This is a genomic window from Phycicoccus ginsengisoli (genome assembly GCF_054779295.1).
This window is the reverse complement of record NZ_BAAGYN010000004.1, coordinates 112,532-168,327: the sequence shown is the minus strand read 5'-3', so window position 1 is coordinate 168,327 and position 55,796 is coordinate 112,532. Positions and strand designations below refer to the sequence as shown.

At 74.9% G+C, this 55,796-nt stretch carries 52 protein-coding genes and 1 riboswitch (2 of these 53 running past the window's edge); of the genes, 22 read left to right on the top strand and 30 right to left on the bottom strand.

The window, feature by feature from the left end; translation table 11 throughout:
- Positions 1-662 carry the start of an ABC transporter substrate-binding protein gene (locus ACYVDO_RS08155; RefSeq protein WP_460934599.1) on the bottom strand. 700 nt of this gene lie to the left of the window's left edge, so the window shows 662 of its 1,362 coding nt (coding positions 1-662); its start codon is at positions 660-662; the stop codon falls past the left edge of the window.
- Positions 663-852: 190 nt separating this feature from the next.
- Here ACYVDO_RS08155 and ACYVDO_RS08150 point away from each other — a divergent pair, with 190 nt between their 5' ends.
- Positions 853-1,794: a sugar-binding transcriptional regulator gene (locus tag ACYVDO_RS08150; protein ID WP_460934597.1), complete on the top strand. Its 942-nt coding sequence runs from the start codon at positions 853-855 to the stop codon at positions 1,792-1,794.
- Positions 1,795-1,907: 113 nt separating this feature from the next.
- On the opposite strand, the gene ACYVDO_RS08145 is transcribed toward ACYVDO_RS08150, so the two are convergent.
- Positions 1,908-2,960: an SGNH/GDSL hydrolase family protein gene (locus tag ACYVDO_RS08145; RefSeq protein WP_460934595.1), complete on the bottom strand. Its 1,053-nt coding sequence runs from the start codon at positions 2,958-2,960 to the stop codon at positions 1,908-1,910.
- Between the two features lie 277 nt (positions 2,961-3,237).
- Between ACYVDO_RS08145 and ACYVDO_RS08140 the strand changes: the two genes are divergently transcribed.
- From ACYVDO_RS08140 to ACYVDO_RS08125, 4 genes are all read left to right on the top strand, one after another.
- The gene (locus ACYVDO_RS08140) at positions 3,238-3,624 is read left to right on the top strand and encodes a hypothetical protein (RefSeq protein WP_460934593.1); all 387 of its coding nucleotides are present in this window, start codon (positions 3,238-3,240) and stop codon (positions 3,622-3,624) included.
- Between the two features lie 20 nt (positions 3,625-3,644).
- On the top strand, positions 3,645-4,895 hold the full coding sequence (locus ACYVDO_RS08135) for a cupin domain-containing protein (RefSeq protein ID WP_460934591.1): 1,251 nt from the start codon (positions 3,645-3,647) through the stop codon (positions 4,893-4,895).
- Positions 4,892-5,878 (top strand): sucrase ferredoxin, encoded by a 987-nt coding sequence (locus tag ACYVDO_RS08130; protein ID WP_460934589.1) that lies wholly within the window; start codon positions 4,892-4,894, stop codon positions 5,876-5,878. The genes ACYVDO_RS08135 and ACYVDO_RS08130 overlap by 4 nt, the downstream gene beginning before the upstream one ends.
- Before the next feature lie 195 nt (positions 5,879-6,073).
- On the top strand, positions 6,074-6,466 hold the full coding sequence (locus ACYVDO_RS08125) for a YkvA family protein (RefSeq protein ID WP_460934587.1): 393 nt from the start codon (positions 6,074-6,076) through the stop codon (positions 6,464-6,466).
- Positions 6,467-6,520: 54 nt separating this feature from the next.
- Here ACYVDO_RS08125 and ACYVDO_RS08120 read toward each other — a convergent pair whose 3' ends face one another.
- On the bottom strand, positions 6,521-8,182 hold the full coding sequence (locus ACYVDO_RS08120) for a metallophosphoesterase family protein (RefSeq protein ID WP_460934585.1): 1,662 nt from the start codon (positions 8,180-8,182) through the stop codon (positions 6,521-6,523).
- A gap of 59 nt (positions 8,183-8,241) precedes the next feature.
- Here ACYVDO_RS08120 and ACYVDO_RS08115 point away from each other — a divergent pair, with 59 nt between their 5' ends.
- Both ACYVDO_RS08115 and ACYVDO_RS08110 read left to right on the top strand, forming a co-directional pair.
- Positions 8,242-8,925 (top strand): HAD family hydrolase, encoded by a 684-nt coding sequence (locus ACYVDO_RS08115; RefSeq protein ID WP_460934583.1) that lies wholly within the window; start codon positions 8,242-8,244, stop codon positions 8,923-8,925.
- 10 nt (positions 8,926-8,935) lie between these two features.
- Positions 8,936-10,591 carry an FAD-binding dehydrogenase gene (locus ACYVDO_RS08110; RefSeq protein ID WP_460934581.1) on the top strand — a complete coding sequence of 552 codons (1,656 nt, stop codon included), beginning with the start codon at positions 8,936-8,938 and terminating at the stop codon, positions 10,589-10,591.
- 128 nt (positions 10,592-10,719) lie between these two features.
- Here ACYVDO_RS08110 and ACYVDO_RS08105 read toward each other — a convergent pair whose 3' ends face one another.
- Entirely contained in the window at positions 10,720-11,871 is a 1,152-nt protein-coding gene (locus ACYVDO_RS08105) for an SGNH/GDSL hydrolase family protein (RefSeq protein WP_460934579.1), read from the bottom strand.
- Positions 11,868-12,458 (bottom strand): TetR/AcrR family transcriptional regulator, encoded by a 591-nt coding sequence (locus ACYVDO_RS08100; protein ID WP_460934577.1) that lies wholly within the window; start codon positions 12,456-12,458, stop codon positions 11,868-11,870. The genes ACYVDO_RS08105 and ACYVDO_RS08100 overlap by 4 nt, the downstream gene beginning before the upstream one ends.
- A gap of 238 nt (positions 12,459-12,696) precedes the next feature.
- Between ACYVDO_RS08100 and ACYVDO_RS08095 the strand changes: the two genes are divergently transcribed.
- Positions 12,697-13,455: a DUF6498-containing protein gene (locus tag ACYVDO_RS08095; RefSeq protein ID WP_460934575.1), complete on the top strand. Its 759-nt coding sequence runs from the start codon at positions 12,697-12,699 to the stop codon at positions 13,453-13,455.
- 58 nt (positions 13,456-13,513) lie between these two features.
- On the opposite strand, the gene ACYVDO_RS08090 is transcribed toward ACYVDO_RS08095, so the two are convergent.
- Positions 13,514-15,310: a DUF885 domain-containing protein gene (locus ACYVDO_RS08090; protein WP_460934573.1), complete on the bottom strand. Its 1,797-nt coding sequence runs from the start codon at positions 15,308-15,310 to the stop codon at positions 13,514-13,516.
- 91 nt (positions 15,311-15,401) lie between these two features.
- On the opposite strand from ACYVDO_RS08090, the gene ACYVDO_RS08085 reads away from it, so the two are divergent.
- Positions 15,402-16,679 carry an MFS transporter gene (locus ACYVDO_RS08085; protein WP_460934571.1) on the top strand — a complete coding sequence of 426 codons (1,278 nt, stop codon included), beginning with the start codon at positions 15,402-15,404 and terminating at the stop codon, positions 16,677-16,679.
- Between the two features lie 16 nt (positions 16,680-16,695).
- Here ACYVDO_RS08085 and ACYVDO_RS08080 read toward each other — a convergent pair whose 3' ends face one another.
- The 15 genes from ACYVDO_RS08080 to ACYVDO_RS08010 all read right to left on the bottom strand — a co-directional run bounded on the left by ACYVDO_RS08080 (position 16,696) and on the right by ACYVDO_RS08010 (position 31,125).
- Entirely contained in the window at positions 16,696-17,148 is a 453-nt protein-coding gene (locus tag ACYVDO_RS08080) for a MarR family winged helix-turn-helix transcriptional regulator (protein ID WP_460934569.1), read from the bottom strand.
- A 50-nt stretch (positions 17,149-17,198) separates the two neighbouring features.
- Positions 17,199-17,579: a cupin domain-containing protein gene (locus ACYVDO_RS08075; protein WP_460934567.1), complete on the bottom strand. Its 381-nt coding sequence runs from the start codon at positions 17,577-17,579 to the stop codon at positions 17,199-17,201.
- A gap of 139 nt (positions 17,580-17,718) precedes the next feature.
- Positions 17,719-18,324 (bottom strand): bacterial proteasome activator family protein, encoded by a 606-nt coding sequence (locus ACYVDO_RS08070; protein WP_460934565.1) that lies wholly within the window; start codon positions 18,322-18,324, stop codon positions 17,719-17,721.
- A gap of 15 nt (positions 18,325-18,339) precedes the next feature.
- The gene (locus ACYVDO_RS08065) at positions 18,340-18,861 is read right to left on the bottom strand and encodes a nitroreductase family deazaflavin-dependent oxidoreductase (RefSeq protein ID WP_460934563.1); all 522 of its coding nucleotides are present in this window, start codon (positions 18,859-18,861) and stop codon (positions 18,340-18,342) included.
- Positions 18,862-18,923: 62 nt separating this feature from the next.
- Positions 18,924-21,821, bottom strand: a complete 2,898-nt coding sequence (locus tag ACYVDO_RS08060) for an FtsX-like permease family protein (protein ID WP_460934561.1) — start codon at positions 21,819-21,821, stop codon at positions 18,924-18,926.
- Between the two features lie 7 nt (positions 21,822-21,828).
- Entirely contained in the window at positions 21,829-22,551 is a 723-nt protein-coding gene (locus tag ACYVDO_RS08055) for an ABC transporter ATP-binding protein (RefSeq protein ID WP_460934559.1), read from the bottom strand.
- Positions 22,548-23,270, bottom strand: a complete 723-nt coding sequence (locus tag ACYVDO_RS08050; RefSeq protein WP_460934557.1) for a PadR family transcriptional regulator — start codon at positions 23,268-23,270, stop codon at positions 22,548-22,550. Before ACYVDO_RS08050 ends, ACYVDO_RS08055 begins: the two co-directional genes overlap by 4 nt.
- Before the next feature lie 131 nt (positions 23,271-23,401).
- A complete protein-coding gene (locus ACYVDO_RS08045) occupies positions 23,402-23,764 on the bottom strand; it encodes a DUF1304 domain-containing protein (protein ID WP_460934555.1) in 363 nt (120 codons plus the stop codon).
- Between the two features lie 40 nt (positions 23,765-23,804).
- Positions 23,805-25,133, bottom strand: coding sequence for an MFS transporter (locus tag ACYVDO_RS08040; protein WP_460934553.1), 1,329 nt, complete (start codon positions 25,131-25,133; stop codon positions 23,805-23,807).
- A gap of 123 nt (positions 25,134-25,256) precedes the next feature.
- Positions 25,257-26,234 carry an NAD(P)H-quinone oxidoreductase gene (locus tag ACYVDO_RS08035; protein ID WP_460934551.1) on the bottom strand — a complete coding sequence of 326 codons (978 nt, stop codon included), beginning with the start codon at positions 26,232-26,234 and terminating at the stop codon, positions 25,257-25,259.
- Positions 26,231-26,860 (bottom strand): molybdenum cofactor guanylyltransferase, encoded by a 630-nt coding sequence (gene mobA / locus ACYVDO_RS08030; protein ID WP_460934549.1) that lies wholly within the window; start codon positions 26,858-26,860, stop codon positions 26,231-26,233. Before mobA ends, ACYVDO_RS08035 begins: the two co-directional genes overlap by 4 nt.
- A 15-nt stretch (positions 26,861-26,875) precedes the next feature.
- Positions 26,876-27,625, bottom strand: coding sequence for a D-alanyl-D-alanine carboxypeptidase family protein (locus ACYVDO_RS08025; protein ID WP_460934547.1), 750 nt, complete (start codon positions 27,623-27,625; stop codon positions 26,876-26,878).
- A 191-nt stretch (positions 27,626-27,816) separates the two neighbouring features.
- Complete coding sequence (locus ACYVDO_RS08020; RefSeq protein ID WP_460935046.1) at positions 27,817-28,533, bottom strand: IclR family transcriptional regulator; 717 nt, start codon at positions 28,531-28,533, stop codon at positions 27,817-27,819.
- Positions 28,534-28,771: 238 nt separating this feature from the next.
- Entirely contained in the window at positions 28,772-29,509 is a 738-nt protein-coding gene (locus ACYVDO_RS08015; protein WP_460934545.1) for a response regulator, read from the bottom strand.
- Entirely contained in the window at positions 29,506-31,125 is a 1,620-nt protein-coding gene (locus ACYVDO_RS08010) for a sensor histidine kinase (RefSeq protein ID WP_460934543.1), read from the bottom strand. Before ACYVDO_RS08010 ends, ACYVDO_RS08015 begins: the two co-directional genes overlap by 4 nt.
- A 130-nt stretch (positions 31,126-31,255) precedes the next feature.
- Here ACYVDO_RS08010 and ACYVDO_RS08005 point away from each other — a divergent pair, with 130 nt between their 5' ends.
- The 4 genes from ACYVDO_RS08005 to ACYVDO_RS07990 are packed head-to-tail and all read left to right on the top strand — an operon-like array spanning position 31,256 to position 34,820.
- The gene (locus ACYVDO_RS08005) at positions 31,256-32,266 is read left to right on the top strand and encodes a Bug family tripartite tricarboxylate transporter substrate binding protein (protein WP_460934541.1); all 1,011 of its coding nucleotides are present in this window, start codon (positions 31,256-31,258) and stop codon (positions 32,264-32,266) included.
- Positions 32,263-32,775 carry a tripartite tricarboxylate transporter TctB family protein gene (locus tag ACYVDO_RS08000; RefSeq protein WP_460934539.1) on the top strand — a complete coding sequence of 171 codons (513 nt, stop codon included), beginning with the start codon at positions 32,263-32,265 and terminating at the stop codon, positions 32,773-32,775. Before ACYVDO_RS08005 ends, ACYVDO_RS08000 begins: the two co-directional genes overlap by 4 nt.
- A complete protein-coding gene (locus ACYVDO_RS07995; protein WP_460934537.1) occupies positions 32,775-34,418 on the top strand; it encodes a tripartite tricarboxylate transporter permease in 1,644 nt (547 codons plus the stop codon). Before ACYVDO_RS08000 ends, ACYVDO_RS07995 begins: the two co-directional genes overlap by 1 nt.
- A 9-nt stretch (positions 34,419-34,427) precedes the next feature.
- Positions 34,428-34,820, top strand: a complete 393-nt coding sequence (locus tag ACYVDO_RS07990; RefSeq protein ID WP_460934535.1) for a universal stress protein — start codon at positions 34,428-34,430, stop codon at positions 34,818-34,820.
- A 173-nt stretch (positions 34,821-34,993) separates the two neighbouring features.
- Here the strand turns inward: ACYVDO_RS07990 and ACYVDO_RS07985 are convergent, their stop codons facing one another.
- From ACYVDO_RS07985 to ACYVDO_RS07970, 4 genes are all read right to left on the bottom strand, one after another.
- The gene (locus ACYVDO_RS07985) at positions 34,994-35,761 is read right to left on the bottom strand and encodes a hypothetical protein (RefSeq protein ID WP_460934533.1); all 768 of its coding nucleotides are present in this window, start codon (positions 35,759-35,761) and stop codon (positions 34,994-34,996) included.
- 130 nt (positions 35,762-35,891) lie between these two features.
- The gene (locus tag ACYVDO_RS07980; RefSeq protein ID WP_460934531.1) at positions 35,892-36,902 is read right to left on the bottom strand and encodes a hypothetical protein; all 1,011 of its coding nucleotides are present in this window, start codon (positions 36,900-36,902) and stop codon (positions 35,892-35,894) included.
- A gap of 105 nt (positions 36,903-37,007) precedes the next feature.
- Positions 37,008-37,733, bottom strand: coding sequence for a helix-turn-helix transcriptional regulator (locus ACYVDO_RS07975; RefSeq protein WP_460934529.1), 726 nt, complete (start codon positions 37,731-37,733; stop codon positions 37,008-37,010).
- Complete coding sequence (locus ACYVDO_RS07970) at positions 37,730-38,446, bottom strand: hypothetical protein (protein ID WP_460934527.1); 717 nt, start codon at positions 38,444-38,446, stop codon at positions 37,730-37,732. The genes ACYVDO_RS07975 and ACYVDO_RS07970 overlap by 4 nt, the downstream gene beginning before the upstream one ends.
- 166 nt (positions 38,447-38,612) lie before the next feature.
- Between ACYVDO_RS07970 and hutH the strand changes: the two genes are divergently transcribed.
- Together hutH and hutU are read left to right on the top strand one after the other, a co-directional pair.
- Complete coding sequence (gene hutH, locus ACYVDO_RS07965) at positions 38,613-40,178, top strand: histidine ammonia-lyase (RefSeq protein ID WP_460934524.1); 1,566 nt, start codon at positions 38,613-38,615, stop codon at positions 40,176-40,178.
- 134 nt (positions 40,179-40,312) lie between these two features.
- Positions 40,313-41,971, top strand: coding sequence for a urocanate hydratase (gene hutU, locus ACYVDO_RS07960; protein WP_460934522.1), 1,659 nt, complete (start codon positions 40,313-40,315; stop codon positions 41,969-41,971).
- A 33-nt stretch (positions 41,972-42,004) separates the two neighbouring features.
- On the opposite strand, the gene ACYVDO_RS07955 is transcribed toward hutU, so the two are convergent.
- Together ACYVDO_RS07955 and ACYVDO_RS07950 are read right to left on the bottom strand one after the other, a co-directional pair.
- A complete protein-coding gene (locus ACYVDO_RS07955) occupies positions 42,005-42,127 on the bottom strand; it encodes a hypothetical protein (RefSeq protein ID WP_460934520.1) in 123 nt (40 codons plus the stop codon).
- A gap of 29 nt (positions 42,128-42,156) precedes the next feature.
- Positions 42,157-42,675 carry an aminoacyl-tRNA deacylase gene (locus ACYVDO_RS07950; RefSeq protein ID WP_460934518.1) on the bottom strand — a complete coding sequence of 173 codons (519 nt, stop codon included), beginning with the start codon at positions 42,673-42,675 and terminating at the stop codon, positions 42,157-42,159.
- A 79-nt stretch (positions 42,676-42,754) separates the two neighbouring features.
- On the opposite strand from ACYVDO_RS07950, the gene ACYVDO_RS07945 reads away from it, so the two are divergent.
- Positions 42,755-44,713: an adenylyl cyclase gene (locus ACYVDO_RS07945; protein ID WP_460934516.1), complete on the top strand. Its 1,959-nt coding sequence runs from the start codon at positions 42,755-42,757 to the stop codon at positions 44,711-44,713.
- A 143-nt stretch (positions 44,714-44,856) separates the two neighbouring features.
- Here ACYVDO_RS07945 and ACYVDO_RS07940 read toward each other — a convergent pair whose 3' ends face one another.
- Positions 44,857-45,843 (bottom strand): LacI family DNA-binding transcriptional regulator, encoded by a 987-nt coding sequence (locus ACYVDO_RS07940; RefSeq protein WP_460934514.1) that lies wholly within the window; start codon positions 45,841-45,843, stop codon positions 44,857-44,859.
- A 208-nt stretch (positions 45,844-46,051) separates the two neighbouring features.
- On the opposite strand from ACYVDO_RS07940, the gene ACYVDO_RS07935 reads away from it, so the two are divergent.
- Genes ACYVDO_RS07935 through hutI form a run of 3 tightly spaced genes read left to right on the top strand, consistent with a single transcriptional unit; the run spans position 46,052 to position 49,754 of the window.
- Complete coding sequence (locus tag ACYVDO_RS07935; protein WP_460935044.1) at positions 46,052-47,245, top strand: allantoate amidohydrolase; 1,194 nt, start codon at positions 46,052-46,054, stop codon at positions 47,243-47,245.
- Entirely contained in the window at positions 47,242-48,567 is a 1,326-nt protein-coding gene (locus ACYVDO_RS07930) for a formimidoylglutamate deiminase (RefSeq protein WP_460934512.1), read from the top strand. The genes ACYVDO_RS07935 and ACYVDO_RS07930 overlap by 4 nt, the downstream gene beginning before the upstream one ends.
- Positions 48,564-49,754, top strand: a complete 1,191-nt coding sequence (hutI, locus tag ACYVDO_RS07925) for an imidazolonepropionase (RefSeq protein ID WP_460934510.1) — start codon at positions 48,564-48,566, stop codon at positions 49,752-49,754. Before ACYVDO_RS07930 ends, hutI begins: the two co-directional genes overlap by 4 nt.
- Positions 49,755-49,782: 28 nt before the next feature.
- Here hutI and ACYVDO_RS07920 read toward each other — a convergent pair whose 3' ends face one another.
- Positions 49,783-50,061: a DUF4235 domain-containing protein gene (locus ACYVDO_RS07920; protein WP_460934508.1), complete on the bottom strand. Its 279-nt coding sequence runs from the start codon at positions 50,059-50,061 to the stop codon at positions 49,783-49,785.
- Between the two features lie 70 nt (positions 50,062-50,131).
- Positions 50,132-50,234, top strand: a riboswitch (TPP riboswitch).
- Positions 50,235-50,315: 81 nt separating this feature from the next.
- Between ACYVDO_RS07920 and ACYVDO_RS07915 the strand changes: the two genes are divergently transcribed.
- From ACYVDO_RS07915 to ACYVDO_RS07905, 3 genes are all read left to right on the top strand, one after another.
- Positions 50,316-50,996, top strand: a complete 681-nt coding sequence (locus tag ACYVDO_RS07915) for an ECF transporter S component (RefSeq protein ID WP_460934506.1) — start codon at positions 50,316-50,318, stop codon at positions 50,994-50,996.
- Positions 50,997-51,201: 205 nt separating this feature from the next.
- Complete coding sequence (locus tag ACYVDO_RS07910; protein ID WP_460934504.1) at positions 51,202-53,418, top strand: ATP-binding cassette domain-containing protein; 2,217 nt, start codon at positions 51,202-51,204, stop codon at positions 53,416-53,418.
- Positions 53,419-53,460: 42 nt separating this feature from the next.
- Positions 53,461-55,548, top strand: coding sequence for an elongation factor G-like protein EF-G2 (locus ACYVDO_RS07905; protein WP_460934502.1), 2,088 nt, complete (start codon positions 53,461-53,463; stop codon positions 55,546-55,548).
- Between the two features lie 145 nt (positions 55,549-55,693).
- On the opposite strand, the gene ACYVDO_RS07900 is transcribed toward ACYVDO_RS07905, so the two are convergent.
- Positions 55,694-55,796 carry the end of a LacI family DNA-binding transcriptional regulator gene (locus ACYVDO_RS07900; RefSeq protein WP_460934500.1) on the bottom strand. Its footprint extends 902 nt past the window's final position, so the window shows 103 of its 1,005 coding nt (coding positions 903-1,005); its start codon lies beyond the right edge, outside the window — the gene reads right to left on this strand; its stop codon occupies positions 55,694-55,696.

Below are 55,796 nucleotides of genomic sequence, written 5' to 3'. Positions count from 1 at the left end.
GTGCCGCCGAAGGTGTTGACGACGGTCGTGAGCGGCGCGAACAGCTGCCCCCAGCCGGGCTGGCCGCGCAGGCAGATGCCCTTCATGCCGGGCTGGGCACCGTCGACCTTGGCCGCGATGTCGGCCACCTGCTGCCAGGTCGGCTTCTGCGGCATCGTGATGCCCTTGGCGGCCAGGACGTCCTTGCGGTACATGAGGAACGAGGACTCGCCGTAGAACGGCTCGCCGTAGACCTTGCCGTTGCTCGACAGCGAGGTCTGCATCGGCTTGAGGATGTCCTGCTGGTCGAACCCCGGGTCCTTGGCGATGTAGCTGTCGAGCGGCGCGATCCACTTGGCCTTGGCGTAGATCGGGATCTCGAAGTTCGACAGCGAGGCGACGTCGTACTGCCCCGCCTGGCTGGAGAACTCCTGGCTGATCTTGTCGCGGACGTCGTTCTCGGGCAGCACGGTGAAGTTGACCCGGATGCCGGTCTGCTTGGTGAAGTTCGCGGCCGTCAGCCGCTGCAGGTCGACCATCTGCGGGTTGTTGACCATGAGGACGTTGATGCTGTCCGTGCCACCGCCGCCGACGCCTCCTCCCCATCCTGCGCAGGCCGACAGGCCGAGCGTCGTCGCCGTGGCGGCTGCCACCACCGCGCCTCGTGCAATCCGGTTCCGCACGCGTCCTCCTCCGTCGCCGTTGACGGCTCCCTGGTCTGAGGTCCTGCCCTGGGTCGTGCTCCTGCCCCGGCGAGCTGCGCTCGGGCCGGGTGGTGTGTCGACATCCGCTCATCTGAGCGAGATCATGCGCAAACGAGTAATGCCGAGTAAAACCGTGCCGGGGGACGCTGTCAACGGGGAGGATGGAGCCGTGACCGACGAAGGACCCGCAGAGCTCGTGCTGCTCGCGGCGGTGGCCCGGCGGCACTACCTGCAGAACCAGTCCAAGGTGGAGATCGCCGAGGAGCTGGGGATCAGCCGCTTCAAGGTGGCCCGGCTGCTCGAGTCCGCGCGGGAGCGTGGGCTCGTGCGGATCGAGATCGTCCGGCAGGGGGCGCTCGACGTGGACGCCTCCGCGCGGTTGCAGGAGCGGTACGGCCTGCGCCACGCCGTCGTCGTCGAACCCGCCGACCAGGACCCGGGCTCGGTCCGCCACCAGCTGGGACGCGCAGCGGCCGACCTGGTCGCCGAGGTGCTCGAACCCGGCGACGTCCTGGGCCTGCCCTGGTCGCGGATGGTGCACGCGATGGTGGGCGCGCTCACCTCGCTGCCGCACGTCGACGTCGTGCAGCTCACCGGCGCGATCGCCCTGCCCGACTTCGACAGCAGTGCCGTCGACATCGTCAGGCGGGCGGCCCGGCTGTCCGGCGGGACCGCCCGCGTCTTCTACGCACCCTTCGTCCTGGACACCAAGGCCAGTGCTGACGCGTTGCGCCGCCAGCCCGCCGTCGCCGAGGGCCTGCAGGCCGCCCGCCGGGTCACCACGGCTGTCGTCGGGATCGGGCGGTGGGCGGCGAGCGAGTCCACGATCCACGACCTGCTCGGCGCGGCCGAGCGCGCGGACCTGGCGCGCGCCGGGGTCGTCGGCGAGCTCGCCGGCGTCTTCTTCGACGCGAAGGGCAAACCGTTGCGCCCCAGGGTCGCTGCGCGCCTGGTGACGATCGACGCCGACGTGCTCACCGGCATACCCGAGGTCATCGCCCTCGCCTCCGGCCCGGCGAAGGCGCCGGCCGTGCGCGCCGCGCTGGAGGGCGGTCTCGTCCAGGGCCTCGTCGTCGACACGAGCCTCGCCGAGGCCCTCCTCGCCGGCTGACCACCCCTGGGCACAGACCTCGTGACGGCCTGCGGGAAACAACGGTTGCTCGACAACCCGCGGGACGACAGCCCGCGGGACGTCGAGCAACCGTTGTTTCGCGGGGAAGGGGGTCAGGGGGTGTGTGCGGCGGCCCGGGCCCGGCGCTGGGACCAGGCGCGGTCCGCGGCGTCGATGCTCGCCCGGCTGGACAGGTCGACCCCGGCGCGCTGGGCCGCTGCCCTGGCCCGCGGCGTCGTGAGGTCGGGCAGGCGGAACTGCTCCGGGACGATGGTGCGGTCGGCCGCGGCATACCGTCGCTGCTGGGTGGCCAGCGTCGGGCCGGACTCACCGGCGACCCGCAGGGTGGCGGCCGAGACGGTGAGCGCCGAGCCGGTGAGGGGCGTGCTCACGAGCGGGGTGTAGCCGTCGCGGTGCCCGGCGACGTTGGGGTGGTAGCTCTCGCTGACCGGGTTGGACAGGCCGTTGAGCCACTCGGTGCTGTCGCAGACCGCGTGGCCGGTGAAGCGGCTCGTCGGGTTGGCGAAGGCGAAGCCCCTGGCCGACGCCTGCGCCGAGAGCTTGCGGTTGAGCAGGTCCGCGGTCTGGTTGAGCCGCGACTCCTCTGACGGTGAGAACCAGGTGAAGGCGTTGCAGTCCTCGCCGTTGAAGATCCGCGGGTAGCCGACGACGGTGACCCGCGCGTTGGGCGCCTTGGCGCGGATCGAGGCGTAGAGGGTCGACAGTCGACCGGGGAGGGTGTTGCTGATGATGCCCTGGGCGGTGTCGATGGCGCCGTTGCAGTTGCTCATCCAACCCGGCTGGGCGCACTCGGTGAGGACGTCGGCGAACCCGGCGTCGTTGCCCCCCACCGAGATCGAGACGTACGTGGTGCCGGTGCCGAGCGCGGACAGCTGGGTGTTGGTGACGTCAGCGACCGTGGCGCCCGAGCAGGCGCGGAAGTTCAGGGCCAGGCCCTTCGCGGCCGCGATGAGGGACGGGTAGGCATAGACCGAGCGCTGGCAGGAGGTGCCGTCGGCGAGGTAGGTGCGCGTGCCCGTGCCGGAGGAGTAGGAGTCGCCGAGGGCGACGTACGAGCTCGCGGCCTGCGCGGGCGACGCGGCCAGGGTGAGGGCGGCGGCGGCCCCGAGTGCTGCCACGGCTGCGAACGGGCGGGTCATCGCCATGGAGGTCTCCCTGCGGTCCTGTGGGTCGGTGTCCGCACCCTAGGTCGGCGGCCGGGCCCGGCGGGAGGCTCGGCGGCCCGCTCTTGCCAAGTCCTGACCAACCCCAGCCCGAGCCGCGACCGTTGCCACCCCGACGGCGGACGGTCCGGCACCCCACCACGGAACCCGCCGCGTTGACCTGCGCAAACGCGGGGTCCTCGAGTGGCGCCTGCCGGGGAATGGGAATAGGAAGAGCAGGCGGCGCACGGGCGTCGCCGAACCCCCAGGGAGAACAGCGATGAGCGAGACCCCCATGAACGACGACAGCACGCTCGGCACCGGCGAGGGTCCGGCCGACGGCGGCGCGAACGCAGGCGGTCACGACGGTGGCGCCGACGGTGGCGCCGACGGTGGTGCCGGCGGCGAGGGCACGGCCGACGGCGGTGCCAACCTCGGCGGCCACGACGGCGGCGCGGACGGCGGCGCGGATGGTGGTGCCGGTGGCGAGGGTCCGGCCGACGGTGGTGCGAACGCCGGTGGCCGCGATGGCGGTGCTGACGGCGGGGCGGACGGTGGCGCGGATGCCGGCGCTGGTGGCGAGGGTCCGGCGGACGGCGGTGCGAACGCCGGTGGCCACGACGGCGGTGCCGACGGCGGAGCGGACTCGGCCGACCGGGGTCTGTGAACGTCCCTGAGCGGAGCGTCGTGACGACGACCGAGCGGCACCGGGAGCGCGTCCAGTCGGGCGGGCTCCCGGTGCTGTCGCGCCTCGTGGGGATCGGGCCCGAGGAGTTCGCCAGCCGGTACTGGTCCCGCGAGCCGCTGCTGACCCGGGCAGCCGACCTGCCGCGGTCCTTCGACGACCTCTTCTCGGCGGCGGCCGTCGACGAGCTGGTCTCGACCCGCGCCCTGCGCACGCCCTTCCTGCGGATGGCGAAGGACGGCACGACCCTGCCCGAGCGGAGCTTCACCCGTGGCGGGGGGATCGGCGCCGCGATCGCCGACCAGGCCAGCGACGACGCCGTGCTGGCCCACTTCGCCGACGGCGCCACGCTCGTGCTGCAGGGCCTGCACCGCACGTGGGGGCCGGTCGTCGAGCTCTCCCAGTCCCTGGCCGCGGAGCTCGGTCACCCGGTGCAGGTGAACGCGTACGTCACGCCCCCGCAGAACACCGGCTTCAGCGACCACTACGACGTCCACGACGTCTTCGTCCTGCAGGTCGCCGGTGAGAAGCGCTGGCGCATCCGCCCGCCGGTGCACCCGCTCCCCCTGCGGGACGAGCCGTGGACCGACCACCGCGGCGCGGTGGAGGAGGCCGCGGCCAGCACCGAGCCGCTGCTCGAGACGACCTTCCGCCCCGGCGACTGCCTCTACCTGCCGCGCGGCTACCTGCACTCCGCGACCGCCCTCGGCGGCACGAGCATCCACCTGACGATCGGGGTGCACGCCTGGACACGGCGGCACGTCGCCGACCAGCTCGTGCGGGCCGCCGTCGCCCGGGCCAGCCGGGGTCCCGACCTGCGGTCGGCCCTCGCCGTGGGCACCGACCTCGTAGGCTCCGGCCCCGACCACGCGGTCGTCGAAGCGGTCCGCCAGGCCCTGCTCACCGCCCTGGCCGAGGTCGACGCCAGCGAGCTGGCGGCCGGCCTGGCCGGTGCCGCCCGCGCGGCCCAGCGCCCCGCACCCCTGTCGCCGCTCGCCCAGGCAGAGGTCGCCGCGCACGCGGACGAGTCGACGGTCGTGCGGGTGCGCGACCACGTCGAGGCCACCCTCGAGCCGGCTCCGGGTGGTGCCGGGGGGACGGTGCTGCGCAGCCGCGTGGGCTCCCTGCCCGTCGAGGGCCGGGACCTGGCCGCGGTCGAGACCCTGCTGGTGAACGGGCACGCCACCGCGGGGGAGCTCGGCGTCGGGCTCGCGCGCAGGCTGCTGCGCACCGGTGTCGTCGTCCCCGGATGACCACTCCCCGCTGCTCGACGTCGGCTCGCCGTCGGGGCGACGCCATGCTGGGCACCGCGGCGCCGGCCACGCGCTGGCTGCTGGTCGAGCACCCCGGCGGCTGGCTCCCGGCGGCCTTCGACAGCCCCGGCCTGCCGTCCGGGCTCGGCGCCGCCGTGCACCGCACCGCCCTCGCCGTCGGCGGCCGGGCCGTGCTGGTCCGGCGGCCCGGGCGCGGCCCCCGCGACGCCCCGCGCGAGTGGGCGGTCATCGACAGCGACGGCCGGCAGGAGTGGGGCACCTGGACCCGCGCCGGGGGCCTCGAGGCGGCCGTGCGGGCCCTGCGCGACGGACCGGCCTCCGCCGAGGGGCCTGCCGCGGGGGACCGCCACCACGAGGACCGACCCGCGGGTGACCGCCCCGCAGGTGACCGTCCCGACGAGGACCGTTCCCCGGCTGACCGTCCCGCCGGTGACCGGGGACCCCAGCTGCTCGTGTGCACCCACGGGCGGCACGACGTCTGCTGCGCCGTCCGCGGCCGGCCGGTCGCCGCCGCCGTCGCCGAGCGCTGGCCGGAACGGACCTGGGAGTGCTCGCACATCGGGGGCGACCGGTTCGCGGCGAACCTGTTGGTGGTGCCCGACGGCACGACGTACGGCGGCCTCGACCCGGACTCCGCGGTCGCCGTCGTCGAGCGCCACCTCGCCGGCCGGGTCGACCCCGACCACCTGCGCGGCTTCGCGACCGTGCCCCCACCCGTGCAGGCGGCGCTCGCGGCGGTCCTGCGCGACCACGGTCCCGGTGGCCCGCGCGACGTGCGGGCCGGAGCGGTGACCGCGACCGGGCCCGGCATGTGGGAGGTGGAGGTCCTGGGCGTCGCCGGAATGCCGGGACGCACGGTCGTGGATGTCCGTCGCAGCGTCCAGGCCGCGGCCCGCCTCACCTGCCGCGCTGCCGGCGAGGCCACGGCGCACACGTATGCCGCGACCACCCGTCCCCGGTGATCCGCGCCGGTGACCCCCGCTGGTGACGGTGGGCGGAGCCGGTGAGCCGCGCCGGTGAGCGGAACCGGTGACCCGCGCCGGTGAGCGGAACCGGTGACCCGCGCCGGGCGGCGTCGCGGACGCAGGCCACCCGACGGAACACGCCCGCCCGCGGGCCGTGCCGACCACCGGCCGCCCCCTTGAGAGGATGACCGGGTGCGTGAGCTCCTCGTGTCGCTGGTCGCCGCCCTGGTCGTCGCGTGGCTCGCGCTGGTCGTCGCCCTGCTCGTCGCGCGTCCCCGCGGGGGCGCCCTGACCGAGTCCGTGCGCCTGCTGCCCGACCTCGTCCGCCTCGTCAAGGACCTCGTGACCGACGGGTCCCAGCCTGCGTCGGTCCGGTGGCGGCTCGTCGCCCTGGCCGCCTACCTCGCGCTCCCGTTCGACCTCGTGCCGGACTTCATCCCGGTCGTCGGGTACGCCGACGACGTGGTCGTGGTGCTGTGGACGCTGCGGTCGGTGCTGCGCCGGGTCGGCGTCGAGGAGTGCCGCCGGCGCTGGCGCGGCACGGACGACGGGTTCGACGCGCTGCGCCGCCTCACCCGCGTCTGACGCCCGGACCCGGTGCCGCCCGTGTCCGGAGGCCCGGACCCGGCGCCGCCCGCGTCACGGCGTCGTGGCGGTGACGCGCTCGGTGGTGGGCTCCAGGTCCGGGGCGCAGGTGCGGGCCGGGGACCCCCCACGGGTCGTCGTCGCCGTGGAGGCGGTGGGGGTCGCGCCCGTCGCCTTCGACAGGGGCGGGGCGGCGGCCTCGATCCGGGAGCCGTTGATGAGGGTGACGTCGTCGTACGCCGGCCGCCCCTCGACGACGTTGCGGAACTGGTAGCGGGTCAGGGACGCGAGCCGGCAGTCGGTGCCGAACGCGGCGATGTCGAAGGCCGACGGTTGCCCGGTGAGCTCCTCTCCGTTGCCGCCCACGGCCACGAAGTGGCTGAACGGGCCGCCGCCGGTGAACGTCCCGACCTGGATCCGGTTCCCCTTCAGGTCTGCCGTGTGCATGTGCCCGTTGATGCGGATGCCGGCCCGCTTCACGTCCTCGACCGCGGCCGGCTCGTGCGAGACGAGGACGTCGGGCGCGGGCTGGTCGGCCATGGCCGCGACGAACCGCTGGGCTGCGGGCTTCTGCTTGGCCGCGTTGTCCTTGTTGTCGTCGCCGAACCAGCGGGGGTCGTTGAACCCGGCGATCCGCACCCCCCGGATCGTCTCGATCCGGTACGTCGTGTCGTCGGGTTGGAGCAGCACCACGTTGGGCACCTTCGCGAGCCGGTCGAGCACCTCGCGGTCGACGTCGGAGCGGGCGTCGTGGTTGCCCTTGACGAACAGGTACGGGACGCCGAGGGAGGCGATCCCCTTGAACACCCCCGCGGCCTCCGCCTCCGTCGCCGTGCCGAAGTTGACGAGGTCGCCGGAGTCGATCACGGCGTCCACCCGCTCCTGGCGGACGATGGTCCGCATCAACGCGTACTGGTTGCCGCCGTGGATGTCGGACACGAGCAGGAACCGCGCGGCCACCGGGCTGCTGAGGTTCTGGGGGGCGTACTTGTCCTGCAGGGCGGACGACAGGGCGAGCAGGTTCTTCAGGTAGGGCGTCGTCTGCTCGGCCCTGGTCTCGACCCCCTCGAGCAGGTCGGCGTTGCGCTGCACGGCACTGAGGATCCCGGTCGTCGAGAACGTCACCAGCCGCGCGGGCTGGAAGGTCCACGCGACCACCGCGAACGTCGCCACGCAGGACGTGGTCCAGGTCAGCACCACCCCCCAGCGCACCACCCGCCCCGAGACCGTCGGGGGCACCCCGACGCGCTGCCGTCGCCACACGGCATACCCACCGAGCGCGAGGCCGGCCACGAGGAGGGCTCCGGCGGCGAACCGCAGCGCCAGCCCGGTCGCGGCGTCGCGCGCGGCGCGCTCGAGCTCGAGGGGGCCCGGCTGCAGCGAGCGCACCGAGATGTTGGGGCGCGAGAGCAGGTCCGTGATGCGTTCCTTGACCTGCACCTCGGCGCGCACCCCCGGGGCGGGGACGTAGCCCCCGAACTCCAGCCGGATGTTCCCGAACGTCGTCGGCGCGGTGAGCGTCGAGATGTCGCCGGGGTCGAGCGAGAGCCGCAGGGTCGCGGCGTAGTTGAGGGTCTCGGCCCGCACCGGGAACAGCGTGGTCGCCGCGACCCCGCCGGCGTTGCAGGCGACGAACAGCACGACGACGGCGGCGGCGCGACCCAGCCACCGGAGCACACCGGTCCCGCGACGCGCGCTTCCCTCGGGCGTGCCCACCCGACCACCGTAACGGGCGGTCGCGGCGACCACCGGGGACGGCACCTAGGGTTCGGGGTATGCCGCCGAGCCCCCACCCCTTCGCGGGCCGCGACTTCGCGGCCGTGCTCTTCGACATGGACGGGACGCTGATCGACTCGATCCCGGTCGTCATCCGCTCCTGGGTGCAGTGGGCCGGCGAGATGGGGGTCGACCCGCGCCGTCTCGCCGGGTTCCACGGCGTCCCGGCACGCGGCGTGGTCGAGGCGCTGCTGGAGCCGGAGCGGGTCGACGCGGCGGTCGCGCGGATCGAGGAGATCGAGCTCGGCGACACCGGCGGCATCACGGTGCTCCCGGGGACGCTCGCCGCGCTCGAGGCCCTCACCAGCGCAGAGCCCGAGCACTGCGCGATCGTCACGTCGTGCACGGCGCCGCTGGCCGCCGTCCGGATCGACGCGACCCGGCTGCCCGTACCGGCCGTCGTGGTCACCGCCAGCGACGTCGAGCGTGGCAAGCCGCACCCGGACCCGTACCTGCTCGGCGCCCGGCGTCTCGGCGTCGACCCGGCCGACTGCCTCGTCGTCGAGGACGCGCCCGGCGGGCTCGAGGCCGCGCGGGCGGCCGGCTGCGCCACGCTGGCAGTCACCACGACGACCGACCCCGCGGACCTGCTCGCGGACGTCGTCGTCACGGATCTCGGCGAGGTCCGGTTCGCCGTCCACGACGGTCGCGTTCGCGTGACGACGGGAGTTACCCGGCGGTAGGTTGGGGCGCATGGACGCTGACGCCATCGTCGTCGGGGCCGGCCTGGCCGGTCTCGTCGCCACCGCCGAGCTCGCCGACGCCGGCCGGCGCGTCCTGGTGGTGGACCAGGAGAGCGCGGCGAACCTCGGCGGCCAGGCCTTCTGGTCCTTCGGCGGCCTGCTCTTCGCCGGCAGCCCCGAGCAGCGGCGGATGGGCGTCAAGGACAGCGCCGACCTGCTCTGGCAGGACTGGCAGGGCTCGGCCGGCTTCGACCGGCTCGAGGACGAGGACCGGTGGCCGGTGCAGTGGGCGCGCGCCTACTGCGACTTCGCCGCGGGGGAGAAGCGGTCGTGGCTGCACCAGCAGGGGATGCGCTGGTTCCCGGTCGTCGGCTGGGCCGAGCGCGGTGACGGCCGGGCCTCCGGCCACGGCAACTCGGTGCCCCGGTTCCACATCACGTGGGGGACGGGCCCGGGCGTGCTCGAGCCGTTCCTGCGGCGGGTCGGCGAGCACGTGGCGACCGGGCGGGTCGAGCTCCGCCACCGCCACCGGGTCGACGAGCTCGTGACCGGCGGCGGCGCCGTCACCGGGGTGCGCGGCACCCGGCTCGCCGCCGACCCGGCCGGGCGAGGTCGCCCGACGAACCGCGAGGCGGTCGGGGAGTTCGAGCTCACCGCGCAGGCCGTCGTCGTCACCAGCGGTGGGATCGGCGCCAACCACGACCTCGTCCGGGCCAACTGGCCCGACCGCCTCGGGACGCCGCCGGAGCGGATGGTCACCGGCGTCCCCGCGTACGTCGACGGGCGCATGCTCGCCATCGCCGAGGCGGCCGGGGGCCGCCTGGTCAACCGCGACCGGATGTGGCACTACGTCGAGGGCATCTCGAACTGGGACCCGATCTGGCCCGACCACGCCATCCGGATCCTGTCCGGCCCGAGCTCGATGTGGTTCGACGGCAACGGTGACCGCCTGCCCCCGCCGTTCTTCCCGGGCTTCGACACCCTGGGCACCCTCGCCCACCTGAGGCAGACCGGGCGCGACCACTCGTGGTTCCTGCTCAACGCGCGGATCATCGGCAAGGAGTTCGCCCTCTCCGGCAGCGAGCAGAACCCCGACCTCACCGGCAAGTCGGTCAAGGACGTCCTCGGCCGGGCGCGCGTCGACATGCCGGCGCCGGTGCGTGCCTTCCTCGACCGCGGCGCCGACTTCGTCCAGGCCGACACCCTCACCGAGCTCGTCGAGCGGATGAACCGGCTCACCCCCGACGCACCGCTCGACCTCGCCCACGTCGAGCGGCAGGTCCGCGACCGCGACGCCCAGGTCGAGAACGCGTTCAGCAAAGACGCGCAGGTGACGGCCATCCGCGGGGCACGGAACTACCGCGGGGACAAGCTCATCCGCACCGTCGCCCCCCACCGCCTCCTCGACCCGGGTGCCGGACCCCTCATCGCGGTGCGCCTCACCGTCCTGACCCGCAAGACCCTCGGCGGCCTCGAGACCGACCTGGCGGCGCGCGTCCTGTCCGCGTCGGGGGAGCCGGTGCCCGGCCTGTATGCCGCGGGCGAGGTCGCCGGGTTCGGCGGCGGCGGGATGCACGGGTACCGCTCGCTGGAGGGGACGTTCCTCGGCGGCTGCATCTTCAGCGGCCGCACCGCCGGCCGGGCCGCGGCGGCCGAGGTCGGCTGAGCCTGCGGGTCCCTCGTCACCGAGGGGTCGGCGCGGGGCGCCGGGGCAGGCCGGGGCGCTGGGGCAGGCCGGGGCGCTGGGGCAGGCCGGGGCGCCGGGGCAGGCCGGGGCGCTGGGGCAGGCCGGTGCTACGCCGCGAACGGACCGCCCGGACCGAACACGGAAGCGGCGAACCGCTCACCCACGAGGCGGTGCGTCTGCGCGTCCGGGTGCAGCTCGTCGGGCAGCGGCAGCCGCTGCGCGTCCTCGGCGCCGTAGAGCGTGAGCCCGTCGAGGAGGAACAGCGCGTCGTCGTCGGCGCGGGCGGCGACGACGTCGGCGAGCACCTCGCGCACGACGTGCAGCGTGAGCCGCCCGGCCGCGACCTCGGCCGGGTCGCCCGTCGCGAGGAACCGCAGCTGCCCGGTGCCGAACGAGGCCGGGTCGAACGCGGCGGGGCCGGGTGTCTCCTCGTGGATGCCGCAGTACAGCGGCGAGACGACCAGGAGCGGCGTGGACGGGTGTCCGTCGCGGATGGTGTCCAGGTACCCATGGAGGGCGGGGCCCAGGGCCCGGCGCCGCATCAGGTCGCCGTTGACGAGGTTGATGCCGACGCCGAAGCTGACCAGGTCCGCGGGGGTGTCGCGCAGGGTGGTGGCGACGAACGGGTCGAGCAGGGCGCTGCCGCCCAGGCCGAGGTTGACCAGGTCCACCCCGGCGGCACGGGCGGCGACGGCCGGCCAGGTCCCCGTGGGGCTGTCGGCGTTGGAGCCCTGGCTGATCGAGCTGCCGTGGTGCAGCCACCGGCGCCGGGTGCGGGCGAGCGGCGCGAGCGGGGCGTCGCTGCGCAGCGCCACGAGGGCGGTCTCCTCGTTGTGCGGCAGCCACACCTCGACGTCGTGCGTCCCGGGTCGCAGGGCGATGGCCAGGGTCGTGGGGTCGCCCTCGTGGAGCTCGGCCCGGCCGGTGGCGAGGTCGATGACGAGCTCGTCGCCGCCGGCGGCCGTGAGCTGCTCGGTGACCTCGCCGTCGACCACGACGTCGTATCGGCCGGCGGGCCTGGGTGGCGTGCCCGGGTAGACCCGCTTGGTCGCCAGGACGTCGAGCTCGACCCGGTCGGCACCGGTGCGGAACGCGAGCCGCACCCCGGCCGGCTGGGCCTCGGCCATGAGGAGCTGCGCGTCGCGGCCGGCGCGAAACCGGGCCGAGGCAGGGAGCCGGTGCAGCCGGGTCCCCCGCACGGTGTGCTCGAGCTCGGCGACCCCGACGACGAGGTCGGTGCTGAGGTGGGTGGTGATCACGGGGTGGCTCCTGCGGGGTCGGGGGTGGTCCAGGTCCGGAGGGTGTGGTCGACGGCGTCGAGGATGGCCTCCCAGCTGCTCGCGGGACCGGGGGTGCTGTGGTCGAAGCCGCCGGCGAGCTCGAGGTCGACGAAGCCGTGCACGACGCTGCCGACGAGGCGCACCGCGTGGGTCTGGGCGTCGCCGTCGAGGGCGTACCCGCGCAGCACCGCGCGCAGGAGGTCGGCGTGGCGGGGCCCGGCGCTCGCGGCGGCGGTGGCGGCGTCGAGCCGGGTCTGCATCGCCGTCCAGCGGCCGGGGTGCCGGGCGGCGTACCCGCGGTAGGTCTCGCCGAGGGCGCCCAGGGCGTCGCGGCCCGATCGCCCGGCCAGGGCAGCAGCGAGCAGGTCGGCCGTCTCCGCCAGGGCCAGGAGGGCGACCCGGCGCCGCAGGTCCCGGGTGCCGTCCACGTGGGCGTAGATGCTGGCGGCGCGCACCTCGAAGCGGCGGGCGACGGCGGTGGCGGTCACCGCCTCCAGCCCCTCGGCGTCGGCGAGCTCGGCCGCCGCTTGCGTGAGCCGTTCGGCGGTGAGGCCGGCACGAGGCATGGTTCCTGCTCCAATCAGGTTTCTACCTACGCAGTGTAGGCAAGCGAGCCCTGGCGGTCCACCCGAGCGGCCGCAGCCCCGGCGGCACGGGGCGGGGTGCGCCCGCTCAGTGACTCGGCCGGGCCGCGGTGCGCCGGATCAGCCGTTCGGACGGGCCGGGGGCCGAACCCGGCCTCAAGTGGGGCGCGCCCGGCATACCGTCGCGCCGTCGCCCACCGGACGAGCAGGGGAGTTGTCGATGGTGCTGCGCCTGTTGGGCCTGCAGGCCCTGGCCGGGCTGGCCGCGACCCTGCCACCGCGCTCGGCGCGGTTGGCCACGCTGCTCGTCCTGGTGCTTGCCAACACCACGCCGCTGTGGGCGGTGGCCACCGGGCGCTGGGCGGCAGGCGACGTGCTCGTGGTGTTCTGGCTCGAGAACGTGGCGATCGGGGTGTGGACGCTCGTCCGCATCGGGACCGCCCTGGGCGCCCTCACGCCGACCCGGAACGGCACCCCGGCGATCGCGGTCAAGGGTGGCGGGCCGATCGCGCTCCCGCAGGCCGTGGCCCGGGTGTTCTTCATGGTCTTCTTCTGCATCCACTACGGCATGTTCACGCTGGTGCACGGGATCTTCACCTGGCAGCTCGCGCACCGGATCGGGACGACCGGAAGCGTGCGCGGATACCTCCTCGTCCTGCTCGCCCTGGTCGCCAGCCACGGCGTGGCGACGGGCGTCCACTGGTTCGCGCGGGGCGAGCGGCTGACCACGGGGCCGCAGCAGGCGATGGCGCGGCCGTACGGCCGCATCGTGGTGCTGCACGTCGTCGTCCTCGGCAGCGCCTTCCTGCTCGCCCGCGCCGGCGGCAGCCTCGACACGGCGGCCCCGGTCGCCGGCGCCACGGCGGTGCTGCCGGCGGTCGCGCTCGTCGTCCTCAAGACCGTCATCGACGCGGGGCTGCACCTGCGGGTCCACCGGGCCACGGACGCACCGGTGCCCGTCGCCGTCCCGTCCGCCTGACCGGCGTGCCCCCTGCCGGCGTGCCCGCAGCGCAGGGTCCGCGCTGCCTCCCGCCGCCTCAGGGGAGTCGGATCTGCACCACCGCGTCGAGGACGGCCAGCGGGAGCGAGCCGGACTCGAGCACCGCGTTGTGGAACCGGCGGATGTCGAAGGCGTCGCCCTGCCGCTGCTGCGACTCGCGGCGGATCCGCAGCAGCTCGAGCCGCCCGACCATGTAGCTACAGGCCTGCGCGGGGTACGTGGCGTACCGGTCGATCTCGGCCCGCACGCCCTCGAGCGCCATCGCGCAGTGCCCGGCCATGTAGTCGACGGCCTGCTGCCGGCTCCAGCCGAGGGAGTGCAGGCCGGTGTCGACGACGAGCCGGCAGGCCCGCATCGAGTCCATCGTGAGCATGCCCAGCCGATCGAGCGGCCCGGAGTACAGGCCCATCTCGTCGGCGAGGCGCTCGGTGTACAGGCCCCAGCCCTCGGCGTAGGCGTTGAAGACGACGTGCCGCCGGTAGTCCGGCAACCCGGTGAGCTCGACCGCGATCGCGAGCTGGAGGTGGTGGCCCGGGATGCCCTCGTGGTACGCCAGGGCCTCGATCTCGTGCCGGCCCCACCGGGAGGGCGGCGAGGTGTTGACGAAGAAGGTCCCGGGGCGGGAGCCGTCGTCGGCCGGGGGGTAGTAGTAGGCGGCCGCACCGTGCTCGGTGGCCTGGACGACGCAGTCGGCCTTGGGCAGCCGGTCGAACCACTGCGGCATGGCCGCGCGGGCCTTGGCGAACGCGGCCTCGGACGCCGCGACGATGTCCTCGCTGCTCGTGTGCCGGCCCTGCGGGTCGGTGCGCAGGCGCTCGCGGACGGCGGCGGGGTCGTCGAGGCCGAAGACCTCGCCGCCCAGCTGCCGGTACTCCTCGTCGAGCGCCTCGATCTGGGCCAGGCCGAGGTCGTGGATCTCCTGCGCCGACAGGTTCGTCGTCGTGTGGTGCGCCAGCAGCGTGGCGTACGTGGCGGGCCCGTCGGCCAGGTGCGCCAGGCCGACGTGCTCGTCGTCGCGGGCGTGCGGGGCCACCTCGTCGCGCAGCACGTCGCGGTAGCGGGCCAGGCCCGGGCGCACGTCCTGCTCGAGGGCCTCGCGCAGGGCCGACCGCCACGCGTCGGTGTCGAGGCCCTCCGGCGCGGTGGCCGTCACGAGCAACGGGTCGTCCTCCAGCGGCAGGGCCAGCCACTGGTCGACCTGCTCGACGACGCCCTCGACGGCGAAGGCGGCCGGGGTGCGCCCTGAGGCCACCCCCTCGCGGTGTCGCTGCGCGAGGTCGTGCAGGTGCCGGCCGATGGCGCGGTACTTGTCCACCATCGCCTCGGCCACCTCGACGGTCGGCAGCGCGAGCATGGGCACGGTCACCTGGAGGTCGGACTGGATGCCGAAGACGGGGTTCGCGCTGAGCTCGGCCATCCGGGTGGCGGCGACCTCGGCCTGGCCGTCGGCGTCGAAGGCGACCATGTCGCGCGTGATGCGGTCCTGCAGCTCCAGGCCCTCGTCGGGGATGGCCCGGGCCCGCTGGGCGAACTCGCGCGCCGCCGCCACCTGCTCGTCCTCGGCCGCCCGGCTCGCGTCCTCGAACCGACCCGCGTGCGAGTAGTCGCCGATCATGTGGGCCCAGGTCGGGCTGGTGGCGAGCTGCCAGGCGTCGAAGTCGTCGGCCAGCCGCCGGACGGCCTCGCCCCCGGTGGCCGCGCCCGCGCCGCCGCTCGGCTCCGCGCCGGCCCCCCCGCTCGTCCCCGCGCCGGCGGCCCCGCTCGTCACGCCGTGCATCCCCGCGCTCGTCCCCGCGCCGGCCGCCCCGGTCGTCCCACTCGTCGCGTCGCTCATGGTCCTGAACGTAGCGGTGCGCGCCGACGGTCGACAGCCGGTCGGGCGGCGCGCGACGTCGTCGTCGTCGTCGCCGGGGCAGACTGTGCGGGTGACGACCACGCCATCGGCCCGGCTGCGCGCCGACCCCGACTTCCGCCGCTACTGGCTGGCGCGGATGACCTCGCTCACCGGGTCGCTCGTCACGGCGGTCGCGATGCCGGTGCTCGTCTACCGCATCAGCGGCTCGCCCGGCCTCACCGCCCTCACGACGACGCTCGAGGCGCTGCCGTATCTGCTCTTCGGCCTGTTCTCCGGCGTCGTCGGCGACCGGCTCGACCGCAAGCGGGTCATGGTGGGCGCCGACCTGGCCAACGTGGTCGTCATCGGGACGGTGCCCCTGGCCTGGTGGCTCGGCCACCTCACCGTCGTGCACGTGCTCGTCGCGGGGTTCGTGGCGCAGTCGCTCTTCACCTTCTTCGACGGCGCCAACTTCGGTGCCCTCCCTGTTCTCGTCGGGCGCGACCGGGTCGGTGAGGCGAACGCCGCGATCTGGGGCGTCGGCGGCATCCTCGACCTGTGCGTGCCGGCGGCCGTCGGTGTCACCCTCGCCGTGCTGCACCCGGCCGACCTGCTCGCCCTGGACGCCCTCACCTTCCTGGTCTCCGCGCTCCTGGTGCGCACGATCCGCCGGGCCCTGTCCAGCGCTCGCGACCGCGCCGCGTCGGCGGGGTTCGCGGTCGGCGCCCAGTCGGTGTTGGCCGACATCCGCGACGGGCAGCGGTTCCTGTGGCGGCACGCCGGGGTGCGGTCCAACACCGTGATCGGCGCGCTGCAGTCGGTGGCCGGGGCCGGGTTCATGGCGCTGGCCGTGCCGTGGTGCGACCGGGTCCTGGGCGTGGGCACGAGCGGCTGGCGGTTCGGCCTGGTCTTCAGCATGTGGGGCGTCGGCGGGATCCTCGCGGCGTGGCTCACGCCACGCCTGCTGCGCCGCGTCGGCACGGCGCGGCTGACGTTGCTGTCGATCCCGCTGTCGGCGGCGGCCGGTCTCGCCGTCTCCTCCACGACCACCTGGCTCGTGGCCGTGCTGGCGATGGTCGGCTGGGGAGTGGCGTACCAGCTCGTCGTCATCAACTCCCTGACCTACCGCCAGCAGGTCACGCCCGAGCACCTGCTGAGCCGGGTCAACACCGCCGGGCGCATGCTGTCCTGGGGCCTGGGCTGGACCTTCGGCTCGCTCGTCGCCGGTGGGCTCGCGAGCCAGTGGGGCGTACGCCGCGCGATGGTCGGCGTCGTGGCCGTCGGGGTGCTCGCCGCGGCCTACGCCTGGCTCTCACCCCTGCGGCGCATCGCCGCCGAGCCGGCAGTGTTCCCGTCCGCGGCGGTCTGACCCGGCCCGCTGCGGCTCACCAGCCCAGCCGGATGGCCGGGAGCTCGTCCCTGCGGTCGCGCACCGCGCGCTCCAGGGCGCGCCGGGCGCCGGCCATCTGCCGCTCGCCGACGACCTGGGCCCAGCGCTCCTCGATGCGCTCCTGGACGCCCACCGCCAGGGCGACCACCTCCCGGCCCCGGGCGGTGAGGACGAGCGGCTTGCTCCGGGCGTCGGACTCGTCGCCGGCGTACTCGACGTACCCCTCGTCGAGCAGGTGCTGGACGACGCGCGCCGCTCCCTGCTTGGTCATGGCGAGCCGTGGCGCCATCGCGCTGGCGGTGTCGGTGCCGCCGAGGACGGCGTTGAGGGCGTACCCGTGGACGGGGCGCAGCGTCGGGTGGCCGTTCTCGTGGAGCTCGTGGTGCAGCTCCTCGAGGGCGACGGTCACCGCCATCGACAGCAGCCGGACCAGGGGGATGTCGTGCACCCCGCCGACGGTAGCGAGCCGAGGGCGGGGTGCGCTGCCCGACCCGGGGATCAGGCGGTCCACGGGACCAGGACGGGCTCCCCGTCGCCAACCGTGGCCATCGCGTTCGGGCGCCCGACGGTGAGGGTGGTGGCCGGTCGGCCCCCTGCCGCGCCGAGGACCCGCTGCGAGCCGCCGGGCAGCAGGACGGCGTCGCCCGCGGCGACCTCGCGACCGGTGTCGTCGACCTGGACCGTGAGCGTGCCGTCGACCACGACGACGAGCTGGTCGCCGTCGATGACGTGGGGCGGACCGGCGCTGCCGGCCGGCAGGTCGGTCCGCCAGACCGCGACGTCCAGGGCGGGTGCGGTCGTGGGGGTGGCCAGCGTCCGCATGGTCGCCGCCGCAGTGGCGACCGTCCGGGCGGCGTCGAGGCTGATGTGCAGTGACATGGTGTCTCCTTCGTGGAATGGACAACGTTGTTGTCTATAGCCCGAGAGTAGACGACGAAGCCCGTATGGACAACAGAGTTGTCCATACGGGCTCCAGTCACGCCGGTGCACCCACCCCGGTCGCGGAGGCGCGGCGCCGTCAGAGGTACTGGCCGGTGGGCCCGCTCTCCCGGTGCTCGGGGCCGCCCGGGACCAGGCCGGGAGCACCCGGCATACCGGACGGGCCGCCCTCGGGGCCGGGCCCGGGCGGCAGGGCCCGGCGCATCTGCGCGAGCTGCTGCTGGGCGGCCATCTGCTGGGCGAACAGCGCCGTCTGGATGCCGTGGAAGAGGCCCTCGAGCCAGCCCACGAGCTGGGCCTGGGCGATCCGCAGCTCGGCATCCGTCGGGGCGGTGTCCTCCCTGAACGGCAGGGCGATCCGCTCCAGCTCCGCGATGAGCTCGGGCGCCAGGCCGTCCTCGAGCTCCTTGATCGACCGGCGGTGGATCTCGGCCAGCCGGACCCGCCCGGCCTCGTCGAGCGGTGCGTTGCGCACCTCCTCGAGCAGCTGCTTGATCATCGAGCCGATCCGCATCACCTTGGCCGGCTGCTCGACGAGGTCGGCGGGGTTCGTCGGCGCGTCCTCGTCGTCCTCGTGGTGGGCGACGCCCATGCCGTCCTGGGTCACGACGACGACGCGCTGCGGGTCGCGGTCGCCCTCGCGGTCCTCGGGGGTCTGGCCTTCCGGTCGCGGCTGCTCAGTCATGGCTCCCATCCTGCCTCAGCCGGGCGGAGCGGGCCGAAGGAGCCAGACGGTGACGGTGCGGTCGCCCGCCCGCTGCCGGTATGCCGCGTAGCCGGCGTAGACGGAGGCTGCCACCTCCCAGGCCCGCTCGGCCTCCGCACCGCTGAGGGCCCGGGCGCTGACCGGCACGGAGCGGTCGCGGTGCGTGACCACCGCGCTCGCGGAACCGCGCAGGTTGTGGACCCACCCGGGGGTGCGCGCACCGCCGAAGTTCGACCCGATGACCACGAGGTCGGCCTCCCAGGGGATGGCGAAGAGGTGGTTGTGGCGCTCCCTGCCGCTGCGGGCGCCACGGGTGCGCAGGGTGATGGTGGGGACACCCGCGACCGCCTCCGCGGCGGTGCGCCCCCCGGCGAGGCGGCGGACCGCCGTGTCCAGGGGCGGGGCCACCCGGCTGGCGACGCGGGCACCGGGTGCGGTGGCGGCGAGCGCGTGCAGCGCCCGCCGTGCGCGGCCGACCCGGACCGGCGGCAGGTCGAGGTCGGCCCACAGTCCCATGCCCGGACGGTAGCCCACCGCGCGGCGCCGGCCCCCCGACCAGCGCCGCGCGGTGGGCGGTCTCAGTCCGCCCGCCGGGTGACCAGGGGCGCCGTGCGGATCGCCACGGCCGACAGCAGCCCCGCCAGCAGCGGGACCCCCACGGCGACGAGCAGCAGCGGGAGCCAGGGGATCGAGAGGTAGTGCCGCCCCGCGACCTCCATCCCGGTCGCCGGGTCGAAGCTGCCCTGGACGGTCAGCGGGTACGAGATGGCGATGCCGGGGACGAGACCCACGGCGATGCCGAGCAGGGCGCCGAGCAGCCCCGTCACGATCGCCTGGGCGGCGGCGAACCGGCGTCGGGTGCCCTTCGTCGCCCCGACCGCGGCGAGGGTGCCGAGGTCGCCCTGCTGCTCGGCCAGGGACAGTGCGGTCGAGATGAGCGTGACGACGAGCACCAGCGCCGCGGCGACGCCCATCATGATCCGCATGACCACCTCGTCGTAGCGCTGGAACCCGCGCTCGACGTAGAGGCCGCCCTCGTCGCCGAGGCGCTCGTCGAGCCGCTTCTGCGTCGCCTCGTCGATCGTGCCGCCGTCGGCCGTGCGGAGCAGGACCATCTCCTGGGTGGTCGGCCAGCCCAGCTTGCGCGCCGTCTCCGGCGTGACGAACGCGCCCGTCTGGCTGGGCATCGCGCCGTTCCCACGGTTGGCGGCGGCCACCGGGACCACCGGCAGCTCGTCGGTGCGCATTGTGCGGACCTGGCTCGCGGCATACGTGCCCTGGTCGAGCACGAACGTGCCGCTGGCCATCCGCACGGAGGGGAGGGACGCGACTGCCGGCACGGCCACGGCGATCCCGCCGCTCTCGAGGGTGGCGCGCTGCGCGCCGGTCAGGTGCAGCCGGCTCGCGACCTCGGCTGCCGGGAGCACCCCGACGAACCCGTTGTCGTAGGCGAGGGAGCCGAGCTTGACGCACCGGCCGTCGTTCCCCTCCTGGGCGATCGAGGCCTGGACCGTGCAGCCGTCGAGGACCGCAGTGACGAACGGCTGCGCCGTCGCCGTCGGGGCGCCGGGACCGCCCATGGGGTCCTGCTCCCCGCGCACGATGGACAGTGGCGTGGCGCGCAGGCCGTCGCCCACCTCCTTGAGGGCCGCCGCGACGGAGAGCCTGGCCTCGGCGTCACCGGTGAAGATCGTCGCCTCGCCGGGGAGCGCCTGAGGGGTGTAGGTCGCCATCTGCTGCTGGGTGTCGCTGGCGAGGCCGATGCTGAAGGCCGTGAGGGCGGCGACGCCGGCGAGGATCGCCGCGACCGTGGGGGTCGAGCGCGAGCGGTGCCGGGCCGCGTCGCGGGTGGCCATCCGCGGGGCGACGGGCAGGTGGGCAGCCAGCCTTCCGACGCCCACCAGCAGCGCCGGGACGACGAGCAGGGTGCCGAGGACGAGGGCGATCGCGCCGAGCGTGACCCGGATGTCGCCACCCGACTGCATCCGCGCGCCGGTCACGACCACCACGCCCCCGAGCGCCGCAGCGACGAGCCCGACGACGGGCATCACCCGGTTGAGCCGGGGCGAGACGCTCTGGCCGCGCATGACCCCGATGACGTCGAGCCGGCCCAGGCGCAGGGACGGCACGAGAGCCGCGACGACCGCGCTGAGGACGGCGCACGGGACGAGGATGGCGAGGGCCGTCCACGGGAGGTCCAGCGACAGCGCCGCGAAGCTGGTGGACGGATGGGTGGAGACCCACCACCGCAGGCCCACCCAGACGGCGGCGATGCCGAGCGCCACGCCCCCGAGGGCGGAGAGGACGCCGAGGACGAGGGCTTGGGCGAGGACGGTGCGGCGCAGCTGGCGGACCTCCGCGCCGTTGGTGGCGGCGAGCGCGAGGGTGCGGCGCTGGCGGGCCGCGCTGACCGCGAACGCCGGCCCGACGAGCAGCGTCGTGATGAGGAAGAGCATGGCGCCGCCGAGGACCGCGATCATCCGGTCGGTCTGCTGGGTGAAGCCCTGCTGCGGGCGCAGGTCGGCCGGGACCTCGCTGTCCGGCGGCGGGTCCTGCAGGACGTGCCGGCTGAAGACGGTGAACCCGTAGGTGTTGAGCCGCTGCACGTCCTTCCACGTCACGGCGGAGGGGCCGACGACGACCCACGACCCCGGGCCGCCGATGCCGGTGGAGTCGGGACCGGCCCCCCGGGGCAGCGACGCGACGATGAAGTCGGGCTGGCCGCCGGACTCCTGGTAGCCCGTCCCGGTGCCGACGACGCGGACGGTGCGTTCGGTGCCCCCTGCCGACAGCGTCGCCGTCCCGGAGCGCGGCAGCCCCTTGCGCTCACCCGCGGGGGTGACGACGACCTCGTCCGGGCCGGCCCCCCAGGTGCCGGAGGAGAGCCTCGCCTTGCCGCCGAGGTCGGCGGTCCTGGGGTCGACGACGAGACCGTTGACGCGCACCCGCCGCTCGCCGAGGACGAGGCGCACCTGGGTCTCGCCCACGGCCACGACCTTGCCCCCGAGGAGCCGCCCGATCGCCTCGGCCCTGGCCTCGACCGGGTCGGCCTTCCCGGTGTCCGTGCCGGTGTCCTTGCCGACCGCCGGGAACCCGGGGACGGGGGTCGCGGGGTCGTCCTCGCTGTAGCCCATCCCGCTCTGGTTGGGGTCGGGCCCCTGCTGGACCTTCCCGACCGCGGGTCCCTGGAGCAGCGCCTGCCCCGACCCCATGAGCGCGCTGACGCGGTCGGCGCTGTCGGTCTGCTCGGTGGAGCCCAGGGTCGCGGCAGCCGCGATGAGGCCCACCGGGACGGCGACCATGAGGAAGACGAGGACGGAGCGGCCGCGGTGCCGGCGCAGGTCACGGCGGGCCATGCGCAGGGCGACGGCCCACGAGGCGCGCCAGCGCGACCAGCGCGAGGACGGGGCGTCGTCCGGTCGCCGGCCCTCCGGCGCCTCAGCGGGCTGGGCCAGGGGCGGGGTCATGGTGGCCATGGCGGGCTCAGGCCGTGGGCTCGAGGAGCTCTTCGGCGCGCGCGGGCGTGCCGGTGCTGTCGACGACGACGCCGTCGCGCAGGAACACCACCCGGTCGGCCCACGCGGCGTGCCGCGCCTCGTGCGTGACGAGCAGGCCCGCCGCCCCGGCGTCGCAGCGCTCGCGCAGGACGCGCAGCACCCCCTCGCCGGTGGTGCTGTCGAGGGCGCCCGTCGGCTCGTCGGCGAGGACCAGCCGCCGGTCCCCGACGAGGGCCCGGGCGATGGCGACCCGCTGCTGCTGGCCTCCCGACATCTTGTCGGGGTAGCGGTCGGCGAGCTCGGCCACGCCGATGGTCGTGAGCGCGTCCATGGCGATCCGCCGGGCCTTGCCGACCCGGGTGCCGTCGAGCTCGAGCGGCAGCGCGACGTTCTCGACGGCCGTGAGCGAGGGGATGAGGTTGAAGTCCTGGAAGACGAAGCCCACCCGCCGGCGCCGCAGCCGGGCCAGCCCGTCCTTCTTGAGCTGGCCGAGGTCCTGGCCCTCGATGACGACCCGGCCGGTGGTCGGCGCGTCGAGGCCGCCGGCGAGGTTGAGCAGGGAGGACTTGCCGGAGCCGCTGGGGCCCATGACCGCCACCAGCTCGCCGGCCGCGACGTCGAGGCTGACGCCCGCGAGCGCCCGGACGGCCGTGGTGTCGGTGCCGTGGACGCGCGTGACGTCCTCCAGCCGCAGGATGGTGTCGCTCATCGGTTCCCCCCGGTGGTGCGGTGCGCGGCCGCGGCGGGTGCCGCGGCCCGGTCGGTGCTGTGGTCGGTGCTGCTGTGGTCGGTGCCGCTGAGGTCGGTGCTGCTGGTGTCGGCCCGGGCGTCGTCGCCCGTGCCGGGTGCCGAGGTGGCCTGCGCGGCGGGTGCCGTACGCGGTCGCGTCGCCTCCCGCGCCAGCCGGGCCTCGACGTGGTCGAGCCAGCGGACCTCGGCCTCACCGGCGTAGATGAGGTTCTCGAGGACGAGCAGCCAGGCGAGGTCGGCGTCACCGTCGCCGGTGGCGGCCTCGCGCGAGGTCGTGGCCCGCTGCTTCAGGCGGGTGAGGTCCTGCAGGTGCCGCAGCGTGGCGGTGCGCTGGGTCTGCACCACGCGGCGGACGTCGACCCCGGGGACCGTCACGGCGAGGGCGAGCTTGATGACGAGCTCGTCCCGAGGCGTGGTCTCCCGGTCGACGGGCGAGAGCCACCAGCGGGCGACCTCCTGCCGGCCGGCCGCCGTGAGCCGGTAGGTGATCCGGCCCTCGTCGTCGGCGCCGACCTCCTCGACCAGGCCGTCGCGCTCGAGCCGGGCCAGGGTCGTGTAGACCTGCCCGACGTTGAGCGGCCACGTGCCGCCGGTCCGGGCCTCGAACTCGGTCCGCAGCCGCGCGCCGTACATCGGCTCGGTCGCCAGGAGGGCCAGCAGGCCCTGCTTCACCGACATGCCGGCCCTCCATCCCCTGGTGGTGCGTCCCCTGCATACCCGGTATGGGCACTGGTGAGGAGAGGTATACCGAGTATGTCGCCCTCCCGTCAAGGCCCCGCGATGCGGTGCGACGGTGACGGGGCCGCTCGTCAGCCGGCGAGCAGGACGGCGGCGAGGGCCAGGGCGCCGGGCAGCGCCTGGACCAGCAGGATCCGCCGGCTCGCGGTGGCGGCGCCGTAGATCCCGGCCACGACGACGCACGAGGTGAAGAAGACCGCGAACCCGAACCGCAGGTGCTCCGGCCCCACCAGGCTCCACACCAGCCCGGCCGCGAGGAAGCCGTTGTACAGGCCCTGGTTGGCGGCCAGGACCCGGGTCGACGCGGCGAACTCGGGGCTGTTCCCGAAGGCGGCCCGGCCGCGGGGCGTGGTCCACAGCGCCATCTCGAGCACGACGATGTACCCGTGGAGGAGGGCGACGAGGGCCACGAGGACGGTGGCGATCAGGGTCATGCCGGCCAGCGTGTCACGGCCTCGACGGCCGCGAGGGCGTTCAGGAGCGGCGGCTCGCCGACGCGCCCGCGCCCTCGACCCGCGCGGCCGCGACCGCGCCGGCCACCTCGGCCACCTCGGTCACGAGCGACTCGGTGCGGGGCGCCGCGACGGCGTCCGCCTGGACCTGGTCGAACCGGCGCAGCACCGCCCGGGCGACCAGGGCGACGACCAGCGCGGTGCCGGTGGCGGCGACCGCGACCGCGAACGCGGCCCCGTGGCCCGAGTCGTCCGCGAGCCGCCCGGCGACCCCGGACCCGACCGCGTAGCCCAGCCCGGTCGAGGCCGCGAGCAGGGTCATCACCGAGCCGACGCGGGACGGTGGGGCGACCCGCTCGCCCAGGGTGAAGGTGGTGATCATGTAGGGCGCGACGACGAAGCCGAGCAGCAGGACGACGGCGACGAGCGCCCCCAGCGAGTCGACGAGCAGCAGCGGCAGCGACAGGACCAGCAGCCCCGAGGCGGCGACGAGCAGCCGCGTGGTGAGGGCGATGCGCTCGGGCACCGCCGCGAGCGCCACCCCTGCTGCGACGCTGCCCACGCCGAGGAGCGCGTGGACGAGCCCCGCGCTGCCGGGGTGGCCGGCGCTGGTGGCCAGCACGGCGGTTCCGGTCTGCACCGACCCGAAGACGGTGCCGATGAGCAGCTGGGCGAGCAGCAGGACGGCCAGGGGCGCCGTCCACAGGCGGGTCCGCCCACCGGCGGCGGCCCGGACCGCGTGGGTGAGGCGGGCGGAGTCGTGCAGCGCGAAGGCGGTCCCGAAGGCCAGCAGCAGCGCGGCCGCGAGGACGAGCCCGGCCCCGGGCGCGACGGCCGACACGAGCACCCCGAGCAGCGCCGGACCGAGGACGAAGGAGGCCTCGTCGGCCGCGCCCTCGTAGGAGAACGCGGTCGAGACCAGCCGCGGCTGGAGCGCCCCCTGGCCGGCGGTCAGCGGGCGCCAGCGCACCCGCGCCATCGGCCCCACCTGGGGCAGGAAGGCCCCCGTCACGCCGGCCGCGGTGACGAGCACCGCCGCAGGGCGGTCGGCCGCGGCCAGTGCCACGAGCGCGAGGAGCCCCAGGCCCGAGGCGACGGACTGCACGAGCAGGACGGGCCGCTGCCCGACCCGGTCGGCCAGGGCGGCGGCCAGCGGTGAGGCGACGGCGCTGACGACGGCGAGCGTGCCGGCGGCGAGGCCGCCCGCGGCATACGAGCCGGTGGTGTGGGACACGAGCAGGAGGGCGCCCATCTGGCTCATGGCCAGGGGGAGCCGCGCCAGGAAGGCGGTGACGACGTAGGCGGGACCGGCCACCGAGAACAGGCGGCGGTAGGAGGCGATGGGTGACACGGGTTCTCGTTCTGTGCGGGGCGGGGGACGCCGAAACCGGCGTGCGCCGCACCCGCCTCCAAGACGCACCAGAACCCTTTGCTCCCCCAAGGATACGCGTGTCCGGGAGCGGCCCCGACCGCGTCAGGTCGTGAGCAGGATCTTGCCGATGTGGCCGCTCTCCTCGAGCGCACGGTGGGCGGCGGCCGCGTCGGCCAGGGCGAACCGCTGGTGCACGACCGGGCGCACCCGGCCTGCCTCGACGAGGGGCCAGACGTGCTCGCGGACGGCGGCCACGATCGTCGCCTTCTCGCTCGCGGGGCGCGCCCGCAGCGAGGTCGCGATGACGGCGGCCCGCTTGGCGAGGAGCTTGCCGAGGTCGAGCTCGGCCGTGCGGCCGCCCTGCAGTCCGATGACGACGAGCCGGCCGTTCGGCGCGAGCACGTCGACGTTGCGGGCGAGGTACTTCGCGCCCATGTTGTCGAGCACGACGTCGGCCCCGGCGCCGCCGGTGGCCGCCCGCACGCGCTCGACGAAGTCCTCGTCGCGGTAGTTGACCAGCACCTCGGCGCCGAGCGCGCGGCACGCCTCGAGCTTCTCGGCGGTCCCGGCGGTCACGGCGACGTGCGCCCCGACCTCGCGGGCCAGCTGGATGGCCATGGTCCCGATCCCGGACGAGCCGCCGTGGACGAGCAGGGTCTGGCCGGGGAGCAGGTTGGCGGTCATGAACACGTTCGACCAGACGGTGCTCACGACCTCGGGCAGCGCGGCCGCCTCCTCGAGCGAGACGCCCTCGGGCACCGGCAGCACCTGCCCGGCCGGCACGCAGACGAGCTCGGCGTAGCCGCCACCGGACAGCAGGGCGCACACCTCGTCGCCGACGGCCCAGCCCCCGACCCCCTCACCGAGGGCGTCGACGGTGCCGCTCACCTCCAGGCCCGGGTACTCGGGCGCGCCGGGCGGGGGCGGGTAGTGGCCCAGCCGCTGCATGACGTCCGCCCGGTTGACCCCGGCAGCCGCCACGCGGATCCGCAGCTCGCCGGCCGCCGGCTCGGGGTCGGGCACGTCCGCGAGGACGAGGGAGTCGGCGTCGCCGGGCTGGGGGATCGTGATCGCCTTCACGACTCGAGCCTATGGCGTGCCCGCTCGAGGTCGTCCGGGGTGTCGACGTCGAGTGCGGCGGGGTCGGCGACCTCGACCGCCTCGACCCGCAGGCGGTCGAGCAGCCGCATGAGCGGTGCGCCCGCGGCCGGTTCCGGGACCGCTGCGCGCAGGGCGTCGACCCGGTATGCCGCGAGGAGCGGTTGCACCCGTCCGCCGGGGTCGCGGGCGGCCACCACCTCGACGCCGGGGTCCGTGCCGTCGCCGCCGGCCTCGCCCCGGCCGGAGCCGTGCGCGTCCGCGACGGTGCCTCCGGCGGTGAGGCGGGCCACGAGCAGGGGGGCCGCCGGCGCGGCATACGGCATGTCGCCACCGAGGGCGACGAGGACCGGGGTCGCGACGTGCGGCAGGGCAGCGGCCAGGGCGGCGACGGGGCCGCCACCGGGCGGGTCCTCGCGCAGCCACGTGACGTCGCGGGTGGTCGGGCGGCGGTCACCGACGCACAGCACGGTCCAGCCGGCGGGGACGCCGTCGAGCAGGTGGTCGAGGATGCTCGTGCCGCCGAGCTCGGCCCGGGTCTTGTCGCCGCCGAAGCGCCGGCCGGTGCCGCCGCAGAGCACGACGGCGGTCACGGGGGTGTCGGGCACCTCGCCATTGTGGGGTCAACCGGCGGCGGTCGGCAGCCGGGGCGGGCAGTGCGAGGTGGCGAGGTACTCGAAGTGCCACCACTCGTTGTCGTACGTGCGGCAGATCCCGTACGCCGGCCCGTGCACCTCGAGCCAGGCGGCGACCGCCTGCGGGTGGACGTCGACGGCGTACCCCTTGACGTGGGCGGACCGGCCGGGTGACAGCACCCACTTGCCGGCCTCGGCGGCCGAGCCGTACTGCGCGACCGCGCGGTCGAAGAGCACCTGCTGGTAGGCCCGGCTGCGCCAGGCGGACCGGATCTGCGGCGACAGCCCCGCCGACCGGGCGGCTGCGAAGGCCCGGCCGAACGCGCGCGCCGCGGAGGGCTGCATGTTCGTCGTGCCGGGCACGGGTGCGCTCAGGGCGATGCTGACGCTCGGCTCGGGGATGCGGTCGGTCACGACCGGGGCGAACCCGCCGGACCCGGTCGGGCGCGTCGTGGTGGACGGGGGGCGGGGGGCCGTGGGGCGCGGTGTGGTCGGGCCGGCCCGGGACGGGCCTGCCTCCGGTGTGGCGGCGGTGGCGCCAGGTGCGGGTCCGCCCCGCGCCGGGCCACCGGTCGAGCCCGCGGCCACGGCACTCGCCGCTGACCCCGAACCGGCGTCCCGGTGCCAGGCGGCGTACCCGGCGGTGCCGCCGGCGGCGAGCAGCACGACCGCTGCGCCGGCCGCCCAGCGCAGGCGCCGGCGTCGGCGTCGTCCCCCTGACTCGTGCGTCGTCTCCATCCGTCCCCCTCGGGCCCCTCGCGCATTGTGGCAGGAGCGCCGGCGACGTGGGGCCCTCGCCGGACACGCACGTGTCGACCACCGGGGGTCGCCGATGGTGGACGGAACGCCGCCCCGGGGCGCTGTCGGCCCACCGTGACGGTGAACGGTGGCGGTGAGCGGCGGCAGGCGCAGGACGTCGGTCCGGGAGCTCAGCGCACCCCGCGGATGCGGGCCGTGAGCGTGGTGGCCGTGCGGGTGACGGCGGCGACGAGCCGCTCCTGCTCGGCCGCGTCGACCTCGTCGCGGGGGAACGTCACCGCCACGCCGGCGACCGGGTGGCCGGTGTGGTCGAGCACCGCGCGCGCGACCGAGGCCAGCCCGGGGCTCACCGACCCGTCCTCGGTGGCGTACCCGCGGGTGCGGACGGCGGCGAGCTCCCGGCGCAGCTCGGTGACGCTGGCCGGACCGCGGCCGTCGCGCTGGACCAGGGCGTCCCGGTGGGGGAAGAGGGCCCGCACCTGAGCCGGGGGCAGGGCCGCGAGCATGGCGAGGCCGCTCGCGGTGAGGGTCGCGGGCAGCCGCACCCCCACGTCGGTGACGAGGAGGGGCCGTCCGGGGGCGCGCTCCTCGATGACGTAGAGGACGTCGCGGCCGTGCAGGACCGCGAGGTGGGCGTTGTGCGTCGTCGCGTCGACGAGCCGCCCGAGCAGGGGCCGGGCGATCCGCTGCAGGGGCGCCTGCCGCTGGTAGGCCGAGCCCAGCTCGAACGCCGCGACCCCCAGGCCGTAGCGGCGGTCCTCGGGCAGGTGGGTCACGAAGCCGGCGTCCCGCAGCACCGCCAGCAGGTGGTAGGTCGTCGACCGGGGCAGGCCGAGGTCGCGGGCGATCGCGCCGGCCGGCAGCGGCTCGGTGTGCCGCGCCAGCAGGGTGAGGACGTCGAGGGCGTGCCGCGCAGCGGGGGCGTTGGTGGGGGAGCCGGCCCGCCCGGACCCGGCCCCCGCTGCCTCGCCGGCACTGCCCGCCCCGCCGGCACTGCCTTCCTCGCCGGCACCGGCTGCCCCGACGGCCCCGTCACTCCCCGCACCGCCGGCGGCTCCGGCACTGCCCGCCTCGCCGGCCGGGGCTGCCGACGCCATGGGGCCCGGGCCGGCCGCCCCCTCGCGCTCAGGCACGGCGGTAGCGCCGTTCCGGGCGCCCGGTGCTGCCGTAGCGCAGGCTGACCTCGGCCCGGCCGGTGGTGACGAAGTACTCCAGGTAGCGCCGGGCGCTGACCCGCGAGATGCCCACGGCCTCGGCGGCCTCGGTCGCGGACAGCGTGCCGTCCGCCGTGCGCAGCGCGTCGGCGACGACCGCGACCGTCTCGGGGCTCAGGCCCTTGGGCAACGCGCCGGCCCCGGCGCCCGAACCCGCCCGGGCCAGCACGCGGTCGATGTCGTGCTGCCCTGCCACCTGCCCGCCCACCCGCCCGGCGTCGTCGCGCAGGAGCTGGCGCTGCGCGGCATACCGCTCGAGGCGCTCGCGCAGGTCCTGGAAGCCGAACGGCTTGAGCACGTAGTCGACGACGCCGCGCTGGATGGCCCCGCGCACGGCGTCGAGCTCGCGGGCGGCGGTGATGACGATGACGTCGCAGTCCTTCCCGGCGCTGCGCAGCTCGCCGAGGACGTCGAGGCCGAAGCGGTCGGGCAGGTACATGTCGAGGAGGACGAGGTCGGGGCGGTGCGCCGCGACCTCGGCCAGCGCGTCGGCCGCGGTGTGGGCGACGCCGACGACCTCGAAGCCCTCGACCTTGTCGACGAACCCGGTGTGCACGCGCGCCACCATGAAGTCGTCGTCGACGATGAGGACCCGTATGCCGTCTCCGGCCGCCGGCCCGCGGGCCCGGTCGGGGGTCGGGCCGCTCACCGGGTCACCGTCTCGGGGACGGGGGTGACGGTGAGGTGCGCGGTGAAGACCGCTCCCTCGGTGGTGTTGTGGAAGCCGGCCTCGCCGCCGCGACGGCGGCAGACCAGCCGGGTCAGGGCCAGCCCGATGCCGTGCTCGTCCTGGCCCTCGGTCTTGCTGGTCACGCCCTGCTCGAAGACGGAGTCGGCGACGTCGGCCGCGACGCCGGGCCCCGAGTCGCGCACCGTGATCCGGACCGTGGTGCGGTCGTGGGCGATGCCGACCTCGACCCACGAGCCGGTGCTGCCGGCCGCTGCGTCGATCGCGTTGTCGACGAGGTTGCCGACGACGGTGGCGACGTCGGCGGAGTCCTCGGTGTCGAGCCGGTCCAGCGAGGTGTCGTCGCTGATCCGCAGGTCGACCCGGCGCTCGGCCGCGACCGACGCCTTGGCCATGAGGAGCACGCCCACCGCCGGGTCGCGGACCCGGCTGTTCACCGACAGGTCGAGGGAGTGCCGGCGCTCGCTGACGGCGTCGACGTAGCGCACGACCTCGTCGTACTCGCCGATCTGGATGAGCCCGCTGATGGTGTGCAGCTGGTTGGCGAACTCGTGCCGCTGGGCCCGCAGCAGCTGGGTGCTGCTGCGGAACGAGCCGAGCTCGCGCTCGAGCGCGGCCAGGGCGGTCCGGTCGCGCAGGGTGGTGACGGTGCCGAGGTGCCGGCCGTCCTTGTCGACGGCCATCCGGTTCATGACCAGCACCCGGCCGCGCCGCACGACGACCTCGTCGGCGGCCTCGCCGTCGCCGGTGAGCACCGACAGCAGCCGGCCGGTGATCCGCAGGTCGGCCAGGCTCAGCCCGGTGGCGTGCTCGGGCAGGTCGAGCAGCCGGCGCGCGACGTCGTTGACGAGGGTGATCCGTCCCTGCGGGTCGAGCGCGACGACGCCCTCGGCGATGCCGTAGAGCAGGGCCTCGCGGTGCTCGACGAGGCCGGTGATCTCCTCCGGCTCCATGCCGAGGGTCTGCCGCTTGATCCGCTCCGCGAGCAGCCAGGACCCGACGAGCCCGACGATGAGGGCGGTGCCGAGGTAGGTGAGCAGGTAGGACGACGCGCCACGCAGGCGCTGCCAGGCCGACGGGAAGGCCTCGGTGATCATCACGGTGCCGAGGTGCTCGCCGACGTGCCCGTCCGCGACGCTGAAGACCGGGACCTGGCTCACGAGCTGGCGCTGCCCGAACAGCTCCAGCGTCCCCGACCAGCTCGCGCCGTCGGCGACGGCCTTGCGGGGCAACGGTATCCGGACGCCTTCGAGTGAAGGGTCGGTCGAGGTGCGGACGTCCTCGTCGGCGTCGGCGAAGGTCACCGACGTCACTCGGGACTGCGTCACCACGGACTGCCCCAGCGTGGCCAGCCCCGTGCGGGTCGAGGGGGTGGCGAGGTTGGACCGCACGAGCGGGTTGCCACCCAGCTGCTCGGCGAGCGCGCTCACCCGACGGCCCTCGACCCCCCGGAACGTCGCCTCGGACTGGGCGAGCGACACTGCACCGACGAGGACGAGCACGACGAGGACCACCGCCAGCTGCAGGACGAGCAGCTGGCCGGCCAGGGTGGGGCGTCGGCGCCGGCGTGCGAACACTATGAACTCAACCTTCACTGCTGACAGAAGGGGGACGGGCCGGGGACGCGGCCGTCACGATCATGGCGCTCGCCTCCCCGCGAGCGGAAGTCTCCCCCCTGCACGTCCTGCACGACGAAAGGTCTCAACGATGAGAGCCCGTCCCACGACCGCCCTCGCGGCCGCCACCGCCGTGGCCGCCCTGCTGCTCAGCGCCTGCGGCGCCACGGCCGACAAGGGTGCCGCCGCCGCCTCCTCCGAGGGTGGCAAGCCCGCGACGGGGCTGCAGCTCATGGTGCCGAACAGCCCCGGCGGCGGCTACGACACCACCGCCCGCACCGCGGCCAAGGTCATGGAGGCCGAGAAGATCACCGGCCAGGTGCAGGTGTTCAACCTGCCCGGTGCCGGCGGCACCGTCGGCCTGCAGCGCGTCGTGAACGAGAAGGGCAACGGCAAGCTCGCGATGCAGATGGGGCTGGGCGTCGTCGGCGCGGCCTACACCCAGAAGTCCAAGGCGACGCTCGCGGACACGACCCCGATCGCCAAGCTGATCGAGGAGGCCGGCGCCATCGTCGTGCCGAAGGACTCGCCCTACAAGGACATCAACCAGCTCGTCGCCGCGTGGAAGGCCGACCCGAAGAAGATGGCCGTCGGCGGCGGCTCCTCCCCGGGTGGTCCCGACCACCTCCTGCCGATGCAGCTCGCGAAGGCCGTCGGCATCGACCCCAAGCAGGTCAGCTACGTCTCCTACGACGGTGGCGGCGAGCTCCTGCCGGCCCTGCTGGGCAACAAGATCGCGTTCGGCGCCAGCGGGTTCGGCGAGTTCCTCGACCAGGTCGAGGCCGGCGACGTGCGCGTGCTCGCGGTGACCAGCGAGCAGCCGATCGAGGCGCTCAAGGACGTCAAGACGCTCAAGGACCAGGGCATCGACCTCGTCTTCACCAACTGGCGCGGCATCGTGGCGCCCCCCGGCATCTCCGACGCCGACACCAAGGCCTGGACCGACGCCCTGACGAAGATGCACGACACGCAGGCGTGGAAGGACGAGGAGAAGAAGCGCGGCTGGACCGACGCCTTCCAGACCGGTGACGAGTTCAGCTCCTTCCTCAAGCAGCAGGACCAGGACGTCGCCGCGATCCTCAAGCAGCTCGGCCTGGCATGACCCAGCCCACCTCGGGCCCCCCGCAGGTCAAGGACCGCGCACAGTACGGACTGTGCGCGGGCCTTGCCCTGCTCGGCGCCTACGTCCTTTTCGACGCCAGCCGGCTCGGCCACGTCACGAGCAGCAACGACCCGGTCGGCCCCAAGCCGATGCCGATCCTGCTGGGGGCCCTGCTCATCGTCGTCGCAGCCTTCTACGCGATCGACGTCGCCCGGGGCGGCGCCGGTGAGGCGGAGGAGGGCGAGGACATCGACCTCTCCACGCGCGTCGACTGGCGCACGATCGGCCTGCTCATCGCCGCCTTCGCGCTCAACGCCGTCCTCATCGAGCCGCTCGGCTGGGTGATCAGCGGGGCGCTCCTCTTCGCGGGCTCGGCCTTCGCGCTCGGCAACCGTCACCACGTCCGCGGCCTCGCGGCCGGGGTGGCCCTGTCGCTCATCACCTTCTACGCGTTCGCCGTCGGGCTCGGGGTCAACCTGCCCGCCGGCATCCTCCAGGGAATCCTCTGATGGACAACCTCCTGAGCCTCCTCGGGGGCTTCGGCGACGTCCTGTCGCCGACGAACCTCCTCATCGCGCTGCTCGGAGTGACCGTCGGCACCGCTGTCGGTGTCCTGCCGGGCATCGGGCCGGCCATGACGGTCGCCCTGCTCCTGCCCATCACGTACGGGCTGCAACCGGTCGAGGGCCTGATCCTGTTCGCCGGCATCTTCTACGGCGGCATGTACGGCGGCTCGACGACCTCGATCCTGCTCAACACCCCGGGCGAGTCCGCGTCGGTCGTCACGGCCATCGAGGGCAACAAGATGGCCAAGACGGGTCGGGCCGCCCAGGCGCTGGCGACCTCGGCCATCGGGTCCTTCATCGCCGGCACCATCGGCACCCTCGGGATCGTCTTCCTCATGCCGCAGGTGGCCAAGTTCGCGATCAGCCTCGGCGCGCCGGAGTACCTCGCGATCATCCTGCTGACCTTCACCGGCGTCACCGCAGTGCTCGGCGCCTCCCGCGTGCGCGGCCTGGCCTCGCTGCTTGTCGGCCTGACCATCGGCGTCGTCGGCATCGACTTCGTCACCGGCCAGCAGCGGCTCACCGGCGGCCTGCCGCAGCTCGCGGACGGCATCGACGTCGTCGTGGTGGCGGTCGGCATCTTCGCGGTCGGCGAGGCCCTCTGGGTCGCGGCGCACCTGCGGCGCAAGGCGGGCGAGGTCATCCCCGTCGGACGCCCGTGGATGGGCCGCAACGACTGGTCGCGCTCGTGGAAGCCGTGGCTGCGCGGCACCCTGCTCGGCTTCCCCTTCGGGGCGATGCCGGCCGGCGGCGCGGAGATCCCGACCCTGTTGTCCTACACCGCCGAGAAGAAGCTCTCCAAGCACCCCGAGGAGTTCGGCAGGGGCGCCATCGAGGGCGTCGCCGGGCCGGAGGCGGCCAACAACGCCTCCGCCGCAGGGACCCTCGTACCGATGCTCGCCCTCGGCCTGCCGACCAACGCCACGGCCGCGATCATGCTCGCCGCGCTCCAGGGCTGGGGCATCGAGCCCGGCCCGCTGCTGCTCACCAAGGAGCCGGCGCTGGTCTGGGCGCTCATCGCCAGCCTGTTCATCGGCAACACGATGCTGCTGCTGCTCAACCTGCCCCTCGCGCCCGCGTGGGCCAAGCTGCTGCAGATCCCGCGGCCCTACCTCTACGCAGGCATCCTGTTCTTCGCGTCCATGGGTGCGTATGCCGTGAACAGCCAGCCGTTCGACCTGTGGCTGCTGCTCGTGCTGGGTCTGCTCGGGTTCGCGATGCGGCGGTTCGGTCTCCCGGTGCTGCCGCTCATCGTCGGCGTCATCCTCGGGCCGCTCGTCGAGCGCAAGGGCCGGCAGTCGCTCCAGCTCACCGGTGGCGACATCTCCGGGCTCGTCGGCGGGCCGGTGGCCTGGGTCTGCTACGTGCTCATCGTGCTGGCCCTCGCCTGGCCGCTGATCGGTGCGCTGCTGCGACGTGGTCGCGGTGGCGGTGGCGGTGACCGCCCCGGTGCTGGTGACGGCAGCGGCGACGGCTCGGCGCGCGCGGACCTCGACGCGACGGGCTCGCACGAGCGGCCGGTCGACGCACGGGCCGCGGTCGCGCAGTCCGGTCGTGGTGGCAGCGAACCCGGCTGGGCCGGCTGAGGAGGAACGATGACGGTGCTCACGGGGTACGTCCCCAACGCGTTCGGCGAGGCGGCGCTCTCGCACGCCGCGCAGGAGGCCCGGCGGCGGCACGAGCCGCTGGTCGTGGTCAACATGTCGCGCGACGACGTGCTCGCCGACGCGCACCGGGCGGCCGACGACCAGCTCGCCCGGGTCGGCCGTGACCTGGCCGAGCTCGGCCTCGATGCCAGCGTGCGCCGGGTCGAGGAGGGCAGCGATCCTGCCGAGGCGCTGCTCGCAGTGGCGCGCGAGGTCGACGCCTCGGTGCTCGTCATCGGGCTGCGTCACCGCACGCCCGTCGGCAAGCTCATCCTCGGGTCGACGGCGCAGCGCGTGCTGCTCGACGCCCCGTGCCCGGTCCTGGCGGTCAAGCCCGCCTGACCGGTCCGGAGCCGCCGGTGCCGCGAGTCCGGTCAAGAGCCCGGTCGAGAGGACGCGACACGCTGACCGAAGCCCCCGCCGTTCAGCAGGTCGCGTCCTCTCGTCGAGCCGGCGCCGTCGGCTGCCTCGGGGACGTCGGGACATCGGGACGTCGGGGACGGCGGGGCGGTCCGTCACCCGGGGTCGGCACGTCCGGTACGGCGGCGGCGCAGGCCGACCTGCCGGACGACCTCGGGCACGCTCGCGACGGTCGCCAGGACCAGGGCCACCACCGTGACGTAGCGGGGGTCGTCCCGGCCGAGCGTCCAGGCGATGCCGGAGACGAACACCAGCACGAGCACGATGCGCCCGGCGAGGCGCCAGGCGGGCTCCGGGGACCGGTCGGGCGCCGACGGGAGGTGACCGGAGCCGTGGTCGTCCGCGGCGGCCTCGAGCAGGGTCCGGCGTTCGAGCACCTGGGCGTGGGCGGAGTCGAGCGCGCCCGCCCCGCGGTAGGGGAAGCCGGGCGGCACCGGCAGGTCCAGCGCCGTCGCCAGGCCCCGCCAGCCCTCGTCGGGATAGGCCGGCGACCGCAGCAGCAGCACCAGCGGTCGTGGGTCGGCGCCGAGCCACCGCTCGAGCTCGGCCGCCGTCACCCGGGCCACCTCGGCGTCCACGCCGTTCACCTTCCCGGCAGTCCAGCCCACGGTGGCCCGTCGCCGGCCCCGGGCCCACAGCTGCAGCGCGCTGCGCCACTCCCCGACCACGAGCAGGAGGCCCGGGCCGGCCCTGCTCACCTCCTCGGCGACCCGCTCGAGGGCTGCCTGGTCCTGTGAGCCGACGTCGACGAGGGTCCAGCCCGGCACGCTCGAGGGAGCGATGCGCACCGTCGACAGCGCCCACACGGCGCGGCGCTCGAGGTCCGCGGGCGCGGCCCTGACCATGAGGACCATCGCGGTCATGGGCTGCGCCGGATCACGAGGCGCTCGCGGTCATGCCATGCCCCGGTCGTGAGGGGCAACCGGTCGCGAGGCCCTCGCGGTCACGCCGTGCCCTGGGTCCTGGGGGCAACCGGTCACGAGGCGCTCGCGCTCATGACGAGGCGGCCTTCTTCGTGACGACGTGCCGCCGATAGGTGAGGAACTCCTCCCGGGCGTCGCCCCAGTAGCCCCAGGGGAATTCGGTGGCGTGCGGCCCGACCGCCACCAGCTGGTCGTAGGCCTCGTCGAAGCGGTGGAGGTGGAACAGCACCCGGGCCAGCACGTTGCGGGCCTGCGCCGTGAAGTGGTGCCCGGCGTCGGGGTTCGCCTCGACGTAGGCCTGGGCCCGGCGCACGGCCTCGTCGACCCGGCCGGGGTCCTGCGTCAGGGCGGTGGACGGGTCCTCGGCCAGGTGCTCCAGGACGGCGTCCAGCGGCAGCTCCTGGATGCGCGAGTCCGTGGGTGCGCCGTCCACTGCCTCCGCGACGAACGCGTGCATCTGCTCGTGCGAGCCGAACCACTTCTTGGCCAGGAACTGCATCGCCTGGGAGCTGCCCTCGTAGTGGTACCGGTCCAGCTCCCACAGCGACTCGACGTAGCCGCGCAGGACGTCGGCCGGCGCCTCGAGGCCACGGGCGTGGACGATCGCCAGCGCCCACGGCTCGGGGTCGCCCGATGAGAGGTCCACCGCCCGCTGGATCTGGGCCGTCGCGTCCGCGAGCGTCGTGTGGAACGCCTCGAACTGCTCGGAGCTGACGTCCTGGGCGCGGGCGTGGCTGCGCTGCTCCCACGCCTGCTCCACCAGGAGCCGGGACTGCACGACCGCGAGGTCGGGGTCGTCGGGTGCCACGGCCTGCCAGGCCTCGAGCCACTGCGGTGACTGGAGCGAGGCGTTGCCGAGGGTGGCGACCAGGTGGCTGCGGTCGCCCCAGGCCCTGTTCTCCCGGGTCCAGGCCAGCAGCTCGGCCGCCGGCTCGTGGTCCCCCCGCAGGGCCGACTCGACCGCCGGGAGCGCGAAGTCGGCGGGCGCGTCGACCACGACCGCGTCGTCAGGTGCCAGCCGGGCTGTGAGCCCCGGTCCGTCCCGCATGGCCTTGCGCGCGTCGTTGAGCTTCTTGAACACGGTTCCCCCTCCGTTGCCGTGGGCGAAACCTACCGGGCCGCAGCGCCGATGACGAGGGAGTCGCCGGCGTCTGCCGCCGGGACGCGCGCCCGTTCCTGCCGGCGGTCAGCTCCTCCGGATCCGTGCCACGCACAGGTCGGGCCGCTCGAACGGCTGGAGCCCGTCGAGTGCCAGCGAGGGGTCGAGCTCACCGAGCATGCCGGACACCAGCCCCCGGTGGACGCCGCAGACCACCTCGCCGTGGGAGCGCGCGAGGTCCAGGAACGGGCAGGGTCGGATCTCGATCCGGGCCCCCGTGCGGGTGGAGCGGACCGTGGACTCGAAGCCCAGGCGGCGCAGCCCCTCGGCCACCTCGGCCGGCGCGTCCGAGGGCGCGCGTCGGCTCGTCGCACCTCCGGTCGTCGCGCGTCCAACAGTCGCGCGTCCGGCAGTCACACCTCCGGTCGTCGCGCGTCCAGCAGTCGCGCGACGGGTGGCCAGGGCCCGGCCGTGGGCCTCCCCGGCGGTCTCGGCCGCGCCGGCCGCGGACGGGAGCGGGCTCGCCAGTGCCTGCGCGAGGATGGTGGCGAGCTCACGCCAGCCACCGTCCTCGGCCGGCAGGTCGGGGGACACGGCATACAGGACCGTGGGGCGGCCGGGGGTGGAGCGGTCCTCGGCGCCCCGCTCGACCATCCCCTCGTCGACGAGCGCATCGAGGTGGAAGCGGGCGCTGTTGGGGTGGACGCCCAGCCGCCCGGCGACCTCGGCGGCGCTGACCGGACGCCCCGTCTCGCGCAGGACCCGCAGCACCCGGGTGCGGGTGGGCCCGAGCGCGGCCTGGTCCGTCGTCACGCGGGGGTCGGGTAGAGCACCTGGGGGCGCCCGTAGCCGTCGAGGGGCGGGCGGGGCCCGGGCTCCCGCCGGGTGGGTTCGGTGGCGGGGTCGATCCCGGCGGCCATGACCGCCCGGCCGAGGTGCTCGACCGCGTCCACACCGTGGCGGACCTCCCCGTCGCCGAGGACGAGCAGGGGCACGACCTCCTTGTCGAAGCCGCTCCACTCCCGCCGCCACGCCCCGACGAGTCGCCAGGCGAGGCTGGTCATCGGTCCGCCCGTGACGTCCACGCAGTGGCCCCAGCGTCGCAGCGGGTCGCTCGGCGAGGTCCCGGACTCGACGGCGTCGGCGAGCAGGAGGCGCACCACGACCGGGTCGGACAGGTCCAGGCCGTGGCGCCAGAACCCGTCGAAGAGCAGCGGTGCGGCGAGGTCCGCCACCCCCGCGCCGTAGCACTCGGCATACCCGGACACTGCGGCCCGGGTGTGGGGGACGAAGCCGCGCAGGAGGTGCGGCAGCTCCTCCCCGGGGAGCAGGAACCAGCTCAGCCGGTCGAGCTCCTCACGCAGGCAGGAGAACTCGTCCTCGCGCGTCCTCGACGGCCTGGCCTGCCACGGGTCGTGCTCGACGGCCCGGAGCTCGAACGGCGCGCCCAGCAGCTCCAGCCGGCGGTGGGCGAGGTAGGACCACGGGCAGGAGAAGTCCGCGTAGAGGACGGTCGGTGGGGTCATGGCGCACTCCCGGGTCGATGGGCAGGTCTCCATAGTTACAAACATTTTGGAGAAATACTAGAGAGTGCGGGTGAGTTCTCCGCGACGAGGCCCTCGTCTCACATCCGAGACGGTATGCCGCCTGCGCAGGGCCCGCGCGCGGCTCGCCTCGGCTGCAATGGGAGGCATGACCACCACGTCGCCCTCCGTCGCCACCGTCACCGTCGGCACCGGATCGGTCACCGTCGACGACGTCGTCGCCGTGGCGCGGCACGACGCGCGCGTCGAGATCGTCCCCGCAGCACTCGAGGAGGTCCGGCGGACCCGCGCGGTGATCGAGGCGCTGGCCGACGACACCCAGCCGCACTACGGCGTCTCGACCGGGTTCGGCGCCCTGGCCACCCGGCACATCCCCGTCGAGCTGCGCGCCCAGCTGCAGCGCTCGCTGGTCCGCTCGCACGCCGCGGGCTCGGGTGCCGAGGTCGAGCGCGAGGTCGTCCGGGCGCTGATGCTGCTGCGCATCTCCACCCTCGCCACCGGCCGCACCGGTGTCCGCGAGGAGACCCTGTCGACCTACGTCGCGATGCTCAACGCCGGCATCACGCCGGTGGTGCACGAGTACGGCTCGCTCGGCTGCTCCGGCGACCTGGCCCCGCTCTCGCACTGCGCGCTCGCCCTCATGGGCGAGGGTGTGGTGCGGGACGCCGCGGGGGAGCGGATGCCGACGGCGCAGGCGTTCGCGGCGGCCGGCATCGCGCCGGTCGAGCTGCGCGAGAAGGAGGGCCTGGCCCTCATCAACGGCACCGACGGGATGCTCGGCCAGCTGGTGCTCGCGATTACCGACCTGCGCCGGCTGCTCACCGTCGCCGACGTCACGGCCGCGATGAGCGTGGAGGGCCAGCTCGGGACCGACGACGTCTTCGCCGCCGACCTGCACGCCTTGCGCCCGCAGCCGGGGCAGGCGCGTTCCGCCGCCAACCTCCGGAAGCTGTTGCAGGACAGCCCGATCCGCGACAGCCATCGCGACCCCGAGGCGTGCACCAGGGTCCAGGACGCCTACTCGCTGCGCTGCTCGCCGCAGGTGGCCGGGGCCGTGCGCGACACGGTGGAGTACGCCGCGACCGTGGCGGGGTTCGAGCTCGCCTCCGCGGTCGACAACCCCGTCGTGACCCCTGACGGCCGGGTCGAGTCGAACGGCAACTTCCACGGGGCGCCGGTCGCCTACGTGCTCGACTTCCTCGCGATCGTGGCCGCCGACCTCGCCTCGATCTCCGAGCGCCGCACCGACCGGTTCCTCGACGTCTCGCGCAACCACGGGCTGCATGCGTTCCTCGCCGACGACCCGGGTGTCGACAGCGGACACATGATCGCGCAGTACACCCAGGCGGCGATCGTCTCCGAGCTCAAGCGGCTGGCGGCCCCGGCCTCGGTCGACTCGATCCCGAGCTCGGCCATGCAGGAGGACCACGTCTCCATGGGGTGGTCCGCCGCCCGCAAGCTGCGCCGGTCGGTCGACGGCCTCACCCGAGTGCTCGCCATCGAGCTGCTCACGGCGGCCCGCGCCCTCGACCTGCGTGCCCCGCTGCAGCCGGCCCCGGCCACCGCGGCCGTGGTCCGGGCGCTCCGCGAGGCCGGTGCCCCCGGCCCCGGCACCGACCGCTTCCTCGCCCCCGAGATCGAGGTCGCGGTGCAGCTCGTCGCGAGCGGCGCCGCCGTCGTCGCGGCCGAGTCCGTCACCGGCCCCCTCGACTGAAGCCCCCGGCATACACCCTGCGCCCCCTGGCGCCCCGCCCTCGTCCCGTAGAAGTGCCCAAACTCCAGGTCCAGCCAGAACCTTCCACCCCCAGCCGGAGAAGTGCCCCTTCTCCGGCGCGAAAGGAGAACGTCATGGAAGGCGCCCGTCCCGTCCGCGCACCGCGCGGCACCGCCCTCACCCACGCCACCCACTGGGGGGCCGAGGCCCCGCTGCGGATGCTCATGAACAACCTCGACCCCGAGGTGGCCGAGCGCCCGGACGACCTCGTCGTCTACGGCGGCACCGGCCGCGCCGCGCGCGACTGGAAGTCGTTCGACGCCATGGTGCGCACGCTGTCGACGCTCAAGCAGGACGAGACGATGCTCGTCCAGAGCGGCAAGCCGGTCGGCGTCATGCAGACCCACGAGTGGGCGCCGCGCGTGCTCATCGCCAACTCCAACCTCGTCGGCGACTGGGCGACCTGGCCGGAGTTCCGGCGGCTCGAGCACCTCGGGCTGACGATGTACGGCCAGATGACGGCCGGGTCGTGGATCTACATCGGCACCCAGGGCATCGTGCAGGGGACGTACGAGACCTTCGCCGCGGTCGCCGAGAAGAAGTTCGGTGGCACGCTCGCCGGGACGCTGACGCTGACCGGTGGCTGCGGTGGCATGGGCGGTGCGCAGCCGCTCGCCGTCACCCTCAACGGTGGCGTGTGCCTCATCGTCGACGTCGACCCCGGCCGCCTGCACCGCCGGGTCGAGCACCGCTACCTCGACGAGGTCGCCTCCTCGCTCGACGAGGCCGTCGAGAAGTCGTTGCAGGCCAAGGCGGACAAGCGGGCCTGGTCGATCGGCGTGGTGGGCAACGCGGCCACGGTGTTCCCGGAGCTGCTGCGCCGCGGGGTCGACATCGACATCGTCACGGACCAGACGTCGGCCCACGACCCGCTGTCCTACCTGCCTGAGGGGATCGACCTCGGCGACTGGCACGACTACGCGGAGAGGAAGCCGGAGGAGTTCACCGACCGGGCGCGGGCCTCGATGGCCAAGCACGTCCAGGCGATGGTCGAGTTCCAGGACGGCGGCGCCGAGGTCTTCGACTACGGCAACTCGATCCGCGACGAGGCCCGGCTCGGCGGCTACGACCGGGCGTTCGAGTTCCCCGGCTTCGTCCCGGCCTACATCCGTCCGCTGTTCTGCGAGGGCAAGGGCCCGTTCCGCTGGGCCGCGCTGTCGGGCGACCCCAGGGACATCGCCGCGACCGACCGCGCGGTGCTCGACCTGTTCCCGGACAACGACCGGCTGCACCAGTGGATCCGCGGCGCGCAGGAGCGGATCGCGTTCCAGGGCCTGCCTGCCCGCATCTGCTGGCTCGGCCAGGGGGAGCGCGACAAGGCGGGGCTGGCGTTCAACGAGCTCGTCCGCACCGGCGAGGTGAGCGCCCCGATCGTCATCGGCCGCGACCACCTCGACACGGGGTCGGTCGCGAGCCCCTACCGCGAGACCGAGTCGATGCTCGACGGCTCGGACGCCATCGCCGACTGGCCGCTGCTCAACGCGCTCGTCAACACGTCCTCGGGCGCGAGCTGGGTGTCGATCCACCACGGCGGTGGGGTCGGCATCGGCCGGTCGATCCACGCCGGGCAGGTCTCCCTGGCCGACGGCACCGACCTCGCCGCGCAGAAGCTCGCCCGGGTGCTCACGAACGACCCCGCGATGGGCGTCATCCGCCACGTCGACGCGGGCTACGACATCGCCGAGCTCACCGCCGAGCAGCAGGGCGTCCGCATCCCTACGCGGGAGGGGTGAGCTGGGACGGGGCCAGGGGCGCGGCTGCGCCCGTCAGCGCAGGAGCAGGTTGAGCCCGACGGTCAGCAGCACGGACAGCAGCAGCGAGACCAGGACCATGGTGAGGCAGCCCGCTGCCCCGCCGAGCGGCCGGACGTCGACGCTGCCGATGCGCATGGCCGGGCCCTACCCGCGGAACCAGCCGGCTATGCCGGGTCGGTGACGTCGGTGACGTCGGTGACGTCGGTGACGTCGGTGACGTCCGTGACGTCGGCGACGTCGGCGCGCAGGACGCGCACGAGGTCGTCGGCGTCGGCCGTGGCGGCGACGCCGTGGTCGCCCCCGCCGATCGAGACCGGCCGGCCCAGGATCGAGCTGTCCGCCACCACCGGCCAGGGGTGGGTCGAGCCGAACGGCGTGATCGTGCCGCGGACGTACCCGGTGACGTCGCGGGCGGTCTCGGCGTCCGGCATCGACAGCCGGTTCACGCCGAGGTGGGCGCGCAGCTTGGGCCAGGAGATCTCGCGGCCGCCGGGCACGAGGACGAAGAGGTAGTCGTCGGCCCCCCGCCGCACGACGAGGGTCTTGAGCACGTCGCGGGGCTGGAGCCCGCGGGCCTCGGCCGCCTCCTCGAGCGAGCGCACGGGTCCGTGCCGCGTGATGGTGTGCTCGATGCCACTGTCGGCGAGGGCCTGCGCGGCCCGGTCCGCTCCGTCGCCCGTCATGGTCAGCAGCCTAGGGCGCGGTCCACCGCGCGCCCCATCCCTTGACACGGATCGTCCGCGACCAGCACGCTGCCCCTGGATGACACGAGTCACCATCTCCTCGACGACAAAGAGGTCCGCCGTGCCCGACCGCGTCCGTCCGCGCCCTCGCGCGCAGTCCCGATCCGTCCGTTCCCGCGCGGCCTCCCTCGGCCTGGCCGTCGCCGCAGCCCTGACCCTCGGCGGCTTCGCCGTCCCCAGCGCCGGTGCGGCCCCACCGCCCGGCACCAGCGCGACCGCCCCCGACCTCGGCTCCGGCGTGACGGTCTTCGACCCGAGCATGCCGGTCTCGCAGATCCAGTCCACCCTCGACGCGTTCGCCACGCAGCAGGTCGACAACGAGATGGGCACCGCACGGCACGCGTTCCTCTTCCGGCCGGGCACCTACGGCACCGCCACCCAGCCGCTGCAGGTCAAGGTCGGCTACTACACCGAGATCGCCGGCCTCGGCGCCTCGCCGGGCGACGTGACCATCAACGGCAAGATCGAGGTCTACAACCGCTGCCTCGAGGGCGGCGGCACCAGCTACTGCGTTGCCCTCAACAACTTCTGGCGGACGCTGTCCAACCTCACCCTGCACATCGACGGCGCCGGGCAGGACGGCTGCCGCGCCTCGGCCGACTTCTGGGCCGTCTCGCAGGCGGTGTCGATGCGGCGCGTCGACATCTCCGGCGCCAACCTCTCGCTCATGGACTACTGCACCGCCGGACCGCAGTACGCCAGTGGCGGCTTCATCGCCGACTCACGGATCCCGTTCACCATCAACGGATCCCAGCAGCAGTGGTTCACCCGCAACAGCGAGCTGGGCGGCTGGAGCAACGGCGTCTGGAACGCCGTGTTCTCCGGTGTGGTCGGTGCGCCCACCGAGGCCGGCTGGCCGAACCCGCCGTACACCACGCTCGACCGCACCCCGGTGAGCCGGGAGAAGCCGTACCTCTTCCTCGACGGCCAGGGCCGGTATGCCGTGCGCGTCCCGTCCGCCCAGCGCGACAGCCGAGGAATCTCCTGGGGTCAGGGCATGACCCCCGGCCGGACGGTCCCGCTCGACCGGTTCTTCGTGGCCACCCCCGCCACCCCGGTGCAGGAGATCGACAACCAGCTCGCCCGCGGCCTCGACCTGCTGCTGACCCCCGGTGTCTACGACATCGACCGCAGCATCAGCGTCAAGCGCCCCGACACGGTCGTCCTCGGTCTCGGCCACGCGACGCTCACCTCGGTCGGCGGCGCGATCCCGCTGACCGTCGCCGACGTCCCGGGCGTGGTCGTCGCGGGCGTCACCGTCGACGCCGGCACGGTCGAGTCGCCGGCCCTGCTGCGCGTCGGCACCCGCAACGGCAACTCGGGCCGCGCCCACGACGCCGCGACCGACCCGACGACCCTCTCGGACGTGTACTTCCGGGTCGGCGGCCCGCACATCGGTCGCACCGACACCGCCCTGGAGGTCAACAGCGACGACGTCCTCGTGGACCACACCTGGGTCTGGCGGGCCGACCACGGCCTCGAGCCGTTCACGGCCGGCGTCAGCGGCGACACCGACCGCTGGCGGACCAACACCGGCCGCACCGGTGTGGTCGTCAACGGCGACGACGTCACCGCCACCGGCCTGTTCGTCGAGCACTTCCAGCAGCACAACGTGGTGTGGAACGGCGAGCGCGGCACGACGATCTTCTTCCAGAACGAGCTGCCGTACGACCCGCCCACGCAGGCCGACTGGGACCACGACGGCATCCACGGCTGGGCGGCGTACAAGGTCGCCGACGGCGTGAAGGCGCACCGGCTGTTCGGTGGTGGCGTCTACGTCTACAACCGCAACAGCCCCTCGATCCACACCGAGAACGGGTTCGAGGTGCCTCAGACGCCGGGCGTCCGGCTGCACCACCTACTGACCGTGAACCTCGACGGCGGCACCCTCGACCACGTGGTCAACGGGGTGGGCGCGGCCGCCGACCGGACCAGGGTCGGGGTGCCCGTCTACGTGGAGGACTACCCCGCTCCCTAGGACCCGCGGGCCGGGCCCCGCGCCCGGGATCTCCACGACCCGGTCGGGTCGACCCGGCCCGGGGTGGGTGGGCGCCGGGTCGATCCGGCCCGGGGTGGGTGGGCGCGGGCCGGATCCACCCCGGTCCCGTGCCGGCCCCGACCTCAGGTCGACCCCCGCACCACCAGCTCCAAGGTGTCGCGCGGGGGTCGGCCGTCGGGCGCGCCGCCGTCCAGGGCGGCGACGACCGCGGAGGCGAGGTGCTCGGCCTGCCGCTCGAGCGACTGGGAGACGGTGGTCAGCGCCGGCACCGCGAACCGGGCAGCGGGGATGTCGTCGACCCCGACGACGGCCAGCTCGCCGGGGCACGCGACGCCCTCAGCCCGCGCACCGGCCAGGACCGCGAGGGCCACGTCGTCGTTGTATGCCGCGACGCCCGTGACGGCGGGCCCGTCCCCGCCGCGCCACGTCCGGACCGCAGCCCCGGCCGCCTCGGCCGTCAGCTCGACGGGGACGACGACCGGCTCCGGGAGCCCGGCTCCGGCGCAGGCGGCCCGGACCCCGGCGAGCCGCAGGTCCGCGAAGGCCCGGACGCGCGGGTCCGTGGGCCCGGCATACCCGATGGCGGTGTGGCCGCGCTCGAGGAGGTGGTCCGCCTGGAGCCGGCCGATCCGCTGCTGGGTGGCCGCGAACACGTCCGGCACGTCGCCGGAGATGGCTGCGGCGATGACGTGGATCCCGGCCCGGCGCATGGCTTCCCGGTCCTGCTCGCTGAACCCCTGGAGCCCGACGACGGCGCGCGGTGTCACGGTGCGCCACAGCTCGTGCAGGGGACGCCCGGACCGCGCGTGGTGCAGGAGCAGGGTCAGCCCGCGCTCGGCGAGCTCCCCGGCCAGGCGGTCCAGCAGCGAGTCCACCGCCGGGCCGAGCGGCCAGTCCGGCAGGACGTAGAGGACGAGGTCGCTGCGCCCGGTGCGCAGGGTCCGGGCGGCGACGGACGGGTGGTACCCCAACCGGTCCGCCGACGCGCGGACGCGCGCCCGGGTCTCGTCGGAGACGCGGACGCCCGGGGTGTCGTTGAGGACGTAGCTGACCGTCGTCCGCGAGACGCCACTGTCGCGTGCGACGTCCGCACTGGTCACGCTGCCCACCGGAACCTCCTGCTCGTGCCCGTCCTGCGGCCAGCCTAGTGAGCGTCCGCGTCCCCGTCCGGGGTCTGCCATCCGAGACACATCCCCGGCGCCGACCCCCGGTGCGCGTGCCCGCGGTGGTGTGGAATGGTCTGGTCCCGACCTGGGACCTCCAACCAGGCAGCAGAGCCCGTACTCCCGAGGAAGGACCTGCGTGAGCTTCGAGTCGATGTGGTCTGCCCTGGAGCCCGTCGGCCGCGCCGGCGGGTCGGGGGGCTACCGCCGGTTCGCCTGGACGCGCGACGACTCCGACCTGCGGGAGTGGTTCGCAGGCGAGTGCGCCGAACGCGGCCTGGACCTCACCGAGGACCGCATGGGCAACCAGTGGGCGTGGTGGGGCGACCCGGACGAGGCGGCCAGGCGCGGCCGCAAGGGCGTCGTCACCGGCTCGCACCTCGACAGCGTGCCGGACGGCGGTGCCTTCGACGGGCCGTTGGGAGTGGTCAGCGCCCTCGCTGCGGTCGACGCCTTGCAGGACAGGGGTTTCCAGCCGTCGCGCCCGATCGGCGTGGTGAACTTCGTCGACGAGGAGGGGGCCCGGTTCGGGGTCGCCTGCGCGGGCTCACGGGTCATCACCGGCGCCATGACGGCGCGTCGTGCGCGCAGCCTGCGCGACGCCGACGGCGTCTCGATGGCCGAGGCCCTGCAGCGGGCCGGCCGCGACCCGCACGGCATCGGTCGCGACGAGCACACCCTCGCCCGCGTCGGCCAGTTCGTCGAGCTGCACGTCGAGCAGGGCCGCGGCCTGGTCGACCTGGGCCACCCCGTCGCGGTCGGCTCGGACATCTGGCCGCACGGGCGCTGGCGGATGGACTTCGGCGGCGAGGCCAACCACGCCGGCACGACCCGGCTCGAGGACCGCCACGACGCGATGCTCGGGTACGCCGCAGCGGTCCTCGCCACCCGCGAGGCCGCCATCACCCACGGCTGCGTCGCCACCGTCGGCAAGGTCGCGGTCACCCCCGGCGGGGTCAACGCCATCCCGAGCCGGGTGACCGGCTGGCTCGACGCCCGCGGCTCCAGCCCGCGCGCCGTCCGCCGGGCCGTCGCGGACATCCGCTCCATCGTCGAGCAGTCCGGCGGCGAGGTCGCCGAGGAGTCCTGGACCCCCGCCACCGTCTTCGACGCCGGGCTCACCGCGCGGCTGCAGACCCGGCTCGGCGGCATACCGGTCCTCGGCACGGGCGCCGGGCACGACGCGGGCATCCTCGCCAACGCCGGCATCCCCTCGACCATGCTCTTCGTCCGCAACCCGACCGGCGTCTCGCACTCGCCCGCCGAGCACGCCGAGCTGTCCGACTGCCTCGAGGGCGTCGCCGCGCTCGCGGCCGTCCTCGAGGACCTCGCCGGGGACGCCGCATGACGACGTGGTGGGCCGAGCACGCCTGGCTGCCGTCGGGGCTGGCCCACGACGTGCGCATCGAGGAGGACGGCGGCCGGTTCACCGCCCTCACCCCGCGCACCCGGCCCCGCGACGGTGACGTGCGCCTGCCCGGGGTGGTCCTGCCCGGCCTCGCCAACGCGCACAGCCACGCCTTCCACCGCGCGCTGCGCGGCCGCACGCACGCGGACGGCGGCAACTTCTGGACCTGGCGCGACCAGATGTATGCCGTGACGCGCCGCCTCGACCCCGACACCTACTTCGAGCTCGCCCGGGCCGTGTACGCCGAGATGGCGCTGGCCGGCCTGACGGTCGTGGGCGAGTTCCACTACCTGCACCACGACGTCGACGGGCGCCCCTACGCCGACCCCAACGCGATGGGCCACGCCCTGGTCGAGGCGGCCCGGGAGGCCGGGGTGCGGCTGACCCTGCTCGACACCTGCTACCTCACGGGCGGGCTGACCGGGGACGGCCACCTGCCGCTCGACGACGTGCAGCGGCGCTTCTCCGACGGCGACGTCGACGCGTGGGCGGCGCGCGTGGCCGGTCTCGCGGACGACACGACGACCCGGGCCGGCGCCGCGGTCCACTCGGTGCGTGCCGTGCCGCGGGACCAGCTTCGGCCGATGGCCGAGCTCGCCCGCGGACGGGTCGTCCATGCCCACGTCAGCGAGCAGCCCGGGGAGAACCTCGCGACCTCGATGCACTACGGCGCCACCCCCACCGAGCTGCTCGCCGAGGCCGGGCTGCTCGACGACCGGTTCACCGCCGTCCACGCCACCCACCTGACCGACGACGACGTCAAGGCGCTCGGCGCCGCCCGGGCCACGGCCTGCTTCTGCCCCACGACCGAGCGCGACCTCGCCGACGGCATCGGGCCGGCCCGCGCGCTCGCGGAGGCCGGGGCCCGGCTGTCGCTGGGGTCGGACCAGCACGCCGTCATCGACCCGTTCGAGGAGGCGCGCGGCCTGGAGATGCACGAGCGGCTGGCGAGCAACGAGCGCGGCCGGTTCGCCCCGGACGACCTGCTCGACATCGCCTCGGCGCGCGGCTACGACTGCCTGGGCTGGCCCGACGGGGGACGGCTCGAGGCCGGGGCGCTGGCCGACCTCGTGGCGGTCCGGCTCGACACCGTCGGCACGGTCGGGTCCAAGCCGGGTCAGGTCCTCTACTCCGCCTCGCGCCCGGACGTCGACACCGTCGTCGTCGGCGGCCGGGTCGTCGTCGAGGGCGGCCAGCACCGGCTCGGCGACGTGGCCCGGATGCTCGGGTCGTCGCTGTCGGCCGTGCGGGAGCACCGGTGAGCAGCCCGGCCGAGGGGGTCGGGGGCAGCACCCTGGTCACCGGGATCGGGGAGCTCGTCACCTGCGACGGCACCGGGCCGGACGGCCTCGGGCTGCGCACCGACGCTGCAGTCGTGGTCGAGGCGGGGCTCGTCGCGTGGGTGGGCCCGGCCGCGTCCGCGCCGTCCGCCGACCGTGTGGTGGACGTCGGGGGCAGGGCGGTCCTGCCGGGCTTCGTCGACTCGCACGCCCACCTGGTCTTCGCCGGCGATCGCGGCGCGGAGTTCAGCGCCCGGATGTCCGGGACGCCCTACGACGGCGGCGGGATCGGGGTGTCGGTGGCCGCGACCCGGGCGGCGAGCGACGACGAGCTGCGCCGGCTGCTGCGCGCGCGGGTCGCGGAGATGCGCGCCCAGGGCACGACGACGGTCGAGGTCAAGAGCGGCTACGGCCTGACGGTCGAGGACGAGGCCCGGGCCCTGAGGCTGGCCGCCGAGGTCACGCCGGAGACGACATTCCTCGGTGCGCACGTGGTGCCGGCCGAGTACGCCGCGGACCGCGCGGCATACCTCGAGCTCGTCACCGGCCCCATGCTCGAGGCGGCCGCCCCGCACGCGCGCTGGGTCGACGTCTTCTGCGAGCCGCAGTCGGCCCACGCGTTCACCGCCGACGAGGCGCGGGCCGTGCTCCTCGCTGGTCGGGACGCCGGCCTCGGGCTGCGGGTGCACGGCAACCAGCTCGGCCACGGGCCCGGCGTGCAGCTCGCGGTCGAGCTGGGGGCGGCCAGCGTCGACCACTGCACCTACCTGTCGGACGCCGACGTCGAGGCCCTCGCCGGTGCCGCGGACACGACGGTGGCGACCCTGCTGCCGGGCGTGGAGTTCTCGACCCGCTCGCCGTACCCCGATGCCGCGGCGCTGCTGCGCGCCGGCGTGAGCATCGCCCTCGCGACGGACTGCAACCCGGGCACGTGCTACTCGAGCTCGATGCCGTTCGTCATCGCCCTCGCCGTGCGCGAGATGGGGCTGACCCCGGGCCAGGCCGTGCTCGCCGCGACGGCCGGCTCGGCGGCGTCCCTGCGGCGCACCGACATCGGCCGCATCGTGGTCGGCGCCAGGGCCGACCTGACGGTGCTCGACGCCCCGTCACACGTGCACCTGTCCTACCGCGCCGGCGTGCCGATCGCCCGGGCGCTCGAGGTGTCCTGAGCCGGCCAGGCGTCGTGTCCTGAGCCGCTCAGGCGTCGCCGTGCTGCATGGGCTTGGGCAGGTGACCGGCGGACTTCTCGTAGTACTGCGCGGCCTTGCGGGTGGCGAGCGTCTTCGCCGCGCCGACGGCGAGGCCGGTGAGGGCCGCGAACAGGATGGCGTCGCGCGTGGGCGTGCGCGGGTCACGGGGGTCGAGCACCGCGTCCCGGCCGGCCTTCTTCCACACCACGGTGACCAGCTTGCTGGCGAGGACGCCCGCGAGGACGGCTCCGCCCGTACCGAGGACCCGCCAGACCATGGTTCCCATCAGCTCCGCCTTCCAGACAACTGGTGACCTGCGGTTCCACCCTGCCACAGACGGTGGAGTATCGTCGGTCTGGCAACGACAGGGGAGCGCGCAAGCGCTGAGAGTGCGGGCAACCGCAGACCCTCACACCTGATCCGGTTCGCACCGGCGTAGGGAGTCGAGTTCTCAGGCACCTGTCGGGCGGCCGCGCCCCGGTGCGACCTCCCGGCTGGAGCCTCCCCCGAGGTATCCACGGATTCCACGGGAGATGACACATGAGCACCACCAACACCCCCTCCGGCGCCACCACGGCGTCCGGTACCGGCACCACCACCGCTGGCCGCCGCGGCAGCATCCGCGCGACCGCCCCGCTCACGAGCTGGCGCACGGTCGACCTGCTGACGATCGCCTTCCTCGGCGCCGCGTTCGGCATCGCCTACTGGGGCTGGGGCCTGGCCTACCAGGCGCCGGCCGACCTGCTGGGCAACGCCTTCCCGCCCCTGCAGGGCATCACCGGCGCACCCTGGCTCATGGCCGGCGTCGTCGGCGGCCTGGTCGTCCGCCGCCCGGGCTCGGCCCTGCTCTGCGAGGTTGTGGCGGCCCTCGTCTCGATGCTCCCCGGCACCAAGTGGGGCGTCACCACCCTCGTCTCAGGGATCCTCCAGGGCCTGGGCACGGAGGTCGCCTTCCTCATCCTCGGGTATGCCGCGTTCGGCCTCGGCGCGGCGCTGCTGGCCGGTGCCCTGTCGGCGCCGCTCGAGGCGGTCTACGAGTGGTTCGTCTACTGGACCGACTGGAACTGGGGCTACAAGATCGCCTACGGCGTCATCCTCGCCGCCGCCGGTGCGGTCATCGCCGGCGGCCTCGGGTGGCTGGTCACGCGCGGGCTGGCCACGGCCGGGGCGCTGAACGCGTTCCCACCGGGGCAGGAGGCGCGGGAGCACCGCGCTGTCTGACGTCACCGCCGTCGACCCGGGCAGCGGCCGGACCCCTGGCCCGCTGCCCGGGCACGGCGCTGCGCCGACGCACGACCCCACCCCGGGCCACGCCCCGGCGCACGAGCCCGCCCCGGCGCACGAGCCCGCCCCGGCGCACGAGCCCGCCCCCGGCCCCGACCCGGGGCCCGGGCCCGGACCCGGTCGCGACGCCGCGCGCGGCCACGTGGAGGTCCGGGGCCTCACCTGGCGTCCGTACGGGCGGCGGGAGCCGGTCATCCCCGGGCTCGACCTCACCATCCCCGCAGGGCAGCGGGTCCTGCTCGTCGGCCCGAGCGGGTCGGGCAAGTCGACGGTCCTGCGTGCCCTGGCCGGGGTGCTCGAGGTCGCCGACTCCGGTGAGCGCACGGGCACCGTGCACGTCGACGGCGCCGACCCGGGCACCCGGGCCGGGACCGTCGGACTCGTCCTGCAGGAGCCGGGCGCCGGCGTGGCCTCGGCGACCGTCGGCCGCGACGTCGCCTTCGGCCTCGAGAACGTCGCCCTGCCCCCCGACCAGATGCCCGCGCGCGTCTCCGCCGCCCTTGCCGCGGTCGGGCTCACCATGCCGCAGGACACCCCGACGCACGCGCTCTCCGGCGGCGAGACCCAGCGCCTCGCCCTCGCCGGCGCCCTCGCCCTCGAACCCACCCTGCTGCTGCTCGATGAGCCGACCGCCATGCTCGACCCCCGCAATGCAGCCTCGGTGCGGGCCAGCGTGGCCGAGGTCGTGCGCGCCCGGTCGTTGACCACGGTGGTGGTCGAGCACCGGCTCGGCCCCTGGCTCGACCTCGTCGACCGCCTCGTCGTGCTCGCCGACGACGGCGGGGTCGTCGCCGACGGCGTGCCGTCGGACGTGCTGGACCAGCACGGCGTTTCCCTTGCGGCACAGGGGATCTGGGTGCCCGGAGCCCCCGACCCCGAGCCACGCGGCATACCCGCCGGCACCTTCGCCGCAACCACCACCGGTGCCAACCTCGCGGCACTCGCCGCGACCGACGTGACGGTCGAGCGCGCGGTCCGGCGCCTCGACGGCTCCACCCGGCGCAGCGTGGCGCTGCGGGACCAGGCGTTCACGGCCCGCACGGGGCAGCTGCACGCCCTCGTCGGGCCGTCGGGCTCGGGCAAGTCGACTCTCCTGCTGGCCCTCGCGGGCCTGCTGGACCGCGACGCCGGCGAGGTCCGGGTCCACCCCGACCTCGCCGGTGCCCACCCGCCCGACCCGGCCCGCTGGTCGACCACCGGGCTGGCGCGGGTCTTCGCCTGGGTGCCGCAGTGGGCCGCCTCCACCGTGGTCGCCCACACCGTCCTCGACGAGGTGATGGCCACCAGCCGTGCGGTCGGGCTGGTCGAGAGCGAGGCGCTCGCCCGGGCGCGGGTCCTGCTCGGCGCCCTGGGCCTGGCCCACCTCGAGCAGGCCGACCCACGTCACCTCTCCGGGGGCGAGCAGCGCCGGCTGGCCATGGCCGCCGCGGCGACCCACCAGCCCGCGGTCCTGCTCGCCGACGAGGCGACGGTGGGGCAGGACCGGCTGACCTGGGCGGCGGTGCTGGGTGTGGTCGAGGCGCTGCGCGACGCCGGCACGGCCGTCGTCCTCACGACGCACGACGACGCGGTCGTGGCCCGCGCCGACCGCACGACGACGATCGAGCGGCCCGCCCAGCCCCCGGAGCCGCCCACCCCCCGCCGCCCCCTCGTCGCCCGCTGCGGGCCGCTCGCCCTCCTCGGCGCCGCCGCGCTCGCCGTGCCGGCGGGGATCGTCTCGCCGCACTGGACCACCAGCCTCGCGGTCGTCGCCGTGCAGGTGCTGCTGGCGGTCGTAGGCCTGTCGGCGCCGGGCCTCGGCGCGGCCCCCCGGGGGCGGACCCGCGCCGTCCTCGTGCGCCTGCTGCCGGGGCTCGTGGGTGCGCTGTCCGTCGGCTGGTCCACCTGGCTGCTCGGCGGCCACCACCTCGACGTCGCGGTGACCGCCGCCCTGCGGGTGGTCGTCATCGTCCTGCCGTCGGCGGTGCTCGTCCGCTGGGTCGACGCCGACGCCCTCGGCGACCACCTCGGCCAGCGGCTGCGCCTGCCCGCGCGCCCCGTCGTGGCCGTCGCGGCAGCGCTCCAGCGCGTGCACACGTTCGGCGACACCTGGGCCGAGATCGCCCGCGCCCGCAGGGTGCGCGGGCTCGGCGCCAGTGCCCGGTCACCCAGCTCGGTGCTGGCCGAGCTCTGGGCGCTGACCACCGGCATCCTCGTGCGCTCGCTGCAGACGGCGGCCGACCTGGCCGTCGCCATGGACGCCCGCGGGTTCGCCACCGCGCAGCGCCGGACCTGGGCGGCGCCCGCCTCCTGGACCCGCGCCGACACGCTGCTGGTCCTCGCCGCGCTCCTGCCCCTGGGTGTCGCGATCCTCGGCTGACGGACCCTTGTGCCGGGCGCGCGGCCGGAGGAAGGTGACTGCATGAACCGTCCTGAAGACGTCGGCGGGCCAGCGTCGCCCGCGGACATCCGCAACGTCGTGGTGGTGGGGGCGAGCGGCGCCGGCAAGACGGCGCTGTTCGACGGTGTGGTGGCGGCCCGGATACCGGGCCGCCGCTCTCGTGAAGGGGGTGGTGCGACCCTCGCCCTGGCCGCCGCGACCCTGCCCGGCGCGGTCACGGTGACCCTGCTCGACACCCCCGGGCACCCGGACTTCGTCGGCGACGTGCGGGCCGGCCTGCGCGCCGCCGACGCAGCCCTCTTCGTCGTGTCCGCCGCCGACGGCGTCGACGAGGCCACCCGCATGCTGTGGCGCGAGTGCGACGTGCTCGGTATGCCGCGTGCCGTGGCCGTGACCCGCCTCGAGCAGGCGCGGGCGGACTTCGACGCCACGGTCGACGCGGTCCAGCGCGCCTTCGGGGACGCCGAGCCCCTGGCGCTGCCCCTCGTGCAGGACGGGTCGGTGGTGGGGCTGCTGAACCTGTTGCGGCGCACGGTGACCGACCACACGGGGGGCACACCCGAGGACCGGGTGCCCACGGCGGACGAGGGCGAGCTGATCGACGCCCAGCGGGGCGACCTCATCGAGTCCGTGATCGAGGAGTCCGAGGACGAGGGGCTGCTCGACCGCTACCTCGGCGGCGAGGAGGTCGACGTCGACTCGGTGTCGGCCGACCTGCGCCTCGCCGTGGCGACGGCGAGGTTCTTCCCGATCATCCCCACCCACGCGCCCACGGGAGTCGGGGTCGAGGCTCTGCTGGAGCTGTTCGAGAAGGGCTTCCCCTCCCCGGTCGGCGCGGCCGTGCCCAGGGTCTACACCCCCGCCGGCGGCGACTTCGGCCCGGTGACCTGCGACCCCGACGGCCCGCTCGTGGCCGAGGTGGTGCGCACCACGACCGACCCGTTCGTCGGCCGGCAGTCCCTCGTCCGGGTGTTCTCCGGCACGCTGCGCCCGGACGAGCCGCTCCACATCTCCGGGCACCTGCAGCAGTTCGCCGCCCACCTCGTCGACGAGCACGCCGACCACGACACCGATGACGAGCGCGTCGGACCGCTGTTGGCACCGGTCGGTGACGACACCCGGCCGGTCGGCTCGGCCATGGCCGGTGAGGTCGTGGTGGTCTCCAAGCTGTCGGGCGCCGAGACCACGGACACCCTGTCCCGCAAGGAGAAGCCGGCCCTGGTGGAGCCGTGGGTTCTGCCCACGCCGCTGCTGCCGGTGGCCATCCACGCCCGCTCCAAGGGCGACGAGGACAAGCTCGCCACCGCGCTCCAGCGGCTGGTCGCCGAGGACGTGACCATGCGGTTGGAGCACAACGCCGAGACGCACCAGCTCGTCATCTGGGCGATGGGCCCGGCCCACGTCGACCAGCTCATCGCGACCCTGGAGTCCCGCTACCACGTCGCCGTCGAGGCCGAGCCGGTGCGGACCTCCCTGCGCGAGACGTTCGTGCACCGGACCGAGGTGCAGGGACGCCTGGTCAAGCAGTCCGGCGGGCACGGGCAGTACGCCGTCTGCCACCTGGTGATCGAGCCGCTCGACCGGGGGGCCGGGATCGAGTTCGTGGACAAGGTCGTCGGTGGCGCGGTGCCGCGCCAGTACATCCCCTCGGTGGAGAAGGGCGCCCGCGCCCAGCTCGAGCGGGGGGTCCTCGCCGGGTACCCCGTCGTCGACGTGCGGATCACGCTCACCGACGGCAAGGCGCACTCGGTCGACTCCTCCGACATGGCGTTCCAGACGGCGGCCGGGATGGCCCTGCGCGAGGCCGCCAACGACTCGACCGTCGCCATGCTCGAGCCGGTCGACGCCGTACGGATCGAGGTCTCCGACGACGCGGTCGGCAGCGTCCTGGCCGACCTGCGCGGACGCCGGGGCCAGGTCCACGGCACCGAGCCCTGCGACGTCGAGGGCCGGACCGTCATCCTGGCGGAGGTGCCCGCGCACGAGCTCTCGCGCTACCCCGTCGACCTGCGGTCGGTCAGCCACGGCACCGGCAGCTTCACCCGCCGGTTCGTGCGCTACGACTACATGCCGCCGGCGCTCGCCCGGCAGGTCAGCGCCGGCGAGTAGGCGGTTCCGCGTCGTACCTGCGGTTTCGCGTTGGCCCGGCAGGTCGCGCCGGCGAGTAGGCGGTCCCGCGCCCGACCTGCCGTGCCGCACCCGACCTGCCGTGCCGCACCCGACCTGCAGTACCGCGCCCGACCGGCGGTGCCGGTCAGCTCCGGTGAGGGGGCGCGACCTCGCCCGAGCCCCGGGCCACCAGGACCGGCTCGATGTCCACGTGGCTCGGTGGTGACGTGTCGCCGCCGAGCCGGGCG

What these genes read in the sequence shown, in the direction of transcription:
- ACYVDO_RS07935 (WP_460935044.1), top strand. Translation starts at nt 46,052, where the DNA reads ATGTGGTCTGCCCTGGAGCCCGTCGGCCGCGCCGGCGGGTCGGGGGGC.
- ACYVDO_RS08060 (WP_460934561.1), bottom strand. Translation starts at nt 21,821, where the DNA reads ATGGCCACCATGACCCCGCCCCTGGCCCAGCCCGCTGAGGCGCCGGAG.
- ACYVDO_RS07970 (WP_460934527.1), bottom strand. Translation starts at nt 38,446, where the DNA reads ATGACCCCACCGACCGTCCTCTACGCGGACTTCTCCTGCCCGTGGTCC.
- ACYVDO_RS08070 (WP_460934565.1), bottom strand. Translation starts at nt 18,324, where the DNA reads ATGACTGAGCAGCCGCGACCGGAAGGCCAGACCCCCGAGGACCGCGAG.
- ACYVDO_RS08090 (WP_460934573.1), bottom strand. Translation starts at nt 15,310, where the DNA reads ATGAGCGACGCGACGAGTGGGACGACCGGGGCGGCCGGCGCGGGGACG.
- ACYVDO_RS07905 (WP_460934502.1), top strand. Translation starts at nt 53,461, where the DNA reads ATGAACCGTCCTGAAGACGTCGGCGGGCCAGCGTCGCCCGCGGACATC.
- ACYVDO_RS07985 (WP_460934533.1), bottom strand. Translation starts at nt 35,761, where the DNA reads ATGACCGCGATGGTCCTCATGGTCAGGGCCGCGCCCGCGGACCTCGAG.
- ACYVDO_RS07915 (WP_460934506.1), top strand. Translation starts at nt 50,316, where the DNA reads ATGAGCACCACCAACACCCCCTCCGGCGCCACCACGGCGTCCGGTACC.
- ACYVDO_RS08005 (WP_460934541.1), top strand. Translation starts at nt 31,256, where the DNA reads ATGAGAGCCCGTCCCACGACCGCCCTCGCGGCCGCCACCGCCGTGGCC.
- ACYVDO_RS08075 (WP_460934567.1), bottom strand. Translation starts at nt 17,579, where the DNA reads ATGTCACTGCACATCAGCCTCGACGCCGCCCGGACGGTCGCCACTGCG.
- ACYVDO_RS08100 (WP_460934577.1), bottom strand. Translation starts at nt 12,458, where the DNA reads ATGCCTCGTGCCGGCCTCACCGCCGAACGGCTCACGCAAGCGGCGGCC.
- ACYVDO_RS08025 (WP_460934547.1), bottom strand. Translation starts at nt 27,625, where the DNA reads ATGGAGACGACGCACGAGTCAGGGGGACGACGCCGACGCCGGCGCCTG.
- ACYVDO_RS07930 (WP_460934512.1), top strand. Translation starts at nt 47,242, where the DNA reads ATGACGACGTGGTGGGCCGAGCACGCCTGGCTGCCGTCGGGGCTGGCC.
- ACYVDO_RS08115 (WP_460934583.1), top strand. Translation starts at nt 8,242, where the DNA reads ATGCCGCCGAGCCCCCACCCCTTCGCGGGCCGCGACTTCGCGGCCGTG.
- ACYVDO_RS08045 (WP_460934555.1), bottom strand. Translation starts at nt 23,764, where the DNA reads ATGACCCTGATCGCCACCGTCCTCGTGGCCCTCGTCGCCCTCCTCCAC.
- ACYVDO_RS08065 (WP_460934563.1), bottom strand. Translation starts at nt 18,861, where the DNA reads ATGGGACTGTGGGCCGACCTCGACCTGCCGCCGGTCCGGGTCGGCCGC.
- ACYVDO_RS07945 (WP_460934516.1), top strand. Translation starts at nt 42,755, where the DNA reads ATGACACGAGTCACCATCTCCTCGACGACAAAGAGGTCCGCCGTGCCC.
- ACYVDO_RS08130 (WP_460934589.1), top strand. Translation starts at nt 4,892, where the DNA reads ATGACCACTCCCCGCTGCTCGACGTCGGCTCGCCGTCGGGGCGACGCC.
- ACYVDO_RS08095 (WP_460934575.1), top strand. Translation starts at nt 12,697, where the DNA reads ATGGTGCTGCGCCTGTTGGGCCTGCAGGCCCTGGCCGGGCTGGCCGCG.
- ACYVDO_RS07950 (WP_460934518.1), bottom strand. Translation starts at nt 42,675, where the DNA reads ATGACGGGCGACGGAGCGGACCGGGCCGCGCAGGCCCTCGCCGACAGT.
- ACYVDO_RS07995 (WP_460934537.1), top strand. Translation starts at nt 32,775, where the DNA reads ATGGACAACCTCCTGAGCCTCCTCGGGGGCTTCGGCGACGTCCTGTCG.
- ACYVDO_RS08050 (WP_460934557.1), bottom strand. Translation starts at nt 23,270, where the DNA reads ATGTCGGTGAAGCAGGGCCTGCTGGCCCTCCTGGCGACCGAGCCGATG.
- ACYVDO_RS08000 (WP_460934539.1), top strand. Translation starts at nt 32,263, where the DNA reads ATGACCCAGCCCACCTCGGGCCCCCCGCAGGTCAAGGACCGCGCACAG.
- ACYVDO_RS07990 (WP_460934535.1), top strand. Translation starts at nt 34,428, where the DNA reads ATGACGGTGCTCACGGGGTACGTCCCCAACGCGTTCGGCGAGGCGGCG.
- ACYVDO_RS08145 (WP_460934595.1), bottom strand. Translation starts at nt 2,960, where the DNA reads ATGGCGATGACCCGCCCGTTCGCAGCCGTGGCAGCACTCGGGGCCGCC.
- ACYVDO_RS07920 (WP_460934508.1), bottom strand. Translation starts at nt 50,061, where the DNA reads ATGGGAACCATGGTCTGGCGGGTCCTCGGTACGGGCGGAGCCGTCCTC.
- hutU (WP_460934522.1), top strand. Translation starts at nt 40,313, where the DNA reads ATGGAAGGCGCCCGTCCCGTCCGCGCACCGCGCGGCACCGCCCTCACC.
- hutH (WP_460934524.1), top strand. Translation starts at nt 38,613, where the DNA reads ATGACCACCACGTCGCCCTCCGTCGCCACCGTCACCGTCGGCACCGGA.
- ACYVDO_RS08140 (WP_460934593.1), top strand. Translation starts at nt 3,238, where the DNA reads ATGAGCGAGACCCCCATGAACGACGACAGCACGCTCGGCACCGGCGAG.
- ACYVDO_RS07955 (WP_460934520.1), bottom strand. Translation starts at nt 42,127, where the DNA reads ATGCGCATCGGCAGCGTCGACGTCCGGCCGCTCGGCGGGGCAGCGGGC.
- ACYVDO_RS08110 (WP_460934581.1), top strand. Translation starts at nt 8,936, where the DNA reads ATGGACGCTGACGCCATCGTCGTCGGGGCCGGCCTGGCCGGTCTCGTC.
- ACYVDO_RS08055 (WP_460934559.1), bottom strand. Translation starts at nt 22,551, where the DNA reads ATGAGCGACACCATCCTGCGGCTGGAGGACGTCACGCGCGTCCACGGC.